The organism is Rhizobium sp. SG570 (assembly GCF_012275345.1).
GTDB classification, from domain to species: Bacteria; Pseudomonadota; Alphaproteobacteria; order Rhizobiales; family Rhizobiaceae; genus Rhizobium; species Rhizobium lusitanum.
The window spans coordinates 171,994-227,561 of sequence record NZ_JAAZQI010000008.1; the positions used below are offsets into that span (position 1 = coordinate 171,994).

Sequence of the window (55,568 nt, forward strand, 5' to 3'; positions counted from 1 at the left end):
TCGAGATGTGCCGCCTCGAAGGCGCCGAGATCGAAAATCGGGAAGCTCTGACTGGACATGCGCGACTCCCATTCGTGACATCGGTCAAATCAAGCATAGGCGGCGGCGGCGAACAACCATCTTGTCTCCCGCCGCACAATCAGAGCCTCCAGGCCGATCGGATGGCGACGGGATAGACGTCACCCGCCTTTACCACTTCACGGCTATAGGCCCTCAGCATCTGCCCGTCCGGCAACGAGAGCCGTATCGCGTAACGCTCGCCCTCATAGAGAACGGAAACGACCCGGCAGGAAATGCCCTGCGCGTCGGCGATCACATCCTCCGGCCGCACAAGGATATCGGCATGCTCAGAGGCGCCCTCCTGTTCATTCCAGATCTTCTTCAAGGCGGACCAATCGATGAGACGGGGCCGACCATCGGGCAGGATCAGCGACAGGATGGCGCCCTGCCCGACCAGGCTGCCGACCATCCGCCCTTCGGGCCGGGCATAGATCTCCGCCGGAGGCGCCACCTGCAATAGCCGCCCCTCGGACATGACGGCGACATCGGTCGCCAGCGCCATGGCTTCGCTCTGATCATGCGTCACGTAGACCATCGTGGCACCCGAGCGCTGATGAAATTCACGGAACGTCTCCTCCATCTCTTTCTTGAGATGACGGTCGAGATTGGCAAGCGGCTCATCGAGCAGCACGACGTCAGGCGATGTCACCAGGCAGCGCGCAAGCGCTACACGCTGGCGCTGGCCGCCGGAGAGATCGGCGGGCCGGCGCTCGGCATAGCCGGCCAAACGCACTGTGGCCAGCGCTTCACGCACCTTCTCGCGGTAACGTTCGCCGGAAATGCCACGCACCTTCAGCGGATAGCCGACATTGTCTGCTACGTTCATATGTGGCCAGAGCGCATAGGACTGGAACACCATCGCCATGTTGCGCCGCTCCGGCGGCAGCATGTTCGCCGCATCCGCCAACAATCGTTCGCCGAGATGAATGGACCCATCCGTCGGCTGTTCGAAGCCGGCTATCATTCTGAGCACGGTCGTCTTGCCGCAGCCGGAGGGGCCTAGCAGCGCCAGGAAACCGCCCTCGCGCACGTCGAGTGAGAGTGCATTGACGGCGGCGCGGCCGCCCGTGCCGAAATCCTTGCAGAGGTGGTTGAGGATCAGCTTCGCCACGGCACCACTCCTTTTGGCAGGCGCTTGGCCATGACTTCGAGCAGCACCATCATGATCACGACCATGGCAATGACGATGACGGACATGGCAGAGGCAAGATCGGCGCTGCCGCCATCGTCGAGATTGTAGATGACGACGCCGAGCGTCTGCGTGCCCGCCGACCAGAGCAGCGCCGAAACCGTCAGCTCGTTGCAGGCAATGAGGAAAACCAGGATCACGGACGCGCCCGCCGCCGGCGCGATCAGTGGCACGATGATATCCGCAAGGCGGCGGAAGAAGCCGGCGCCCGAAAGACGGGCCGCCTCTTCCAGCGCCGGATCGAGCTGCAGGAAAGCGCTCATGACCGGCTTCAAGCTGACGGCGAAGTAGGCGGAGAAATAGGCCAGCAGAATGATCCAGATCGTGCCGTAGAGCGTGACGTTGAGGATCGGCAGAGGTGCTGCAAACACCAGAATGAAGCAGACGGCGATGATGATGCCGGGGAGTGCGTAGGGTATCTCGATCAGGCCGCCGACGATGCGGCTCAGCGTGTCCTTGCGCCGCGTCAGCGCATAGGCGGCAAGAATTGTCACCAGCAGGAGACCGAGCGCCGTCGTCGCGGCGAGAAACAGGGAATTGGAAAAGGCCGTGCGTGTCACCGTCTGCCGAAACAGGATTTCCACGAAGGCGTTCAGCGACGCCGTCTTGAACGTCAGCGGCACGCCATAGGTCGGCACCAACGCGCCTGCAACCAGCGCCAGAAAAGGCGCCACGAGCATAACGAACAGGATCGCCCAGAGCACCGGCACGGCAACATAACTCCAGCGGCCGAGCGAAAAGGCAGCAGACGCGCCGGAAAGGCCGATGACACGATAGTCCCGCCCTTTCAACGCCTTGGCCTGCACCGCAAGTCCCGCAACGGCGATGACGGCGATCATGGTCGAAAGCACGGCGATATCGCCGAAAGTCCGTGGGCCGAAATTGGAGAATTTCGTGAAGATGAGGGTCGACAGCGTATAGATCGAGGCGGGAATACCAAGGATCGCCGGAATGCCGAAATTGCCGATCGAGGAGACGAAGGCGATTGCCGCACCGGCAATGACGCCGGGCAGCGACAGAGGCAGGATGATATCCCTGAAGACGCACAGGCCCGAGGCTCCCGAAAGCCTTGCCGCCTCAACGCCATCGCGTGGGAGTGCCATCAATCCGGCCCTGAGCGCCAGATAGACCAGCGGCGCATGCTGCACGCCGTAGAGAAGCGCGATGCCGCCGATGGAATAGAGCGGCTGCGGCGAGCCGAGCGGCGGCGCGATATGCAGCGCCTTCAGCAGCGGGCTCGACGGACCGGACATCTGCACCCAGGCAAGCGCCGTCACCTGCGGCGGGATCATCATCGGCAGTACGAAGAGGAAGCCGAGCGCGCCCCTGCCCGGCATGTCGGTCAATGTCAGCAGGAATGCGAAGAGGCAGCCGAGAGCCACGGAAATGATCGTGCCCAGCACGGCCGTTTCGATCGTGTACCAGGTGGAGCGCCACAGCGCGGGATCGGTGATGAGCTCATAGGTGCCGCCGCGCAGCAGCGCCTCGATGCCAACCATCGCCAGCCGTGCCAGCGGCAGAACGCTAAGCAGCAGCACGACGGCAACAACAAAAGGAAACAGCCAGGCCGGCTGGCTGTTTCCCTTACGCACATATCCGTACATTTAAAATCCGGGCCGGATCACTTCGACTTGAAGTAGGTGGAGAAAGTCTTCAGGTCTTGATCCGTATTCTTGAGAGCAGCGGCGGCATTCAACGGCAAAAGCTTGATGCTGTCACGTGCCGGAAAACCTTGCGGCAGCGGCGTGCCGTTGCGGGCCGGAATATAGCCGAGCTTCAGGAAGCCTTCCTGGCCCTTTTCGGACAGGACGTAATCGACGAACGTCTTGGCGGCGTCGGCATGCTGCGTGCTGGCGAGGATGCCGACCGGCTCCGTCACGGCCGAAACGCCTTCGGTCGGGAAAACGAATTCTAGCGGCGCGCCCTTGGCCTTTTCGCGGATCGGCATGTAGTCGACGATCATGCCATAGGCCTTCTCGCCAGAGGCGACCGCCTTGAGCACTGCGCCGTTGCCGCCCGAAGCGATAGCGCCGTTGTCGGCAAGATTCTTGTAATAGTCCCAGCCCAGGCTGCCGACGCCGGCGAGCGTCTGTGCGTGAATGAGAGCGGCACCCGAAGCAAGCGGGCTCGGCATGGCGACGAGACCTTTCGCTTCCGGCTTGACCAGATCCTGCCAGCTGGCCGGCTTCATCGAAGCGGCTGTGTTGTAGACGATGCCTGTGGTGATCAGCTTGGTGGAATAATAGTAGCCATCGGCATCGTAGAGCGACGCGTCGTAGTTCGCGGCTTCCGGCGACTTGTAGGCCAGCAGCTTGCCGGCTTCCTTCAGGCGCTCCAGCGTCACCGTGTCGGCAATCAAGAGAACATCGGCAGCGGGAGCGCCGGCCTGCATTTCCGCCTGCAACTTGGCGATGATCTGCGGCGTGCCGTCACGAACCCAATCGACCTTGATGCCCGGATTGGCAGCCATGAAACCATCGACGGTCGCCTGCGCGTCGGCGTTCGGCTGGCTGGTATAGAGGACGAGGTCGGCGGCGGTGGCGGTGCCGGAGAAAAGAGCGGCGGCCAGCAGGCCGGCGAAGGCGGAAACAAAGGTCTTCATGAGACGTCCTCGGCTAGATTGTAGGAAGGTTCCTTAGACGTGCGGCTTAACATGATTGTGACAGTTGAATTTGAAGAAGATGCGTTTCATATGATGATTAAACCTTGACCGTCGGCGCCTCACGCTATTTCTTGACACTCGAATTTCAGATGGGATCCGGGAGGACATATCCATGGAATATCGCCTGCTTGGCCGCTCCGGCCTCAAAGTTTCCACCATCACCATGGGCACGATGACCTTCGGCGGGGTCGGCTGGGCAAAGACCGTCGGCGATCTCGGCGTCAAGGATGCAAAGAAGCTCGTGGACATGTGCGTCGATGCAGGCGTCAACCTGCTGGACACGGCCGATGTCTACTCGCAGGGCGCGTCTGAGGAAATCCTCGGCGAGATCATCGGCGGCCCGCGCAAGGACGGCGTGCTCATCGCCACCAAGGCCCGCTTTCCCATGGGGCCTGGTGTCAACGATGTCGGCTCTTCCCGCCAGCATCTGATCCAGGCTTGCGAGGCAAGCTTGAAGCGCATGAAGACCGATGTCATTGACCTTTACCAGCTGCATGAATGGGACGGTCAGACGCCGCTGGAAGAGACGATGGAAGCGCTCGATACCTTGGTTCGCCAGGGCAAGATCCGCTACATCGGCTGCTCGAACTTTTCCGGCTGGCACATCATGAAGGCGCTTGGCGTCAGCGAGCGTGACAAGCGCGAACGTTTCGTCAGCCAGCAGATCCACTATACGCTGGAAGCCCGCGACGCCGAAAACGAGCTGGTTCCGATCAGCATCGACCAAGGGCTCGGCATCCTCGTCTGGAGCCCGATCGCCGGCGGGCTGCTGTCGGGCAAGCATCGCCGCAACCAGGCAACGCCTGAAGGCACGCGCCAGTTCGCCGGCTGGACGGAACCGCCGATACGCGACGAGAACCGCCTGTGGAATATCGTCGATACGCTGGTGGAGATTGCCGATGGCCGCGGCGTCTCGGCCGCACAGGTGGCGCTCGCCTGGCTGATCGGTCGCAAGGGCGTGACCTCGGTCATCATCGGCGGCCGCACGAAAGCCCAGTTCCAGGACAATCTCGCCAGCGCCGAACTGAAGCTAACCGATGAAGAACGCAAGCGTCTTGATGATGTCAGCCTGCCGCCGCTGATGTATCCCTATTGGCATCAGCGCAACACCGCCAGCGACCGTCTAAGCGAGGCCGACCTTTCGCTGATCGGCCCACATCTGGCGAAGTAAGAAACTGCTTCTCCCCCTCGGGGAGAAGGTGCCCAAAGGGCGGATGAGGAGGTGGCGCGGCACATTCAGCGTCCACCATAACGGTGCAGCGCCTTAACCAGCGCCCCGTCGATAAGCTGCGGAGCGCATCCTTCTCCCCATCGGGGAGAAGGTAAATCAGGCGGCCAATGCCCCGATCTCGCCTGATATCAACTTGCCGAGCCGCGAAATGCCCTCTTCGATCATCTCGTCATTGGCGCAGGAGAAGCTGACGCGGAATGTATTCGCACCAGTGCCGTCGGCGAAGAAGGCCTGACCGGGAACGAAGGCAACCTTCGCGGTTTCGAGCGATCTTGCCAGCAGCTTGGCGCCATCCATGCCCTTCGGCAGGGTGACCCACACGAACATGCCGCCCTGCGGCTTCGTCCAGCTCGTACCTTCAGGCATATACTTCGCAAGCGCCGCCAGCATGCAGTCGCGACGGTGGCTATAGGTCTTGCGGACCTTGGCAACCTGCGCATCAAAACCGCGTTCGGCGACCTGATGGATGGCGATCTGGTTGATCGTCGAGGAATGCAGGTCCGCCGCCTGCTTCATCAGCACCAGCTTGCGGATGACGGGCGCATTGGCAACGACGAAACCGACGCGAAGACCCGGCGCCAAGGTCTTGGAAAAGCTGCCGCAATAGATCGTCCGCGTGTCGTTGATATTCCCCTTGCGCGCGATCTCCAGCGCCAGGATCGGCGGGATCGCCTCACCATCGTAGCGCAGCGATTGATAGGCGGCGTCTTCGATGATGGCGATATCGAGCTCGTCGGCGAGGTCGATGAGTTTCTCGCGGGCAACCAGATCGACCGTTTCACCGGTCGGATTGGCAAAATCAGCCGAGAGATAGGCGAATTTGACCCTGCCTCCGGCCTTCGTGGCAGCGGCGCTATAGGAATCCGGCGTCCGGTTGCCGTTCGGCGTCAGCTGGTCATAGGTCGGCTCGTAAGCATTGAAGGCCTGCAGCGCGCCGAGATAGGTCGGCGCTGTCACAAGCGCCGTATCCTTCGGCGACAGAAAGAGCTTACCGAGATAATCGAGCCCCTGCTGCGAGCCGGAGACGATGAAGACGTTATCGAGTTCGCAGGGAACGCCGAGCACCTTCATCTGGCCAACCAGCCATTCGCGCAGTGGTTTGTAGCCTTCGCTGACTGAATATTGCAGGGCGGCATTGACGGTCGGGCCAGAAAAAATATCGGCATAGGCCTGCTTGAACTCTTGATCCGGAAACAGCGCAGGGTCGGGAATCCCACCGGCAAACGAGATGATATCCGGCCGCTCCAGCAGCTTCAGCAATTCGCGGATTTCGGAGGCGCGCATACGGCTCGAACGCGTCGCAAAGATATTTTCCCAATTCAACATGGGGCTTCCTCGTAATTTTTGGTCTTTCCAGCACAAGATCACGCAACAAAAGATAAGTCAACAATACTGACCTAATTTGTTTTCATTGCCTCTCAGAATCGCAATCTTTCCTGATAGGAATGAGCTTCTGAACCCGAGTAGTAGAGTCAAAAGAGATCATGAGTACGGATCCGACAACATCGTTTTACGCCGACAACGCTGCCCTCTATGCAGCGCGTAAACGCAATCTTCCGACAAGCCGACTCGACGCGTTTCTTGCCGCCCTTCCGGCCGGAGCGTCTATCCTTGAGCTGGGATGCGGAGCCGGTCAGGATGCGGCCTACATGCTATCGCGTGGCTTCGACGTCACGCCGACAGACGGTTCGGCAGAACTCGCCAATGAGGCTGAAAAGCTAATTGGCAGACCCGTCCGGATCATGCGGTTCGAGACCCTGGACGCCAGTGCCGCTTTTGACGGCATATGGGCGGAGGCCAACCTCCTTCATGTACCGCGATCGGACCTCCCAAATATCTTCGATCGGATTCTGCGTGCTTTGAAGGACGGCGGCATCTTCCATAGCAGCTTCAAGGCCGGCGCTGCTGAGGGGCACGACGCGCTCGCCCGCTACTACAATTATCCTTCGGCCGAATGGCTGGGGGCTCTTCTGAATGAAGGCGGATGGAGAGACATAGCGATAACCGAAGCGGACGGAGGTGGCTTCGACGGCAAGCCGACGAAATGGCTTTACGTCAAAGCACGGACATAGAAAAAGGCCGGAGCTTTCGCCCCGGCCCTCCATTCCGGCGGTGCCGAAAAGCTTAGTTGACGCTCTTGTCGACCAGCTTATTCTTGCCGATCCAGGGCATCATGCCGCGCAGCTTGGCGCCGACTTCCTCGATCTGGTGGCTGTCGTTGTTGCGGCGAATACCCTTGAAGCGGGCAGCACCCGAACGGTATTCCTGCATCCACTCGGAGGTGAACTTGCCGGTCTGGATGTCCTTCAGGACACGCTTCATCTCAGCCTTGGTCTCTTCGGTGATAATGCGCGGGCCGGTGACGTATTCGCCCCATTCGGCCGTGTTCGAGATCGAGTAGTTCATGTTGGCGATGCCGCCTTCATAGATCAGGTCGACGATCAGCTTCACTTCGTGCAGGCACTCGAAATAGGCCATTTCCGGAGCGTAACCGGCTTCGACCAGCGTTTCGAAACCAGCGCGGATAAGCTCGACGAGGCCGCCGCAAAGAACGACCTGTTCGCCGAAGAGGTCGGTTTCGCACTCTTCGCGGAAGTTGGTTTCGATGATGCCCGAACGGCCACCGCCGACGCCGCAAGCGTAGGAGAGAGCGAGTTCAAGCGCATTGCCGGAAGCATTCTGGTGAACGGCAACGAGGCAGGGAACGCCGCCGCCCTTCTGGTATTCGCCGCGAACCGTGTGGCCCGGGCCCTTCGGCGCGATCATGACGACGTCGACCGAAGCCTTCGGCTCGATGAGGCCGAAATGGACATTGAGGCCGTGAGCAAAGGCGATTGCAGCGCCGTCGCGGATGTTCGGAGCGATGTCGGCCTTGTAGATGTCGGCCTGCAGCTCGTCCGGGGTCGCCATCATCATGAGGTCGGCCCATGCGGCAGCTTCGGCAACGGTCATGACCTTGAAGCCATCGGCTTCAGCCTTCTTGATGGTCGGCGAACCGGCCTTCAGCGCAATCACAAGGTTCTGGGCGCCGCTGTCCTTGAGGTTCAGCGCATGAGCGCGGCCCTGGGAACCGTAGCCGATGACGGCGACCTTCTTCGACTTGATGAGGTTGAGATCGGCATCACGATCGTAATAGACGCGCATTGTTTGTCCTTCCCTTTGCTTGTCTGGGTATAATTTCGATGTCTCAGACGGTCGCCGCTGCTTCCGCCAAAACCTTTTCCGTGCCGTAAAGCTTGAGGAAGGCTGTAACAGCCCTCTCAGCCTGACGGCTGGAATCCTTCAAACCGGGCTCGCCGAGCAGCATGCGGACATGCAGATCGGAAACGATGAGCCCGTAAAGCGTGTGATATGCCTCGTCGGCATCGGTGAAACGGAGCAGCCCTGCCCGCTTGCCAGCGTCGATCAAGCCGCTGGCGCGGCGGTCGATCTGCCGGCGGCCGCGCTCCAGCAAAAGCTTGCCGAGCTTCGAGCCATCGCGGTTCGACTGGCCGATCGCCAGGCGGTTCAGCGCCAGCGAGACGTCGCCCGCCAGAACTTCCAGCAGATCGCGGGCGAAGACAACGAGATGATCATGCAGGCTCGACACCGTCAGCCGCTCGCCGTTGCGCTCGAAGGTGCGCACCTTGCTCGCCTGATAGGCGATCATCGCCGACAGCAAACCGTCACGGTCGCCGAACCATTTATAGAGACTTTCCTTGGAGCAATTGGCGGCGCGTGCGACGCCCGAGGTCGTCAGCGCCTTTTCGCCGCCGTCGACGAGCAGACGCAGCGCCTGCTCCAGAACGGCGTTCTGGCGCGGCGAAAACTCGCTCGACTGTCCTACTTCGCTCAGCACGATGGCCACTCCCAAATGCGTACCGTACGGTACGGTTCGTGCCGCGTTATGCAGCACGCCGAAGCGGTCGTCAAGCGGAATTCGTTGCTGCACTGCGCCAAAAATCGGAGCGCGCTTGTCATGGCCGGCGCGTAGCGGATAGAGCTTGCCGGCACATCCGTTTCCTTTCGAGATCCTTTGATGAAAGCCGCGTTCAACCTTCATTGCGAGACGTCACCTCCCCGCTTCCCGGCTGGCAGCGGCATGGGCGGGAGCAAACAGCGGGCACCTACCCGCATTGTAGGGATCTGCCTTGTGCTCGGCCTGTTTCCCCTTACAGTGTCGGCACATGCAACGACAAAGCCGCTTACCGGACCCGACGGACATTATTGCGGCAAGCTTCTATCTAGTGGGTTGCTGGTGGATGTCGAGACTTCGCTACAGGCCGACCCAAAGGGCCACATATCGGGGACCTATCGCTTCGATGATGACGGCAATACAACGGCCGGCACCTTGTCGGAAATCGGGACGGCTCACGGCACCGTACGAACGCTGCGTTGGTCCGACAAATATGGAATGGGTTCGCTGACGATCCGGTTCGATGCCGGCTACGGTCGTTTCGAGGGCCTGTGGGGACCTCAGGATGCCGTTCCCAGCTACACTTGGAACGGCGGCAATTGTGGCGCACCCATCAGCTAGGCCTATTCGGCCGCGACAGCACTATTGCGCATGGCCTCGACATCCTTGAGCGGCGGCAGGCCGTAAAGGCGGCTGTACTCGCGGCTGAATTGCGAGGGGCTCTGATAACCGACGCGATGGCCGGCCGAGCCGACGTCGAGCTGCTCGACGATCATCAGGCGACGCGCTTCGTGCAGGCGAAGCTGCTTCTGATACTGCATCGGCGACATGGCGGTGACAGCCTTGAAATGATGGTGCAGTGAGGAAACGCTCATGCCGACACGCTCAGCCAGTTCCTCGATGCGCAACGGCTGCTCGAAATTGCCGCGAAGCCAGGCAACGGCACGCGCCACCCGGTTGCTCTGGCTTTCCGCCATCGCGACCTGCAGCAGCCGGGGACCGTTCGGCCCGGTGAGCAGGCGATAAAGGATCTCCTGCTCGATCAATGGCGCCATGGCCGAAATATCCTCGGGCTGATCGAGCAATCTGAGCAGCCGCAACGAGGCATCGAGCAATTCTGGCGACGCCGCATTGACCGCAAGCCCACGCAAGGGCTCCGCCGTCACCGCTTGGCGTGGAACGTTGACGCGCGACAAAAGCTCCTTCAGGCGCTCACCGTCCAGCGCCATGCTGAAACAGAGATACGGCGTGTCACTGCGGACATTGGTTACCTGGCTCGATACGGGCAGGTCGAGGGCAGTCAAAATATACTCGCCGACACCGTAATGGTACGTATCAGTGCCAACAGTCAAAGTCTTCCGCCCCTGGACCACAATGGCGTAGCAAGGCCGATAAGCCCCATGCTGCCATACTGTCGCAGCCGACTGCCGGTATAGGTTGAGACCATCTATCGGCGTGCGGTATTCTCCGTCCTCCGTGGCGAAACGGGCAATGATGGATGCGAGTTCCTGATTGGGATTGAAGGGAAGTGTCATGCGCAACCAACTGTTTTTCGAGGAGCTGTTGAGGCTTATCTAGGGAACCTACCCCGAGTGCGAAAGGGTAGCCGCGCATTTAGATTCGCAGGATCGTACATAAAGCTTGCAGGATCGCTCTAACGCTCCGGTCCGCTCCCGATGCATAGTGCGCCATCCCAATTCCACTCCCACCCCATCCGAAAACAAGGAAGTCTCCCATGCCTATCGCAAAGGGTTATGCTGCCACCGACGCGTCGAAGCCGCTCACGCCGTTCACCTTCGAACGCCGCGAGCCGAACGACGACGATGTCGCGATCTCCGTCAAATATTGTGGTGTCTGCCATTCCGACATCCACCAGGCCCGCAATGAATGGGGCTTCTCCAAGTACCCGATGGTACCGGGCCATGAAGTCGCCGGCATCGTGACTGCCGTCGGCTCCAAGGTGACGAAATTCAAGGTCGGCGACCGCGTCGGCGTCGGCTGCTTCGTCGATTCCTGCACGACCTGCGCCACGCGCGACCTGGATTACGAACACTACATGCCTGGCCTCGTCCAGACCTATAACGACGTCGAAGCCGACGGCAAGACGCCGACTTTCGGCGGCTATTCCGACTCCATCGTCGTCAAGGAAGGCTATGTCCTCTCCTTCCCGGAGAATATCCCGCTCGACGCAGGTGCGCCGTTGCTTTGCGCCGGTATCACGCTCTATTCGCCGCTGCGTCATTGGAACGCCGGCCCGGGCAAGAAAGTCGCGATCGTCGGCATGGGCGGCCTCGGTCACATGGGGGTCAAGCTGGCGCATGCCATGGGCGCTGACGTGACGGTTCTGAGCCAAACGCTGTCGAAGAAGGAAGACGGCCTCAAGCTCGGCGCTGACCACTACTACGCCACCAGCGATGCCGAAACCTTTACCAAACTTGCAGGCAGCTTCGACCTTATCCTCAATACGGTCGGCACCGCCATCGACTGGAATGCCTACCTGAATCTCCTGAAATACGACGGCAGCATGGTGCTGCTCGGCGTTCCGGAACATGCCGTCCCGGTCCATGCCTTCTCGCTGATCCCTGGCCGTCGCAGCCTTTCCGGCTCGATGATCGGCTCGATCAAGGAAACCCAGGAAATGCTCGATTTCTGCGGCAAGCACAACATTGTCTCGGAGATCGAGGTGATCAATATCGATCAGGTCAATGAAGCCTATGAGCGCGTCCTGAAGAGCGACGTCCGCTACCGCTTCGTCATCGACATCGCATCGTTGGCCTAAGCGCCACCGCCTCATGACTTATAAGGAAAGGGCAGCCGCAGGGGCTGCCCTTTTTCATTCCTCGCGCATGGTTTCCTTCTGCGTGATCAGCCGAGCGCTGTGCTGCCGGCTGATATAGATCCACAGCCAGCTCCAGGCGACCGCGATGCGCCAGCGGGTGCCGATCAGGAAATAGATGTGGGCAAGGCCCCAGACCCACCAGGCGAGCCATCCCCTGAGCTTGATCCAGCCGAAATCGATGATCGCGGCACTCTTGCCGATCGTTGCAAGGCTGCCCTGATGCCGATAGCGAAACGGCCCGGGTGCCGGCTTGCCCGCCAGCTTCGCCTTGATGACCTTGGCGACATAATCTCCCTGCTGCTTGGCGGCCGGAGCGATCCCCGGCACCGGACTGCCATCCTCGCGCAGGACGGATGCGGTATCGCCGATGACAAAGATATCTTCCTTGCCCGGCGCCCGCAGCTCCTTGTCAACAACGGCGCGACCGGCGCGGTCGGCCGGGATATCCAGCCATTTCGCCGCCGGCGACGCTTCGACACCCGCCGCCCAGACGATTGTGCGGCATGGCACGAAGCTATCGCCGATCGTCACCCCTTCCGCACTGCAGGAGGTGACAGGTTTGCCGAAGCGGATGCCGACGCCGAGCGCCTCCAGCGCTTTGAGAGCATAGGTGGACAGGTCTTCGGCGAAGGCCGCCAGCACCCGCGGCCCGGCTTCCACCAGGATGATCCTTGCCTTGCTTGTGTCGATGTTGCGGAATTCCTTCGGCAGTGTCGTCCTTGCCAGTTCCGAGATGATGCCGGCCAGCTCGACGCCCGTGGGACCCGCGCCGACGATGGTGAAGGTCAGGAGCGCGTCGCGCACCGCCGGGTCGCTCTCCAGTTCCGCCTGCTCGAAGGCCAGCAGAACGCGGCGGCGGATGGTCGTCGCATCCTCCAGCGTTTTCAGGCCGGGCGCCACCGGCTCCCATTCGTCATGGCCGAAATAGGCGTGGGTCGCCCCCGTCGCCAGAACCAGCGTATCGTAGGCAATGGTCTGGCCGCCCTTCAGCAGCACCTGATGCGCCTCGCTGTCGACGCCGACGACCTCAGCCAGCAACGTCGTCACCTCGGGCCGATCCCTGAAGAAGCTGCGGATCGGCCAGGCGATTTCGGAGGTCGCAAGCAAGGTGGTCGCGACCTGATAGAGAAGCGGCTGAAACAGATGGTGGTTGCGCCGATCGATCAGCGTGATGCGGACAGGCGCACCCTTCAGATCATTGGCGAGTTGCAAACCGCCAAAACCGCCCCCGACGATGACAACGTGATAATCCTGCATGGCGACCCCTCATGTCTACGGTTCATCGAAAACGTAGAGTTGCGAAAGATGAGCGGCAATCATCTTTTATGCATGGCACCCCTGCGGCCGCCAGCTCTGATACAAGTTAAGATGGTTTCGTCGACTGCGCTTGTTGGATGAGATTGAATGTTTCACGCGCCTCAGTGATACCAAGAAATTGAGGAGCATTTGAAAGCGCGGGAGTCCAGGCGCTTATGCCGTTGCGGCGGCCATAGCCAACTTGGGCATCGCTTCCAAAGCTGATTGTCCCCGTTCCATCGCCTCTCTGATCCAAATCAAGAGCCGGCAGCCTCTGCAACGGCAAGGTCAGAAGCTTGGAAAACCAGCCTTCGCGCAAGATTATTATGCGCTGATCGCTGACCGCATACTGTGTCCTGGCGCGAACAAACGCATCCAGCGCAAAACGGCCGATGATGAGGTACAGGCCAATTAATATAAACGGCACGCCCCATAATCTAAAAAAGAGCGGAGCATTGGCCTGGCGCATGGCCATACTTTCCCAGAAGACTGCAAAACCGCCCCATATGAGCGAAAACGGCACTTGCAGCATGTCTTTCTTGCTAAACATGAGGCCTTGTTTCGGCCGGCCTAGCCACAACAACTTTTCATCGGGCAGAAAGTAGTTTTGAATATCTACATTGCTCATTGCGAATTGCCTCCACGGCGATAACCACGAATGTGATTGTACAACCCAAAAGCACTTGCTCCCCATGACACCTTTAACAAGGTGATATGCAAAATCAGCACGTGATTGTGGCGAACTTACTGCGCATAGCCGACGGGAACGGAAGCACCGCTTTTCAGCTCTTCCATCGAGATTGACGCCGAAACATCGAACAGCTCGACCCTGCGCACAAGCTGCTTGTAGACGACGTCGTAGTGCTCGACACGGGGCAGAACGATCTTCAGAATGTAGTCGTAGTTGCCGGTCAGCCGATGCGCCTCGACGATCTCGGGAATGTCGCCGATCGCCTTGCGGAACGTCTCTATCCATTCGTCGGCGTGATGCGCTGTTTTGATCATCGCATAGACCGTCGTCGGTACGCCCATCTTCTCGCGGTCGAGCACGACGATGCGCCTGGCGATGTGGCCGCTCTCCTCCAGCCGCTGGATGCGACGCGAACAGGCGGAGACCGACAGAGCCACGCGATCGGCAAGTTCCGTCACCGATATGCCGGCATCTGCCTGCAAAAATTCCAGAATCTTTCGGTCGCGCTCATCAAGCATGTGCAGAAATCCTTATCATCACGCCGTAATTTTGCACAAAACATGAAATATGCGCAAATCATTGCAGATTCAATTGCAGGCATCACAAAGTTTGCAAACACAAGGCGCATGAATTGCGGCACCATTCCTCCATTCACAGACAAGAGCGGAGAACAGCAATATGCGCACCATAGGCCTGATCGGCGGCATGAGTTTCGAGAGTTCGGCGGTCTATTATCGCCAGATCAACGAAATGGTTCGCGACCGGCTGGGCGGCCTCTCCTCCGCCGAACTGCTGATGTACTCGGTCAATTTCGAAGAGATCGTGGCCTTGCAGAAGGCCGGGCGCTGGGGTGATGCCGCCGCCCGCCTCGGCGATGCCGCACATCGCCTGCAGACAGCCGGCGCCGAATGCGTGCTCATCTGCACCAACACCATGCACCTGATCGCGCCGGAAGTTGCCGCCCGCATTTCCGTGCCGCTCATCCACATTATAGACGAAACCGCTGCCGCGCTGAAGGCTGCGGGTCGCGTCAAGCCGCTGCTGCTCGCCACACGCTACACCATGGAGCACGGTTTCTATGCCGAACGCATGGCTGAGAATGGCGTCTCCATCATGGTGCCCGGCCCCGAAGACCGCACGGTGACCCACGACATTATCTTCAACGAACTCTGCGCCGGCGTCATCAAGGACGAATCGCGCCGAAAGCTGCATGACATCATCGAGCGTGCCAAGGCCGAGGGCGCCGACAGCGTCATTCTCGGCTGCACCGAGATCTGCCTCATCCTCGATCCCAATGCGCTGATCCTGCCCGGCTTCGACACGACGACCATCCATGCTGAAGCTGCCGTCGATTTTGCTCTTGCGGAGGAAGGCGCCCGCAGTAGCCGCGCCGCATAGGTGAAAACCAACTTACTTGACTCAGTCCAATAGATGGTGGACATCGTCTCTTATATCCGAGGAGACGATGTTCCATGACTGTTGCTGCAGAATTCGCGACCATAGATGCCGTCCGCGACTTCAATCGCTTTTACACGAACTTTCTCGGCGTGCTGAACAAGGCCTATCTCGATAGCCCCTATACGCTGACGGATGCGCGCGTCCTGTTCGAAGTCGGCTCTCGCGGTGGCGTCGCCGCTTCGACACTGACGCGCGAGCTACATCTCGATCCCGCCTATCTCAGCCGCATCGTAAAGCGCTTTCGCGAGGAAGGGCTCATCGAGACGGAGCCCGACCCGAGCGATGCGCGCAGCCAGATCATGAATGTCACCGATAAGGGGCAGGCTCAGTTCGAGGAGTTCGTCCGCCGCTCCCGCACCCAGATCGCGGGATATTTCGACAGGCTTGCCATCGGCGAGCCCGAGCGCATCGTCGAAGCGATGCGGACGATCCAGGATACGCTCGGCACGGACCAGGCCGCTGCGCCCCCTGCCATCATCCGCGCCCCGCGGCCCGGTGACATCGGCTGGATCGTCCAAAGTCAGGCGCGGTTCTATACCGAGGAATTCGGCTGGGATCATCGGTTCGAGGCATTGGTCGCCGACGTCGCGGGCAAGTTCCTGTCCAACTTCAATCCGGCAAAGGACCGGTGCTGGATCGCCGAACGGAGCGGCCTGAATGTCGGCTCCGCCATGGTCGCCGACGGCGGCAATGGTGTCGCCAAGCTCCGGCTGCTCTACGTCGACAAGGCGGCGCGCGGCCTCGGCCTCGGCAAGCTTCTGGTCGACGAATGCATCCGCTTCTCGCGCGATGCCGGCTATGACAAACTTTCGCTGTGGACCAACGACATCCTCCATACCGCTCGCGGCATCTATGTCAAAGCCGGATTCAGGCTCGTCGCAGAGGAAAGGCATCGTATGTTCGGCCCGGAATTGAACGGCCAGACATGGGAGCTCGACCTGTGAGCATCGATCGGATGCGGAGATAGACAGGGTAAGGGTTGAGCCCTATCCTCGATACATCCCTGATTTGCATCGAGATATCCATCCATGATCGCCAGCGCCGATATCCTTATCCAGCCCATCGCCAGCGAGCACATCGAAGGCTTTCACAAGGCGCTCGACACCGTAGCGCGTGAGCGGAAGTACCTGACATTGCTCGAAGCATTCCCGCTGGAAGAGACGCGTGCCTTCGTGCTCGGCATGATCGTGAAAGGCAATCCGCAATTCGTTGCTTTGGCTGGCAGCGATGTTGTCGGCTGGTGCGATATCAGCCGACATACTTTCCCTTCCCATGCCCACGCAGGTCATCTTGGAATGGGAATCATCCCGTCCTATCGCGGTCAGGGTCTGGGCCGCAGGCTCATAGAAGCGACATTGCAGGCTGCCCGCGATACCGGTATCGAACGCGTGGAACTCAGCGTCCACGCCGACAACAGCCGGGCCATCGCGCTCTACGAAAAGGTCGGCTTTGTCCGGGAAGGGCTTGCGTGCAGAGCCGTGCGTATAGACGGGCACTACAAGGACGCGATCCATATGGCGATCATTTATCAATAGCGGCAACGAAACCCGCGATTTGCCTTCGTAGGATGCCCATCGTGAGCGACAATTCTGTTGCAACGCAAAAATCCGCTTGATTTGGAAACGATCATTTCCTAAAAGAGTCGCATGACAACGGACACCATCGATATCGCGCCCAGACTTCGCGGCCGCCCCAGGGAATTCGATATGAACGCAGCGCTCGACGAAGCACTGCGGGTCTTTTCGGAGCGCGGCTATTATGCCGCCTCGATCAGCGAATTGACTGAGGCCATGGGGCTGACCGCAGGCAGCGTCTACAAGGCTTTCGGCGACAAACGCGGCGTCTTCCTGGCCGCTTTCGATCGCTATCGTCATGTGCGCCAGCAACTGATCGACGAGTCTTTGGCGAGCGCCACAAACGGCTATGAGAAGCTGCGCGCATTGGTGACATTCTTCGCTGAAGCCTCGTGCGGCGAGGTCGGCAGAAGAGGCTGCCTCGTCGTCGGCAGCGCGACAGAACTCGCGCTCTTCGACGAGGAGGTCGCCGGCCGCGTCGGCGTCGCTTTCGATTTTGACGAGCGGCGTATCCTCGATCTGATCCACCTCGGACAAGCGGATGGTTCCATACCACAGCATGTCGATGCCGAGGGCGCCGCCTGCGCGATGCTCTGCCTCACGAAAGGCATGCGCGTAGTCGGAAAGACCGGCCGTAAGCATGAAACAATGCTCGCGGTTGCCGAGGTCACCATGAAACTGCTGGATTGATTTTTCGCTAGAATTTCGGGGAGCCCACTCTCCTGCCCGCCCCATCAAGGAATAAAGCCATGACTGCAAGTGCCGCCGCCAGGACCGAGAGCATGCCGCTCCCTGAGAAGACCATTTCGCCGCTGATGACCTTCATGTTCGCCGCCGCCTGCGGACTGGTGGCTGCCAATCTTTATTACGGTCAGCCGCTGGCCGGTCCCATCAGCCAGTCGCTCGGCTTCTCTCCGGCGGCAACCGGCCTGATCGTGACCCTGACCCAGATCGGCTATGGTCTCGGCCTGCTGCTGATCGTGCCGCTCGGCGATCTTTTGGAGAACCGTAAGCTGGTACTGACGCTGGTAGCGCTTGCGGCGATTGCACTTGTCGGCGCCGCCCTCGCCTGGTCGCCGTCGCTGTTCCTGCTCGCCTCGCTCTGTATCGGCCTCGCATCTGTCGCCGTGCAGGTCCTGGTGCCCTTCGCAGCCCATATGGCGCCGGATGCCAGCCGCGGCGCGGTCGTCGGTAACGTCATGAGCGGCCTGCTCTGCGGCATCATGCTGGCCCGCCCGGCGGCAAGCTTCCTGTCAGAACTCCTTTCGTGGCACGCCGTCTATATCGTCTCGGCCGCCATCATGATCGGTCTCGCCGTCATACTGCGCGTCGTGCTGCCGACCCGGGTACCGCATACGAGGCTGCATTACGGTCAGCTGCTCTCCTCCATGGGTCACCTCGCCCTGCATACGCCGGTGCTGCAGCGGCGCGCGCTCTATCAGGCCTGCATGTTCGGCGCCTTCAGCCTGTTCTGGACGACGACGCCGCTCTTGCTGGCCAGCCCCGCTTTCGGCCTGACGCAGAACGGCATTGCCCTCTTCGCGCTCGCCGGCGCGGCTGGCGCAGTCGCCTCGCCGATTGCCGGCCGGGTCGCCGATCGTGGCTGGACAAAACTTGCCACCGCCTTCGCCATGGCACTCGCCATCGTCGCCTTTTTTATCGGCCATGCCTCAGGCAGCGGTTCGCTGCTGGCACTGATCACGCTGACGCTCTCCGGCATCATGCTCGATTTCGGCGTGCAGACCAATCTTGTCCTCGGCCAACGCGCCATCTACGCGCTGAGCGCCGAACATCGCAGCCGGCTGAATGGCCTTTATATGGCAACCTTCTTTGGCGGCGGCGCCATCGGTTCGGCGCTCGGCGGCTGGGCCTATGCCGCCGGTGGCTGGAATCTCGCCTCGTGGTTCGGCATCGCCTTCCCGGTGATTGCGCTCCTCGCCTTCCTGACCGAGCGGGAAAAGTGATCAGGACGGCTGAGGAGCGGAAGCCCGCAGCCAGTCGCATTCGCTGAGGCCGGCGGCCGCAAAGGGATCGACCAAGGTGCCGGAAACGATCGCCGCGAGGATCTGCGGCGCCGGGGGCACCTTGGCGATGGTCGCCACCAGCCGATTCCGGATCCAGGCCAAAGCGGCCGAATCCGACTGATAAAATGGCGTGAATGCCAGCGACAGCAGCTGAAACAGCCGCACATGCATCCGTCGCGCTCCGGCATAGGCGGAAAGTGCTGTTTCTATCGTGTCATGGCTCGCAAGCGCATGCGCCAGCGCCGCCACATCAAGCAGCGCCATGTTGGCGCCCTGCCCGAGTTGCGGGCTGGTGGAGTGAGCCGCATCGCCGACGAAGACCGTTCGCCCGTTATAGGGTACTTTCACGGTGCGGTGCGCATAGCGCGCCAGCGTCAACTGCTCCCAATCCGTCACCTGCTCCAACAACGGCTCGCATTCAGGCCAGTAACCACGGATAGTCTGCTTCCAGCGATCGAGCCCGCGCCTGCGAACTTCGTCGACATCGGCGACCTTCAAGCTCCAGAACAAAGCCGCCTGCTTCGGCATATCCGGTTTTCTGCTGCCGATCGGCAGAACCCCGATCATCACGCTCGCCTTGTCGTAACGCTGCGTCAGCGCCGCCTGATCCACGAGCCCATCCGGACAATCGAGCGTCGCCCAGAAGGCGCCATAGACAAGATTGCGCGCCCGCGGCGCCCGCGGCAAAGCCGCTGCTAGCTCTGACCGCGCGCCGCTGGCATCGATGACAAGATCGTATGGTCCGAGACGCTCTCCACCCTCGACAGAGAGATAGCTGCGATCACCCTCTTCCATCACGCCTACGATCTTCTGTCCCGTGAAGATCGGGTGTCTCCGAGCAGAGACTTCATCGTAAAGCGTATCGAAAAGAGCCGCACGATGGACGCCGAGCCCATAGCGCCCGCTCGGCAGCGCGTTATAGCGCACGTCGAGGACCGTGCGGCCACGGGTGGTTTCCGTGCCGAACAAGCGGTCGATGCGGTTGCCGGTTGCGTGGATGGCCGGGCCGAGCCCGAGTGTTTCAAGCACGGTCAATCCGGTCGGCTGCAGCATCAGCGCCGAGCCGACCGGCGCCGGGCTGTCGAAGCGTTCGATGATGTCGGTCATATGACCGGCGCGCGTGAGAAAGAGAGAGGCGGCAAGGCCGGCAGGCCCGGCGCCGACAATGGCGATCTTCAAAGGCTTCACTGCGAGGCTCAGTCCGGCGATTGATCGAAACGGGCGCGCGCTGCGCGCACGGCCTCATGATTGGCCTCTGCCCAGTTCAAAAGCTGTGCCAGCGGCTGATACAGCGAATGGCCGAGATCGGTCATGCTGTATTCGACGCTCGGCGGCTTTGTCGGGAAAACCTCGCGGTCGATATAGCCGTCGCGCTGAAGGTCCCGTAGCGTCTGCGTCAACATACGCTGGGAAATATCGGGCACCAGACGGCGTAACTCGCCGAAGCGGTAAGGCCGCTTTGCCAACGTTTCCAGCAACAGCACTGACCACTTGCCGCCGATCTGCGATATCAAATCGCGCACAGGACAATTGCTGAAATCGAGATTGCTGAGGTCGACGTCGCGCAGCGGCGGATCTATGCTGCGCAGATTGACGACGGTGCTGGCGCTCATGCCGGTTCCCTTTTGGTAACTTGGAGCCGAAAAACTGCCTCCTTTACATCTAGAAGTCAATTCCTATTCTAGTGCTAGTCTCTTTTTGAGAGCAACCCAGACCCTTGCAATGCGCGGCGGTCAAACAAGGATAAAGACATGAGCAGCACTCTTCTCGTCACCGGTGCCGCAGGCCAGCTCGGCCAGCGCGTCATTCATCACCTGCTGGAGACATATAAGGTAGCCCCCGGCCGCATCATCGCTGCCACACGCAGCCCGGAGAAGCTTGCCGATCTCGCCGCCAAGGGCGTCATCACCCGCAAGGCCGATTTCGACGATGCCGCCACGCTGCCCGCCGCCTTTGCCGGCGTCGACCGCCTGCTGATCATCAGCACCGACGCACTCGCCGTTCCCGGTCTGCGCCTGAAGCAGCACACGGCTGCCGTCGAAGCTGCAAAGAAGGCTGGCGTGAAACACATCCTTTATACCTCCATGCCGGCTCCGGAAAACTCGCTTGTCTCCTTCGCACCCGACCATCTCGGCACGGAAAATGCCATCAAGGCGAGCGGTATCGGCTACACGATCCTGCGCGACGCCTGGTATTTCGACAACTATATGATGGGCTTGCCGCATAGTCTTGCCGTCGGCAAGTGGTACACAGCGACCGGCGGCGGCCGTACCAGCAACATCAGCCGCAACGATTGCGCGCTCGCTATCGCTGCAGCACTTGCCTCCGACACCACCGACAACGCGACCTATACGCTGACGGGCTCCACATCCCTGACGATCGAAGATGTCGCAAGCGTCGTCAGCAAGATCACCGGCCGTCCTCTGGAAGTCGTACAGGTCAACGACGAGCAGTTCGCCGCTGGCCTGACCGGCGCCGGCCTGCCGAAATTCGTGGTCGACATGCTCGTCTCCGCCGACGCCAACGCCCGCGCCGGCAAATTCGACATTCTCACCAACGACTTCAACAAGCTGACCGGCAAGGAGCCACAGACTCTGCGCAGCTTCGTCGAGGAACACAAGGCTGCATTGCTCGGTTGAGTTATTGGAGCGGCCAGGCAAGGCTTTTTTGCCGCAGCCTCAAGCATAGCCCCTCACCCCAGCCCTCTCCCCGCAAGCGGGGCGAGGGAGTTTTCACGCTCTGGACGCAAATTCTAACCGCGTCGCGTCGGAGAACCTGTTCGGTATCATACAAGAAATACCACCAGCCGTTTCCCGGCGCTCCTGAAGACCATTTTGCGCCATTTGCGGCCCTTCGTTCACTGGCGCCCCTCCCAGCCAAACGCACCGCTGTTACGGGTACGCCCGGCAACGGGGCATGCGCGGCTCGCTCGGACTGTCGCCCGGTCAACTCAATCCCTCCTCTGCGAGCGCCTGGATCACGGAAGGCATCGCCTTCATGCGATCCAGGCAGTTCCGCAGATTTTTCGGCAGCTCGATGCCGCTTCTCGGCGCGGCCATCAGGACCCAGAAGAGATAGCAATCGGCGATCGTCATCTCGTTGCTCACCAGGAATGCCTTGTCGCCCATCTGATCGGCGAGAATGGCGAAGGCCTTCTTGAGCTTCTCGCGGGCGCGCTCCTTCTCCGGCTCTGGGAAATCCCTGAAGAATGGGTTGTAGGTTCCATGGATTTCGGAGGACATGAAGGCGAGCGCCTCGAAGGTCCGCCACCTGAGAATGCTATCGTCGGGCAGAAGTTTGCCGCTCTGTTCCGCAATATAGGCGAGGATGATCTGGTTCTCCGTGAGGATCGTTCCGTCGTTCATCTCGAGGGTCGGGATATAGCCCTTCGGATTGATCGACAGAAAATCCCGGCCATCTTCCGTCCTTTTTTCGCGGTTGATGCTGAGGAGCTTATAGGGAAGCCCGGCCTCGATGAGCGCTATGTGATCGGCCAGGCTGCAGGCGGCGGGATAATAGAAGAGATTCATCGTGGTCTCCGCGGGTGACCCCATCTCGACATTTCCGGGTCGAAAATAAGGTCTACAATGTTGACCACAGCCATTTATGAGACCAAGAAGTAACCGTCAAAAGCATATTTTTAGGAGCAGGTCAGATGGATGTGACCGGCACGCCCGCAGGAGCTGACTGCAAGGGGGTAAGCGAGATCCTCAGCCGCGTCGGCGACAAGTGGACGATCCAGGTGGTCGTCACGCTTCGCGCCGGTTCACAGCGTTTCAATGCAATCAAGCGGCAGGTGGGCGGTATTTCGCAGCAAATGCTGACGAGAACACTCAAGACACTCGAACGTGACGGCATGGTCGAACGCACCGTTCGCGATAGCACGCCGCCGCAGGTCGAATACACGCTGACACCGCTCGGACATTCCTTGTCAGAAACCGCGCGGCATCTCGCCGATTGGGCGGCAGCTCATCGAGGACAGATCGAAGACAACCGCCTTCATTACGACGCTCGCCAGCTTTGATGGATCCGCGATCCCGATGCTTGCAGCCGCTGATTAAACCGCTTGCCCGCAGGCCCGGCGGAAGCGCCGCACCGTTTCGGCCATGCCATATTCCAGCGCATCGGCGGTCAGCCCGTGGCCGATCGACGTTTCGGCAAGTTTCGGAATCCGCTTGAGGAGCGCAGGCAGGTTGGCAACCGTCAGATCGTGGCCGGCATTGACATCAAGGCCATTGGCGAAGGCGGCATCAGCTGTTTTGCCGAGCGCTTCGAGAATGACGGCAGCGCGTTCCGGGGCGTCGTAGCAGCCGCCGTAGGGACCTGTGTAAAGCTCGATGCGATCGGCACCGACCTCCTTGGCAATTTTCACGGCGTCGGCATCGCCATCGCCATCGGCAAACAACGACACACGGCAGCCGATCTTCTTGTACTTGGCAACGACGTCGATCAGCAGATCGCGGTTCTTGCGGAAATCCCAGCCGTGATCCGAAGTCGCCTGCGAGGGATCATCAGGCACAAGCGTCACCTGCTCAGGCTCTGCCGAAGCACAGAGATCGAAGAATTCGTCGCTCGGATAGCCCTCGATGTTGAACTCCGCCTCCGGAAATTCGTCATCGATCAGCGCCCGGATCTCGGGCAGGTCGGAGAAGCGGACATGCCGCTGATCGGGCCGTGGATGCACCGTGAGGCCGCTGGCGCCGGCAGCAAGCGCGATACGACCGAGCCCCGTGACGCTCGGCCAGGGAAGGTCACGCCGGTTGCGCAGCATGGCTATGGCGTTGAGGTTCACGGAAAGCTTGGCAGGCATGATCGAAATCCCTGATCTTCGAAGAGGATAATACCGACGTTTTATGCCATTGCGGACAGCAAGACCAACGAGATTCGAACATCGACCCATGCAAAAGATTGATGAAGCGCTCGGCGGTCTATCACCGCCCAGTGACACCCGGACAGAGGCTGGCCCTATCGCGGTTTGCACAGAAAAAAAGCGGTTCTAGCGGACGATGGTCAGCGTCTCGGCGGCGCGGGTGATGGCCGTATAGAGCCACCGTTCGCGCGTGTCGCGGAACGCCCAACTCTCATCGAACAGCACGACATTGTTCCATTGCGAGCCCTGCGCCTTGTGCACCGTCAGGGCATAGCCGTAGTCGAACTCGTCGTATCGCTTGCGCGTCGACCAGGGGATCTCGCCCTCGACATCCTCGAAGGCCTGCTTCAGCAGCTTGATCTTTGCGGCACCCCTGTCCATGTCGTCGTCTTCCGGGCGCACCAAAAGATTGATACCCGGTTTCGCCGTTTCCCTGGATGAGGTCATGACCTGCCAGAGTGAGCCGTTGAGCAGGCCCTTGGCGGGATCGTTGCGCAGGCAGACGAGCTTATCGCCGGATTGTGGATACTCGGCCGTAAAGCCCTTGAGCTCGCGCAGACGCTGATTGTAGCGTTTGCGGGTGCGGTTGGTGCCAACAAGCACCTGATCCGCCTCCATCACCAAAGGCTGCGTCACCTCGTTCTTCGAAATCACCTGCGCCGTGCCATAGTTGCCATGCATGATCTCCTTGCCCTCGCGCACATGCATGGCGAGTTGGATGATCGGATTGTCGCGGGCCTGTCGGTGAATATCCGTCAGCAGATAATCCGGCTCCTCATTGGTGAAGAAGCCGCCGCCGGAGATTGGCGGCAACTGACCGGGATCGCCGAGCACGAGGATCGGCGTGCCGAAGCTCATCAGATCCTTGCCGAGCGCCTCGTCCACCATCGAGCATTCGTCGACGATGATCAGCGCCGCCTTGGCGACCGGGCTTTGCCGGTTGATGGTGAACATCGGCGCGATCGAGGTCTTGCCGGTTTCCTCATCCTCGACGGCCTCTTCGCCGCGCGGACGATAGATGAGCGAATGGATTGTCTTGGCGTTGCTTGCCCCGCGCGAGCGCAGCACTTGCGCCGCCTTGCCCGTAAAGGCCGCAAACAGAACTTCGCCATCGACATTCTCGGCAAAATGCCGCGCCAGCGTCGTCTTGCCCGTGCCGGCATAGCCGAACAGGCGAAACAGCGGTGAACGCCCTTCCTTCAGCCATTTGGCCACGGCCTTGAGCGCTTCGTCTTGTTGCGGCGCGAATTGCATGGGCCGACTTGGCAGGATTCGGCGTCAGGAAGCAAGCCGTAAAAAAACACCTGGCGGGCGGGAATAAAATCGGGGCGGAGCGTGTCTCACATCCGGCAGCGCAGAATGCGAGGCCTGGACGAATACCCGTCCATCACCCGAGGAGAGATATCATGAAGACCGTGACATTCCTGGCTGCGCTCGCCGCGGCATCGGCCTTTGCCACAGCCGCCTTCGCCGCAGCACCGGTAAAGACAGTCGAAAGCGCCAAGGGCAAGGTTCTTGCCGGCGAAAACGGCATGACGCTATACACCTTCAAGAACGACAAGTCGGGCGAGTCCAATTGCAACGGTGATTGCGCGAAAGCCTGGCCGCCGCTCATGGCCGATGGCAAAGCCAAGGCGGAAGGTGCATATTCCATCATCACCCGCAAGGATGGGATGAAACAGTGGGCAAAGGACGGTATGCCGCTCTATTTCTTCGTCAAGGATGCAAAGTCCGGCGACGTCGCCGGCGATGGTTTTAAGGGCGTATGGGATGTCGAAAAGCCCTGACGGGAGCGGAAAGGGCGCGGCGGCAATGCCTTCCGCGCCCGATAGTTTCGAGGCGGAGGTGCTGGCGCTCCTCCCCTCGCTGCGACGCTATTCGCGCAGCCTCGCCCGTTCCGACGCCGACGGCGAGGACTTGCTTCAGGACTGCGTGGAGAAAGTGCTGGTGCGGCGCGGCCAATGGCGCGGGCTGAACCTGCGCGGCTGGGTTCTCACCATCATGACCAATCTCTATCGCAACGGATTGCGCCAACAGGCCAACCGTAGTTTCGTCGACATCGACGACAACAGCCATTTGCCTGCGACCGAGACGGACAACGACCCGCTGCAACGGTCGCAGCTGGAAGCGGCCCTCAACAGCCTGGCCGAGGACTATCGCGCGGTACTGATGCTCGTCGTCGTCGAAGGCTACAGCTATCAGGATGTCGCCGGCATGCTTGATATCCCGATCGGGACCGTCATGTCGCGTCTCTCACGCGCGCGCCAAAAGATGACCAGCCTATTGAGCGCCGACAATGTCATTACGCTTCGGAGACCAAAATGACCGAACGCAACCTGACCGTGACCGAAGCAGACCTCCACGCCTTTGCCGATGGTTTACTGCCGCCGGAGAGACACGCGCAGCTGGAGGCATGGCTTACCGAGAACCCCGAAGACGCCGCTGCGGTCGCCGCATGGCAGGCCCAGAACGAGGGCATCAAAGCCTTGTTCCAACCATATGCGATATCGAAGGACGGCGATCCGGATCTGATCGCGAAAGGCAAGGAAACTTCGCCGAAAAACGAGGCAGCGCAGCATCGGTTTCGCCGCTTGACTGTGGTCGCAGCCGCGCTGACGCTCTTCCTTGCCGGCGCTGCCGCAGGCCATTTCGGCCCGGATCTGTTTGCGCGGCCTGAATTGCAATTGACCGCCATGGAAGCATGGCCACAGCAGGCGCATTCGGCCTTCATCGTCTATGCCAGCGAGGTGCGCCATCCCGTCGAAGTCGGCGCGGATCAGGAAGCGCATCTCGCCACATGGCTCGGCAAACGCATGAATGTCGCCGGCCTCAAGGTGCCGGGCCTGCAAGTGCTTGGCTTCCAACTCGTCGGCGGCAGGCTCTTGCCGATCAACGGCACGCCGGGAGCCATGTTCATGTATGAAAATGCCAACGGCCAGCGCCTGACCGTGCTCGTCGGGCACAATACCGAAAATACCACGACCAGCTTCCGTTTTGCCAGCAGCGGAGATGTCGAGACCTTCTACTGGATTGATGGCAGTCTCGGCTACACCGTGACCGGCGAGATCTCCCGCGAGATGCTTCAGCAGGTTGCCGACGAGTGCTACAGGCAGTTCTCGTCCTAGACCAACCTTTAGGCAGTTGTTTTTACGCAATTCCGAACGGAAAACCGCTGCGCACTTTTCCTGGAACTGTTCTAGCGCTGCGGATCGTTTTCCAGAACGATCGGCTTGCCGTGCGGCGTGGCCTCCGCCGCCCGCTGCCAGCTTCTCTGCAGCTCGGCGATCACGTCCGCATCAGCAATGCCTTTCGCCACCAGCAGGCCGGAGAGAGCCGCCACCCAGCAATCGAAATAATCGCTGCCGTCAGGCGCGCGGCCCGGTTTGTGCAGCTCGGCCGAAAGCCGTTCCGCCCATTCACTCCAGGCAAACAAGCCTCTCTCATGCAGATGCACGGTCATGGCGAAAGCTTCGGCAGCCCACGGCTCAGGAAAAACCGGCGCGCCATCATCGGACTTTGGCATTTCAGGCGATTGCGCCAGAGGCGAGACGATCTCATAGGCGCTCAAGATAGCTCTCCCAGGCATCGATGGAGACCGTGAGCGAGGGATCGGCACCCTCGCCCCAGATTTCCAGCGCGTCGAAGACAACGGTATAGACCCATTGCGGATTCTCGCCCCGGCCATGGGCATTGTCATCGGGGAACACGAAGGAGCCTTGTACGGCCTCGACCACGCCGGCCTTGGCGCGAGCATAACGCGGCAGCCTTGTGTGGCCAGTCGGATTGAAATTCCTGGTGCGCACGCGCTCGCCGACGGCAAAGAGCGGTGCGGAATCAACAGGCCGATCGCAAGGGCCACCTTTGTTGAGCGCCGCATCGACCATGTCAGCCTTCAGAACCCGCTTCGGCACCGCACCCCGCTGGAGAGAATGGCCGGTTTGCAACTCCTCGGCCGTCGCGAAACCATGCCGCTCCAGCAGCATGTCGATGGCTCGGGTCCAGATCTCGTAGTAGCTGGCGGCAAGATAGTTGGCCGGCGGAATATTCTCGCGCGCATGCCGGCTCTCGTCGATGCTCCAGGCCCCAAAGGCACCACAGGACAGCGTGATGCCAAGAGCGCGTTTTTCCCACTCGGCATGGAAATACGGCTCGTTCGGTTCCGGCGCAACCGGGCCGAACCCCATTTGCCCGCCGAGATCATGCGGCCCGTTCATATCGCTGCCTCCGGGGATCTGGCGAGCGCCGTTCCGATCATGGCATCGCGGCTGACGAGATCGGCCAATTCAGCCTCGTCCAGACGTTCGGAGCCGGCGGGCCGCTGCGGGATGACCAGATAGCGCAGCTCTGCCGTCGAATCCCATACACGGATTTTCGTTTCCTGCGGCAGCGTCAGGCCGAATTCGGCCAGCACGCTGCGCGGATCGATCACCGCACGCGAACGATAGGCCGGCGCCTTGTACCAGACCGGCGGCAACCCGAGCACGGACCATGGGTAGCAGGAGCAAAGCGTGCAGACGACCAGATTGTGCGTATCCGGCGCATTGAACACCGCGCGCATATGCTCGCCCTGCCGGCCGGTAAAACCGAGGCTCGCAATCGCTGCAGTCGCGTCACGCCGCAGCCAGTCGGCAAAGGCGGGGTCGCTCCAGGCCCTTGCCACCACCTGCGCCCCGTTTCGCGGCCCGATCTTCGTTTCATAGGTTTCGACGATGCGATCGATCGCCGCCGGATCGATCAGGCCCTTTTCCGTCAGCAGCGTTTCCAGTGCTTTCACGCGCGCCTGCATGTCGGAATAGCTGTTGTCGTGATCATGGTGATGGTGGTCGTCATGATCGTGCATCATGGATCTCCCTGTCGAATGGAACTCGAGTCTAAGCCTTAGCCAGACGGTCGCCAAGCATCTTCTTCATTGTTGCAACCGCGCCTGGATGCCGCAACCCACTGCCTTTGCTAGCGCTTTTGGCTAATCTGCCTGTCATGAACATTCTGATTCTCGGCGCAACTGGTTTCATCGGCTCAGCGGTCGCGGCGCGATTGCACGCGGAAGGGCATCTGGTTACGGGTCTTGCCCGCAATCCCGGCCGGGCGCGGATCAAATATCCTTCGATCACCTGGATCAAAGCCGATCTGGCGACGATGACAGATCCTTCGAACTGGCAAGTGCCGCTGAGCGGTCATCAGGCCGTTATCAATTGTGCAGGCGCGCTTCAGGACGGGCTTTCGGACGATCTTGCCGCCACACAGGAAAGGGCGATGCACGCCCTTTATGTCGCAGCCAAACAATCGGCGATCGACCTCATCGTGCAGATTTCCGCGCGTACCGATGGCGGCGGCAAGGAGCAACCATTCCTGACGACAAAACGCAACGCCGATGAGGCACTTGCGGCCAGCGGGCTCAACCATGTGATCCTCCGACCCGCCCTTGTTCTCGGCCGTAATGCGCATGGTGGTACGGCACTGTTGCGCGCGCTGGCCGCCATGCCCTTTGCCTTCCCGCTCATCCATGCCCAAAGCCCGATGGAAACGATCTCGGTCGATGATGTCGCAGCGGCCGTCTCAAAAGCAATCGCCGGTCAATTTCCATCCGGCGCAGATATCGATCTTGCCAACGACGATGTGTTGACGCTCCGCGAATTGGTCACACTTCATCGAAACTGGCTTGGCCTAGCGCCAGTGCCAGTCGTAGCTATACCGGCCGGCCTAGCAAGACCGGTCACATGGGCTGCCGATATCGCCGGACGGCTCGGATGGCGCTCTCCGCTCCGCTCCACCGCTATGGCGGTAATGTCCGAAGGTGTTCTCAGCCGTCGGAGTGCGCAACATCGTCTCAGCCAGCGTCTGACGACGGCGGCGGAGATACTCGACGCCAATCCTTCCGGCATTCAGGATGTGTGGTCCGCCCGTCTTTACCTGCTGAAGCCCCTGATGATCGCTGGCCTGGCGCTGTTCTGGATAGTGTCCGGAATTGTGCCAATACTGGCTCCGATCACCGCAAGCCGGCATTTCCTGCCCTTTATGTCTCAGGACATGGCGACGACGCTGACGATCGCAACCTGTTTCATCGACATGGCCCTCGGCGTGCTGATCCTGGTGCGGCCGTTCGCGCGCACGGCGTTATACGGGATGCTCGCGGTCACGCTCGCCTATCTCGCCGGAGGCACCTTACTCGAACCATCCCTTTGGCTCGATCCGCTCGGGCCGCTTGTCAAAGTCCTGCCGTCGATCCTGCTGACGGTTGCCACACTTGCGGTATTGGAGGAACGCTGATGCTGCTGGAGGAATTTCTTCGTCTCGCGCATGTCGTCGGCGCCACCGTGCTTTTTGGCACAGGCGCGGGCATCGCCTTCTTCATGGTCATGGCGCATCGCACCGGTGATCCCTATCACCGGCTCTACCGCGTCTGGTTCGCCTGCGGCTTTCCCGCATTTTTTTCCGTAGTCGGCATATTCTGGCTGATGCTCAATAAACCGTCCATAGCGCTATTTTAACATCGGCCAGAGACTGAGCACGAGCAGCACCGCCATCGTTATGTTGAACCATTTGAGGCGAACTGGATCGGACAGCCAGTCGCGCAGCGCCGAGCCGAAGCCGGCCCAGGTCGAGACGCTCGGAACATTCACAGCAGCAAAAGCCAGGCCGACCAGCAGCACGCTGAAGAGATAGAGCTGCTCATTGGTGTAGGTCGCCATGGCGGTGACGGCCATCACCCAGGCCTTGGGATTGACCCATTGAAAGGCGGCGGCACTCATGAAGCTCATAGGCTGGGCACCGCTTTCGCGGTCGCTGAGGCTGCGCGACGTGCCGATCTTCCAGGCAATCCAGACGAGATAAGCCCCGCCGGCGAATTTCAGCGCGGTATAGAGCAGCGGCACGGTATGCAGAAGCGCGCCCAATCCCAACCCCACGGCAATCAGCAGCACGAAAAAGCCGACGCCGATGCCGAGCATATGCGGGATGGTGCGCCGAAAGCCGAAATTCACGCCCGATGTAAACAGCATCATGTTGTTCGGCCCCGGCGTGATCGAGGTCGTGAATGCGAACAGAAGAAGAGCCAGAAATGTATCCAGCGCCATAAAGCCTCCCCGGACACCGTATTGTGACAAGAACGGCCTCCAAAATTTTTTCTCGTGATTCTTGTCATGCACGCCGAGTATGGCGACGCATGTCTGGCCTGACACTAATTCGCGCGCAATCCGAAAGCCATAATGCGATTGTCACGGTGACATCAGCCGTGTCGATTGAAATCCGGCGGAATGAAACTATCCTTCCGCTCTCTGCAGCGAGGACATACCATGCGAGACCCCATTCCTACCGTCACCCTACCCTCCGGTGTCACGGTTCCCGCACTCGGTCAGGGAACGTGGAACATGGGAGACGATGCCGCCCAGGCCCGTGATGAGATCGCCAGCCTGAAAATCGGACTCGATCTCGGTATGACGCTGATCGACACTGCCGAGATGTATGCCGATGGCGGCTCGGAGGAGATCGTCGGCAAGGCGATCGAGGGGCGGCGCGACGAGGTTTTCCTGGTCAGCAAGGTCTATCCGGCCAATGCAAGCCTCAGAGGTGCTATCGAAGCCTGCGAGCGCAGCCTGAAGCGCCTGAAGACGGATCGCATCGATCTTTATCTGCTGCATTGGCGCGGAAATCATCCGCTTGCCGAGACGGTGGAAGCCTTCGAAGACCTGAAAGCGGTCGGCAAGATCGAAGCCTGGGGCGTGTCGAATTTCGACGTTGCCGATATGGACGAGCTTCTAGGCGTGCCGAACGGCGGCAATGTGGCCGCCAACCAGGTGCTCTACAATCTTGCCCGGCGCGGCATCGAATATGATCTGCTGCCCTGGTGCCAGGAACGCAGCATCCCGATCATGGCCTATTCCCCTATCGAACAGGGCCGGCTGACCCACCATCCGGATTTGATCCGCATCGCCAAGACCTACCAGGCCACCCCTGCCCAGATCGCTATCGCCTTTCTGCTGGACCGCGATGGCGTGATAGCTATTCCGAAATCCTCGAACCCGCAGCGCATCGAGGAAAATCGTGGCTCCGTAGACCTCGACATTACCGACGAGGACTGGGCCGTCCTCGATGCCGCGTTTCCGCCGCCATCGCGAAAGAAGTCATTGGAAATGCTGTAGGCTCAGGCCGCCGCCCTCTGCTGCGCGACGATCAGATCGATAGCCCGGAAGACGGCGATCTCTCGCCAGTCCGCCGGATCGCGATAGGTCGGATAAAGCGAAAAGGCGGCAGCTGCGATCTGGTCGACGGATCGCAGCTTCGTGCGCCTGCCTGCCAACGCTGCTTTCGTATAGACGCCGAAATGATCCTGCGTCACACCCCAGCCGGCATAGAAGGGTGCCGCGTAGCAGCGAACCGGAATGCCGCGCAGCAGCGCATCGAAACCGAACTGGCTCGAAACCGTCCAGACCTCGTCGACGACCTCCAGGATCGACGCCACCGAAACGGCATCATCGATCAGTACCGCCCCACCCTTCGCGGCAGCGTCATTCGTAAGATATCCCTTACGAAGTCCCGCCATGACATCGGGATGGGTGCGGATCAGGCATTGCGCACCGCTTTTCAGCCCATCGGCAAGCATCCGCTCAAAGGAGGCCTGCGAACCGAGCGCCCTGCCAACCGAGACATCGCCGACGACCTGGTCGACCAACAAAATGCGGCGCTTGCCCGTCCGCTCGACTTGGGGCGGCCGATGCGGCAGGTGATTGTACTTCGAGAGCCTGTTGAGAACGATCTGCTCTCGAATGGCCCGGCCGAGCTCGCCCGCCTCGCCGGCGCCCTCGATCAGACGCTCGAGCCGCGACGACGTGTTTGCATCGACAGGTAGTCCGAGATCGTCAATGACGATGGAAAGCGGGATGGTCCCGGCCTTGCCGAGGCCGACGGAACGAAGAAAGCCGTCCTCCAGATGCCAGTGCGGCAGCCGACGAAACCGGGCGATCGCCGCTGCCGTCTTGGCCGGCACGCGGCCACCCCAGGAAACGATGCCGCCTATGCCAGGCGACAGGGTGGATGCGAACTTCTGTGAACCGAAATAGTGACCGAGCCAAGGGAAGTCGTTACGCACGAAGAAGGTAGCGCCGAGGCGCATTCCGGCCGGCGGATGCCAATGCTTCTCGCCGAGATCAGGCAAAATTTCCCCGACGACGAATGCCACCCTTCTTACCCCGCTGCAAATGCGGCCATCGATCCGGCCCGAGCGTCGCAAAGGCTAGGCGACGCCCGCAAACCGGTCAACGACGGATAGGTGTCACATACCCTGCGGGCCGCGATTCATCGCCGCGATGCCCGTACGGCATACCTCGATGAGACCAAGCGGCTTGATGATGGCGATAAACTGATCGATCTTCGACGACTTGCCGGTGATCTCGAGAATGAAGTGCTCGACGGTCGCATCCACTACCTTGGCGTGGAAGGCGTCTGCCAGCCGCAATGTTTCGGCACGCAGCTCCCCGCTTCCGGTCACCTTCAGCAGCGCCACTTCGCGCTCGATCGGCCGCTCCTGGCCGAGTTCGCGGGCGCGCACCGTGAGATCGACGACGCGGTGAACCGGAACGATGCGTTCAAGCTGCGCCTTGATCTGCTCCAGCACCTGCGGCGTGCCGCGCGTTACCACGGTGATCCGCGACAGATGCGCCTGATGCTCGGTCTCCGAAACCGTAAGGCTTTCGATGTTGTAACCGCGACCGGAGAACAGGCCGATGACGCGGGCAAGCACGCCAGGCTCGTTGTCAACAAGCACCGAAAGCGTGTGGCTCTCCGCTGCCGCCGTTTCCGGCGAGATGAAGTAGGCGGAGCCCGTGGGTTGAAGGTGTGCGTTCATTGTCCTTGTTCCGTTTCCTCAGTTCTTGTTCGGTATGCCAACACGACATTGGTAAGCTCGACGGTCCGGGACGCGGCGTCTGCCGCGCCCCGGCCATTCGATCAGACCAGCTGACGGCCCTTGGCGTCGATGGCGTTGGCGACGGCTTCGTCGGTGGCTTCGTCCGGCAGCAGCATCTCGTTATGCGCCTTGCCCGAGGGGATCATCGGGAAGCAGTTGGCGAGATTGGCAACGCGGCAATCGAAAATGACCGGCTTGTCGACGTCGATCATCTCCTGGATCATCGCATCGAGATCGCCGGGCTTTTCGCAACGCAGGCCGACCGCGCCATAGGCTTCCGCCAGCTTGACGAAATCGGGCATCGCTTCCGTATAGGAATTCGACAGGCGGTTGCCGTGCAGCAGCTGCTGCCACTGGCGCACCATGCCCATGTACTGGTTGTTCAGGATGAAGATCTTGATCGGTGCGTTGTGCTGGATCGCCGCCGACATTTCCTGAATGCACATCTGGATCGAGGCATCGCCGGCAATATCGATGACCAGGCTCTCCGGATGGGCGATCTGCACGCCGAGCGCTGCCGGCAGGCCATAGCCCATGGTGCCGAGGCCGCCCGAGGTCATCCAGCGGTTCGGCTCCTCGAAGCCATAGAACTGCGCCGCCCACATCTGATGCTGGCCGACTTCGGTCGTGATGTAGGTATCGCGATGCTTGGTCAGCTCGTAGAGGCGCTGAATGGCATATTGCGGCATGATGACATCGTCGCTCGGCTTGTAGGCGAAGGAATTGCGCGCGCGCCAGCGGGCGATGTTCCCCCACCAGTCGCCAAGACGATCCGCCGCAGGCTTCTGTGGCAGTGCCCGCCACAGGCGAACCATGTCTTCGAGAACATTGCCGACATCGCCGAGAATGCCGACATCGACGCGAACGTTCTTGTTGATCGAGGACGGATCGATATCGATATGGATCTTCTTCGAATTCGGCGAGAAGGCGTTCAGGCGGCCGGTAATGCGGTCGTCGAAGCGCGCGCCGATACAGACCATGACGTCGCAATCATGCATCGCCATGTTCGCCTCATAAGAACCATGCATGCCCAGCATGCCGAGCCAGTTCTTGCCGGACGCCGGATAAGCGCCGAGGCCCATCAGGGTCGACGTGATGGGGAAGCCGGTCAAGTCGACCAGCTCCCGCAGCAGCTTGCAGGCTTCGGGGCCGGAATTGACGACGCCGCCGCCGGAATAGATGATCGGCTGGCGCGCATTCTTCATCAGTTCGATGGCCTGGTTGATCTTGTTCAGATCGCCCTGAACCTTGGGCTGATAGCTCTTCTGGACATCATGCGCTTCCGGCGGCGTGTAGGTGCCGGTAGCGAACTGGACATCCTTCGGAATGTCGACGACGACCGGGCCTGGACGGCCTGATTGCGCGATACGGAAGGCTTCGTGAATGACGGCTGCGAGCTGGTTGACGTCCTTGACCAGCCAGTTGTGCTTGGTGCAGGGCCTGGTGATGCCGACCGTGTCGCATTCCTGGAAAGCGTCGGAGCCGATCAATGAGGTCGGAACCTGACCGGTCAGGCAGACCAGCGGGATCGAGTCCATCAGCGCGTCCTGCAGCGGCGTGACCGCATTCGTTGCGCCGGGACCGGAGGTGACCAGCATGACGCCGACCTTGCCGGTCGAGCGGGCATAACCTTCGGCCGCATGACCGGCGCCCTGCTCGTGGCGTACGAGAATGTGCTGGATATCGTCCTGCTGGAAAATCTCGTCGTAGATCGGAAGCACCGCGCCGCCCGGATAACCGAAGATGTGTTCGACGCCATTGTCCTTGAGCGCCCGCAACACGATCTCCGCGCCTGTCATTCGATTGTCGCTCGCCTGATTATCTGTGCCGGTCATACGTTTGTTCCGCTATCTGCTGGAGGTTTGGAAAGATGAAATCTCGATTTCGGGCATAAAAAAAGGCTCCTTGGGGAGCCTGTCGTCTAGCGCATGGGTGGCTGTCGCCGGATGGTTACACCATCCTGCCCATGCGCTTTCCCACCACGATAAGAACCGTCGAAATTTTCATGGGGTCGAGTGATAGACAGAAAATTTCGAAGCGTCAACGCATCAAGCAATAAAAAATCGCGCCCTCTCCCGATCCAAGTAAAAAGCATGGCTTGCCGACAGGATTTTGTTAAGCCGCCGACCCTATGCTCCGCTATCTAACGCTCGAGGTAGCCGTTTGCTCAATAATGATCTGCAGACGTCCGGCAAGGCTGGAGATTTTGATCGCCGCGACAAACTAAAGCCGGGAAATCGCTTTCTCGGTCGCGTTGTCGCGTGCAACGGCTCCAGCGCGACCATTGCCGCCGTCGCCGAGAATGGCGGCACCGATCTCACGGAACTTTGGTCGGTCGGCAAGCTGATCTCCATCAGCGTCGGGGCCAATCGCGTCGCAGCCATGGTCTACGCCATGAACACCAGCAATATCGGCTGGGGCGAAGAGCAGGACAACCTCTTCCGTATCGAAGTGGAGCTGCTGGGCGAAGTCCGTGTCGAGCCCGATGGCCGCGAGGAATTCTCAAGCGGCATTTCCGCTTATCCTTATCTCGGCGCCATCGCGCATCGCATCCGCGCCAGCGACCTGATGCGTATTTTCGATGCCGGCAAGGACAGCAGCTGCGTCATCGGCAAGCTGACGCAGGACGAAAGCATCGATGCCGCCATTCACATCCCGTCGATGCTGTCGAAACATTTCGCCGTGGTCGGCTCCACAGGCGTCGGCAAATCGACCGCCGTCTCGCTTCTGCTGCATAAGGCAATCGGCGCCGATCCGAAGCTGCGGGTGCTGATCCTCGACCCGCACAACGAATTCGCCGCCGCCTTTCCGAGGCACTCCGTCGTCATCGATACCGATACGCTCGACCTGCCCTTCTGGCTGATGCGGCTCGAGGAATTCAGCGAAGTCGTCTTCCGTGGCCGTCCGGCGGTACCGGAAGAGCTCGATGCGCTGCGCGATCTCATTCCGGAGGCAAAACGCGCCTTTCGCGGCAGCGATTCAACCTTGATGCGTCGCCAGTCGGAAAAAGCATCGGTGACGGCGGATACGCCGGTTCCCTATCGCATGGCCGACCTGCTGGCGCTCATCGACGAACGCATCGGACGGCTGGAGGGGCGCCAGGAAAAGCCGCACCTGCGCTCGCTGAAAATGCGCGTCATCTCGGCAATCAACGATCCGCGCTATAATTTCATGTTCTCCAACAACACGATCACCGATACGATCATGGAGACCATTGCCGAGATCTTCCGCATTCCGGGCGATGGTAAGCCGATTTGCACCTTCCAGCTCGCCGGAATTCCTTCGGAAGTCGTCAATTCCGTCGCGTCAGTCCTATGCCGCATGGCGTTCGAGCTGACGCTCTGGAGCGATGGCGCGATCCATATGCTCGTCGTCTGCGAGGAAGCGCATCGCTATATCCCCGCCGATCCGACGCTCGGCTTCCTGCCCACTCGGCAGGCCATTTCCCGCATCGCCAAGGAGGGACGCAAATACGGCGTTTCGCTTGGCATCATCACCCAGCGTCCGGGCGAACTCGACCAGACGATCCTGTCGCAATGCTCGACACTGTTCGCCATGCGCCTTGCCAACGATCGCGACCAGGAAATCATCCGTTCGGCCATACCGAACTCCTCCATATCGACGACGAGCTTTCTGTCATCCATAGGCAACGGCGAAGCCATCGCCTTCGGCGAAGCCATTGCCGTGCCGATGCGCATGCGTTTTTCCCGCGTGGCGGAGAATTTGCTGCCGAAAGCCAATGGCAGCGTGGCGAAAGCCAGCGAGGAATCACCTGACACCGTCGACCTGCGGACCATTGTCAGCCGCATGCGCTCGATCTCCGCTCCCGATATTTCCGCCCTGCAGCAGAGCTACAATGCCGCGAGTGAAGTTATGCCTGAGATCAGGAACGATCTTGGCGATGCCCCTATCGAACAATCCGCAAGGCGCCTGATCGAGGCGACCTTGCCATCGATTGAACCCTATCGCCCGGACATGCTGCCGCGCGCCGACGCTCTGCCGCCGACGGCGGCCTCCATGCAGACATCGATCGACAGCAAGCTCGCGGAACTGCGCCGCGAAATCCGTGGCGACGACACGGCTGGCGCTCGCGCGATGCCGACGAGAGACCCCGCTCCGTCCCTGCGGCGGGAGCCCGGCCTTTCGCTGCGTGACAGTATCCTGAAGAAACCGCTGAGCAGTCTTTACGACAAGGATTGATCGGTCAGCCTATGGGCTGACGCGCTCCCAGCTTTCGTCCATCTGATTGCGAAACCACGTCATCTGCCGTTTGGCATATTGCCGTGTAGCTGCCGCTCCGGTTTCGAGAACGTCCTCTCGCGTCATCTCGTCTCTTAGCATCGCGGCAATCTGCGACACGCCGATCGCCTTCATGACCGGCATCTCCGACGATAGCTCCAGCGCCAGCAGAGCCCGCACTTCGTCCGCAGCCCCCATCGCCAGCATCTTTTCAAAGCGGCTGTTGATGCGCTCGTGCAGCAAGGCGCGGTCCGGCAACACCACGATCTTCCGGGCGCGCTCAGGATCGATCACGACTGGCCCGGTCTTCCCCTGAAAGGCGGCGATGGATTGGCCTGTCGCTTCGATCACCTCCAGGGCGCGAACGATGCGCTGGCCGTCCTGAGGATTGAGAGTTTCAGCAACGGCACCGTCGCGGTCGGCAAGCTCGCGATGCAGCGCCTCGGCTCCCTCCGCCAGGAGTCGCGCGCGCAGACGGTTACGAATCTCAAGAGGAATGCCGGGCATGTCGGAAAGGCCACCTGTCAACGCTTTGAAGTAAAGCCCTGTTCCGCCGACGAAAACAGGCATTCGCCCCTCATCGCGCAATCGTTCCACCAATACGGCGGCCTCGCGCAGCCAGAAGCCGGTGGAATAGGCTTGCGCTGCCGGCACATGACCATAAAGATGGTGCGGAATGCCCTCCATATCCGCCTGCGAAGGCCGAGCAGTCAGCACGCGTAACGTATCATAAACCTGCATGCTGTCGGCATTGACGACCACGCCGCCATGCGCACGCGCCAATTCAACCGCCAGTGCGGACTTGCCGCTGGCGGTCGGCCCGGTTATCAGGATCGCGTCGATATCGCTCACAAGGTTTCTGCTCATGGCCTTCGTTGCCACGCTTATTGCCAATCCGTCAAATCCCGTTCTTGCTCCGGCCATCGCTGAACAGGCAGCAGATGCCGTCAAGGCCTCAGGGCTCTATTGGCTGGCCGACGGCATCGCTTGCGATATCGCGCTGCGCGACGATGCCGACCTGCGGGCGGCGGAAGCCAACATCCTCGCCGTCATCGGCGGCGCGCCGATCGACCTGGTGATCCAGGAAGCCGAAACACGTCGCAAGAAACTGCTGATCGCCGACATGGACTCGACGATGATCGGCCAGGAATGCATCGACGAACTCGCGGCCGAAGTCGGCCTGAAGGAGAAGGTCGCCGACATCACGGCCCGCGCCATGAACGGCGAAATCGCCTTCGAGCCCGCCCTGCGCGAGCGTGTGGCCCTGCTGAAGGGCCTGCCGATTTCCGTGGTCGACGATGTCATCGCAAAACGCATCACCCTGACGCCGGGCGGTCCTGAGCTGATCGCCACGATGAAGGCGAAGGGGTATTACACTGCCCTCGTTTCCGGCGGCTTCACCGTCTTTACGAACCGCATCGGCGCGACATTGGGCTTCGACGAGGATCGCGCCAATATCCTGCTGGAAGAAAGAGGCGTCCTCACCGGCCTCGTCGAAGAACCGATCCTCGGCAAGCAGGCCAAGGTGGATGCGCTGACCGAGATCGCCGAAAAACTCGGCATTTTGACCGACGACGCGCTCGCCGTCGGTGACGGCGCCAATGATCTCGGCATGTTGCAGCTCGCCGGCTCCGGTGTCGCACTGCACGCCAAACCGACGGTTTCGGCACAGGCTCGCATGCGCATCGACCACGGCGATCTGACCGCCCTGCTCTATCTCCAGGGCTATCGAAAGAGCGACTTCATCAAACCATAGAAACGGCGGAAGCCGCCAATGTCGGGTGCCATCGATGACCATCACCGAAACCGAACGCCTCATTATCCGCAACTGGCGCAAGACGGACCGAGATCTGGTCTTCGAGATCAATTCCGACGAGGCTGTGATGGAGTTCTTTCCCTTCCGCCGCAACCGTGCGGAAGCCGATGCCTTCTTCGATCGCGTCCACTCGATGATCGCCGAAACCGGCCTCGGCTTCTATGCACTGGAGGAAAAAGCCAGCGGCGAGACGATCGGCTTTTGCGGGCTGGCACGTGTCGATCACCTTGAGCCCCCCATAGCCAAGGGCACAATCGAAATCGGCTGGCGGCTCGCGGCTCGCTACTGGGGCAAGGGATTTGCCAGCGAAGCAGCGCGAGCGCTGCTCGCGCTTGGCTTCGAAAAGCTCGGTCTCGACCAGATCGTTTCCTTTGCCGTGCACGACAATACCAGGTCGACCTCCGTGATGGAGCGGATCGGCATGCATCGCGTCGCCGGTGGCGATTTCGACCATCCCAACGTGCCGGACACCCACCCACACTTGAAACGGCACGTGCTCTACCGCCTGACTGCGGATGAATGGCGCGTCGGGCGATGACCCTCGTCGAGACGTCCCGGCTGACCCTCCGGCCCTGCCGGGAAGAGGACCGCGATCTCTTCTACGAGCTCAGCTCCGATCCCGCCGTGCTTGCGTTCTTTCCCTTTCGCCGCAGTCGAGCAGATGCCGATACCGTCTTCACCATGATCCGGAGCATCGTCCCGGAACCGGGCTTCGATCTTCTGGTGATGGCTTTGAAGCAGAGCGGCGAAGCGATCGGCCTTTGCGGGCTGTCGAAGCCGCAGCTCGAGCCCTATTTGCCGAAGGACGCGGTGGAAATCGGCTGGCGGATGTCAGCGCGCCACTGGCGCAATGGCTATGCCACAGAAGCGGGTCTGGCACTCCTGCGCCACGGCTTCGAGACGCTGAAGCTTGATGAAATCCTGTCGATCGCCGTTCACGACAACCGTCGCGCCCTCGCGGTCATGCGAAGGATCGGCATGCATCCGGATCCGGCCATCGACTTCGACCATCCGCAGATCCCGGACACGCATCCGCAATTAAGACGCCACGTCGTCTACCGCCTGCGTACCGCCGAATGGCGGTCGCAGCGGCAAACGGAAAACTGAAGTGTCTACTCGAGAGCAACAGCGATAAAGCGCAAGTCGCCACTTGGAGACGCAATCATCAACTGCGCGTTTCGGCGCCCTTCCCGCTTCAGCGAGGCCACTTTTTCCGATGCGGCACTCGGCGTCTGCACGAATTCCTGCGCGACTTCGACGACAACATCCCCGGGCTTCAGGCCCTTCTCGGCGGCAGCCGAACCCGGTGCAACTTCCGTGATGACGACGCCATCGACGCTATCGGCGATACCGAAGCTCTTGCGGTTCTCGGCCGTCAGCGTCGCCAGCTTCATGCCGAGTATACTCGTGTTTGCCTGGGCCGGTGGCTGAGCCTGCGGCGACTGCTGCTGGTTGTCACCCTGGTCCTGTCCATCCATGCCATCATCATTGCCGCCATCGCCCCCGTCCGGATTGATGACGCCGTCATGATTGCCGTCGCCATCAGGCGCGAGCTGAGGCTGCTTGTCCTTGTCGGTGCTCGCCGCTGCCGCCTGATCGCTATTTTCCAGCCGGCCAAGCGTGACCTTGACGGTCTGCTCCTTGCCGTCGCGGAAGATGATCACATCCACTTCCTTGCCGACCGGGCTTTCAGCGACGACACGCGGCAGGTCGCGCATTTCAGCCACATCCTTGCCGTCGAATTTCAGGATGACGTCACCTGCCTTGATGGTGCCGTTGTCGACGGGGCCACCCTTGATGACGCCGGCCACGAGTGCGCCCTTCGCGCTGCCGAGACCGAGACTGTTGGCGACATCATCCGTCACCGGCTGAATACGAACGCCGAGCCAGCCGCGACGGGTTTCGCCGAAATCCCTGAGCTGCTTGACGACGCCCTCGGCCAGCTCCGAAGGCACGGCAAAGCCGATGCCGATCGAGCCGCCGCTCGGGGAGATGATGGCCGTGTTGATGCCGATCACCTCACCCTTCATGTTGAAGAGCGGACCGCCGGAATTACCCTTGTTGATCGCCGCATCCGTCTGGATGAAATTGTCGTACGGACCGGCATTGATGTTGCGCCCGCGCGCCGAAACGATACCGATGGTCACGGATCCACCCAGGCCGAAGGGATTGCCGATCGCCATCACCCAGTCACCGATCCTCATCTTGGAGGAATCGCCGAACTTCACCGCCGTCAGCGGATGCTTCGGCTCGACCTTGAGGAGCGAGAGATCGGTCTTCGTATCGGTTCCGATCAGCTTCGCCTTCAGCTTCGTCCCGTTCGGGAAGATCGCCTCGATATCATCGGCGCCTTCGATGACGTGGTTGTTAGTGACGATATAGCCGGCCGCATCGATGACGAAGCCAGAACCGAGCGAGCTTACCTTGCGGTTGCTGTCCTCGTTATTCCTGTTCTTGAAGAAATCGTTGAAGAAATCCTGGAACGGCGAATTGTCCGGCACCTTCGGCGTCGCCGGGCCATCCCCCTCGTCCTTCACCTTCTGCGAGGTGGAGATGTTGACGACGGCATCGAGCAAACCGGAAGCAAGATCTGCAACCGAAGCGGGGCCGGCATTCATAGCCGGGTTCATCGTCATCGTCGGCGTGTCCGCAGGCGGCGTCTGGTTGTTGGTGGCTGCCGGTGCCTGAGCGCCCGCAGCCGCGCCGCTATTCTGCGTCTGTGCATAGGCCTGTTCGGCGCCACCGACGACGGGACCGGCAATCAGCGCCATGCTGGCCAGCAAAGCGAACGAACGTCTGAAAGGCAGGCGAATGGTCGGGGCCATCAGGCATCCTCATCGATAAAGGGAAATCTTGAATAAGCATCAACATAAGGCGGAATGATGAAGCGCGAAATCACCTTTTTGCGAAATCCCCGAACGTCAATCCGACCAAGGCATTTATGGCAAAGGTGATGTGGTTTCCGATAAAGAAAAGGGCCGCCGTGAGGCAGCCCTTGGATTTCAGCGGGTTGACGCCTCAGTTCGCCGGAGTCGTCGTCGGACTGGCTAGCGCCGGCGCGCCGGAATTGGGCGCGGTACCGTTGGGACTATCGAAGAACTTGAAGAAGTCCGACTTGTTCGGCGGCAGGACCAGCGTCTTGCCACCGGAAACGAACGCCTTGTTGTAGGCGGCCATCGTGCGATAGAATTCGTAGAAATTCGGATCGCGCGATGAGGCATCGGCAAAGATGCCGTTGCGCTCGGCTTCACCCTGACCACGCAGGACTTCCGAATCCTTCTGCGCATCCGCGATAAGCTCGACGACCTGACGGTCCGCGATCGCGCGGCGGCGCTGGCCTTCTTCGTTACCCCGTGCGCGGAGGAGCTCGGCTTCCGCCAAACGCTCGGCCTTCATACGATCGTAAGTATTCTGCGACACTTCCTGAGACAGGTCAGTGCGGCGGATGCGGACATCCTCGATGTTGAGACCGAGCGTCTCGGCATCGCGGCGCAGATCGTCGCGCACTTCGGTCATCATCGACGCGCGTTCGTTGGACAGCGCCGCTTCGAAGTTGCGCAGACCGTAGACACGACGCAGCGAGGCGTCGAGGCGGGTTCTGAGACGGGATTCCGCCGCATCACGATCGCCCGACACCGCCTCGCGGAACTTGCGAGCATCGGTGATCTTGTAGACCACGAAAGCATCGACCTCGTAGAACTTGCCGCCCGACACCTGGACGCGGATATTGTCCAGATCGAAACGGAGTTCCTGCAGCTGTATGTATTGAACGCGGTCAGCATCCATGAAGGCGAAAGGCAGCTTGAAGTAGAGCCCCGGCTCCGCCTTGACTGCGCGGATCTGGCCGAAACGCAGGACGATAGCCTGCTCCCGGGCATTGACCACGAACACCGACGAATAAACGAGCAGCAGCAGCACCGCGAGCGCGATGAGAATGGTTGGTAAACGGCTGGACGTCATTATTTGGCCTCCGGCTGAGCTGCAGTGGCGGGCTTGCCCGCCCGCGTCGCGGGCTGCTTGCCGATGTCGTTCAGCGGCAGATAGGGCACGACGCCCTGCTTGTCATCGATGATGACACTGTTGGAATTGCCGATAACGGTCTCCATGGTTTCAAGGAACAGCCGCTTGCGGGTGACTTCCGGCGCCTTGATGTACTCGTCGTAGATCGAGATGAAGCGCTGTGCTTCACCCTGAGCTTCCTTTACGACACGATCCTTGTAGGCAGCCGCTTCTTCGCGGATCTGAGCCGCGCGACCGCGGGCCTGACCGAGCTGCTGGTTGGCGTATTGATTGGCCTCTTCAACCTGCTGGTCTTCGTTCTGCTCGGCGCGCTGTACTTCTTCGAACGCATCGGCCACTTCGCGCGGCGGTGCTACATCCTCGATCGGTACGGCAGTAATGGCGATGCCGGCGCCGTAGCGGTCCAGCGTATCCTGGATGATGGCCCTCACCTGAACGGCGATTTCCTGGCGGTTATCGCGATAGATGTCCTGGGCGGGACGGCGGCCGACGACTTCGCGCATGGCGCTTTCTGCAACCTGCTGCAGCGTTTCGTCGGGACTTTCGAGATTGAAGAGATAGGATTGCGGATTAGTTACCACAAAGAGAACCGAGAATTGGACGTTGACGATGTTCTGATCGCCCGTCAGCATCAGGCCGGCAGTCGAACCGGCGGCCGAGCGACCGCCGATATTGCGCTGCTGTTCCGTGACCTTCACGAACTCAACGCGATCCATCGGCCAGAAATGGAAATGCAGGCCGGGCATCGAGACTTCCGTGTTCGGCTTGCCGAAACGCAGTTCCACACCGCGCTCATCCGGCTGCACCGTATAGACGCACTGAATCAGCCAGAAAACACCGATAACCGCAGCGATGATAAGAAAGACGCCTGCATTGAAGCCACCAGGGATAAAGCCTTTCAACCGGTCCTGGCCGCGGCGAATAATATCCTCGAGATCCGGAGGCCCTCCGTTGCCGCTTCCCCGCGGCCGGTTCGGTCCTTGCCCCCAAGGTCCCTGATTATTTCCACCGCCGCCGCCGCCGCCCCACGGGCCACCGCCGCCGCCATTCTGATTGCTCCAAGGCATCAAAACCTCTTTGTTTGTTGACTCCCAGCACCGCGCCGAACCCGCAAAATTAGCAGGCGGCAGCGATTGCATCCCGTTATAGGTATCGACGCACCTGCTTTCAACGCAACTTCAGGAAGTTCGGCGGATTAACTGGAAAATATTTGAATTTTCAGGGCAGCCCTTATGCATTTCGCCTAAAATAACTGACGAAACGTGTCGGATAGGTGTCCTTCTCGCCGGCGGGCACGGCAAGCTCGCTGTCGACCTGCCAAAGGGCGGGATCGATGGCCGGGAAGGAGGTGTCGCCATCCACCTCCGCCTCGACATGCGTGATGAGCAACCGGTCGGCCAGACCGATCGCCTGCCGATAGATCTCGCCACCGCCCAGAATGCAGATCTCGTCGACGCCGCTCTCGGTCGCAAGGCGGGACGCGGCATCGATGGCTTCGCTCAGCGAATGCACCACCGTTACGCCTTCGGGCGAAAAGCTTTCATCGCGAGTGATGATGATGTTCGGCCGGCCGGGCAGCGGCTTGCCGATCGACTGGAATGTCTTGCGTCCCATGATGACGGGTTTTCCGAGGGTCATCGCCTTGAAGCGCTTGAGGTCGGAAGACTGTCGCCAGGGCATGTCGCCGTCACGCCCGATAATGCCATTGCGCGAAACGGCAACGACGATGGTCTTGATCGGCTGGGTCATGCATCCTCCCTCAAACAACGTCACCATCGCCATAGGCGAGTCGGCCTCATGATTCCACTGCATGATAGCGCTGACAGACCTTGGAAAGCACCCACCCGCCTGCAATCAACCGCCATTGTTGAGTTTATCGAGCTGTCCGGCCAGCACGCCGCCATCCTCGCGATCATCCGCCATCTTGCGGTAAAGACCGGCCATGCCTTTGAATATCAGCGCGGCGGGATCATCTTCGCCGAGGAAATCCGAGATCTCCTCCATCTCCGCGACCCAGCGATAGGCTTTCGGATACATGTCTGGGATGCCCTGCACAAATTTCGCATCGAGATCCGGTAGGCTTTCCTGGAGCTCGCGTTTCAGGGCCTCATCCGCTCCGGAGCGGATGGCGGCGAGCAGCATGGTGGTCCCAAGGCCCGTCACGCCCTTGTTGATGCCGGCATAGCACATCTTCAGCGCCGATGCGGCGCCGATCGGCCCATCGATGCGGCGCACCTGAAGCCCGCGTTCGGCCAGCATGGCGCTGCTGTCGGCCGCATCTCCGCTGACATAAAGCTTGGGTCCCTTCTGGCCGGGCTTCGGCGGGCCGCCGATGATGGAACCATCGAGAACCACGCCGCAATCGCTGGCAAAGATCGAGGCGACCTGCACCATCGTCTGCGGCGAAATCGCATTGCAATCCATGAATGTCGTCTTCGTGCCGCGTCGACGCACGGCTGCTGCGATCTGCTCGGCCACGCCGATGGCGGCGGCGGGTGGAACGATGGAAAGGATGAGGCCGGCTCCGGCGATAGCGTCCAGCCCGACAACCTCCATGCCCGCAGACTTCGCTCGATCGATCGTTGTCGCCGAGCGGCCCTCGAGATGGGTCAACACCTTCGCGCCATTCTCGACCAAACGCCTCGCAATGGCGCTGCCCATCGCGCCGGCTCCGATGACTGCGATATCCACGACCGATCTCCCTCTTCACGCAAGGACGACAATATAGCGCCTCGCGACTAGGCCGACGAGCGGAATGCGGCGCGGGAACGATAAGTTTTGCGCATGGGCGATGGGCCAAAAAGCGATCGGCCAAGACAGGCGCCATAGCTTTTTCTTATAGGCTGCCGACCATTTCGAAATGGGCAATCGTCGCGCTTCCCGTCATCCCTAGTCGCCAGTCAAGGCCTATCAGGGTTCGTCAAACACGGTACGGCACCGCATCCGGACCGAGCGGTCTCGACGCGGTATTGGCCGGAGACGGAGGAAAATGCTGATCCATTTATTTGATGGCCTCGCCCACGGCATGCTGCTGTTCGTGCTTTCGTGCGGGCTGGCGGTGGGAGGGTCCGTGCCGCAGCACGGCCCTCCTTGCAGGCCTTGTCTGCAATCCGCCCCACCGACTTTTCGCATCACGAACCACCAGTCGCATGTCGACGATCGCATTCATCGGCTTCCCCAAGACCTGTTTCTGCGCTTCGTCCGCGAAAGGGTGAACGCATCGCCGGAAGCAACTTAGCCACCGCGACGATTGCTCTACGCGTTGCGGAGAACAAGAACGGCATAGATGCAAGGCCTGCCGCTCTCGTTCTTGAACACGCAATCCGTCGGCGGGCCGAGCTCGAGGCAATCGCCTGCCGACATCCGATGCCTTGCATTGCCTTCGAGAAAAATCAGCTCGCCCTCCAGCACCCAAATGAGCTGCCGCATGAAAGCATAGGCCGATGCCGGCATGGGAACATCGGCTCCCGCGGGCAATTCGATGCGAACCAGATCAAGCGGCAGGTCCGACTTCGGGGACACATGCCGCCGCTCGTAGCCGGTCTGCGGATCGACCCACACGGGCTGGTCCTCCTTCTTCAGGAAACGGTCCTGCTGCATTTCAGCACGTGCCATCAATGTCGACATGCTCAGGCTGAAAGCACCCGACAGCTTGCCGAGCAGCGTTGCCGTCGGACTGCTCTCGCCACGCTCGATCTTGTGGATCATGGCGCGGGAAACGGCGGAACGTTCGGCAAGCTCTGTCAGCGACCATCCGCGGCTCTCGCGTTCGATGCGAATGCGCGCACCGATGCGCTTGTCGATTTCTTCAAGTTGAGACATCGTTTTACTATAGTAGACTTTCCTGAGGATAGCAATATGGAAATCCACAACAATTCTATAGCTAAATAATTGATATATTGACGTAATATGTGAAAGTTAATTCATACCTTAGGCCGCCCCGTTATCAGCTCGCTGGTTTTTATGATAACATAGTGGACAAGCGCAGAAATCGGCGTATGACAGAGTGAAACGATCAATCACACCAGAATCCAATTTAGTGGATAGCTTCACGGAGCAATCGATGCAAATTCGCGATGCCAATGACGAAGATGTCGCGGGAATAACCGCGATCTACAACGACGCCGTCGTCAACACAGCCGCGATCTGGAACGAGACACAGGTCGATGCGGACAATCGAAAGCGATGGCTGCAGGATCGGCGCAGGCTGGGCTATCCGGTGCTGGTCGCCATTGACGATCGCGGCGAAGTCGTCGGATATGCCTCATTCGGCGATTGGCGGGCCTTCGACGGCTATCGGCATACGGTCGAGCATTCCGTCTATGTCCGAAATGATCAATATCGAAGCGGAATCGGCAGGGCGTTGATGGTCGAGCTGATCGAGCGCGCCAAGACCATCGGAAAGCATGCGATGATCGCCGGCATCGAGGCCGGAAACGTCGCTTCGATCAGGCTTCATGAGAAGCTCGGCTTTCAGCAGGTCGGCCTTCTCCCGGAAGTCGGCACGAAATTCGGCCGGTGGCTCGATCTGGCGTTTCTGCAACTGCTGCTCGATCGGCGCACTGAGCCCGATTCCCCGCCGACAGCCTGAAAGCGCCGGATACAATGGCAATCACGGTCGCAACGTTCGTTCTCTCGGGCTAACATTCGTTGCCGGCCGAAACGCCGCCTAGACGGCAACCTCAGCCGCAATCGCCGCGTGCGGCTCGTAGCCTACGACTTCGAAATCCCCGATGCGGTAGCCGTCTATGCTGTCGGGCCGACGCAGCAAGCGCAGGGTCGGGAACGGCCTGGGTTCGCGGCTCAACTGCTCGTGGATCGCATCCAGATGGTTGAGATAGAGGTGCACGTCGCCGCCCGACCAGACCAGTTCCCCCACGTCCATATCGACCTGCTGCGCAACCATGGCCAGCAAGGCCGCCTGCTGCGAGATATTGAAGGGGTTCCCCAGGAACAGATCGCACGAGCGCTGGAAGACCATCAGGCTGAGGCGCGGACGCCGGCCTTCGGCGCCGGATATGTTCGACACATGGAACTGATAGACCATGTGGCAGGGATGCAGCGCCATGTCGGCCAATTCGCCGACATTCCATGCATGGAAGATCATCCGGCGGCTGCTGGGATTGGTCTTCAGGTCGTGAATGACCGATGCGAGCTGATCATGCACCCGGCCCTCGGCATCGCGCCACTGGCGCCATTGCTTGCCATAGACCGGGCCGAGATCGCCCCACTCGAGCGCAAAAGCCTCGTCAGCCAGAATTCGCGCCTCGAAAGCGATCTGATCGATGTTCTCGCCGGTGGCCTTGCGATATTTCGCCAATGGCCAATCGGTCCAGATCCGCACGTTTTCCTTAAGGAGGTTGCGGATGTTCGTATCACCCGTCAGGAACCAGAGCATTTCCTTGACGGCGAGCTTCCAGTAGACGCGCTTGGTCGTGAAGACCGGGAACTGCCCCTTCGAGAGATCGAAGCGCATCATCGCTCCGAGGCCGCTCAGGGTGCCGACGCCCGTTCTATCGATCCGGCGATCACCGTTATCGAGCAGGTGCGCCATCAGGTCGAGGTATTGATACTCCGGGTGGCGAACCATCTTCAGCTCCGAAATCGCTCTTGAAGTTTTCCGGGCAGCGCGAGTGCCGCCAGCGGCAGTTCGCCGCCGCGCGCCCGGCCGATTCCTTTTTCGCAATTCTAGTGACAAGCTGGTGGGAAACCAACCGCGGCTGACAATAATCTCACCGATTCTCTGCCTTCCTGTCGCAAACCGATGTTTCAGCAAAGCATTTATGACAATTGCCCTTCCCTTCGCCCGCGGAAAACACTATATCAGCCATGCCGGTCTTCGGGCCGGCTATGGCGATAAATGAGCGGTGTAATAAACCTATTGGACCCGGGGGCGGTACCCGGCGCCTCCACCAAAAACCGGCCGGCTAACTGGCGTCAGACCGGCTTTTGATGGGGGCGAAACAGGATCGACAAGGGTGTAAAGATCGACTTTTTGCTCGGCATTGTACCGCCGTTATCGGGCTAAAATTGTAGTTGCAAACGACAACTATGCGGAAGCTCGTCTCGCTGCTTAATCGCGGTGTGACACTTCAAATAAAGTCCTAAGGGGTCGCACTCTTAGGCGGGGTTCGAAGGCACCTGGCAACAGAAGCCTTCACCTTATCCTCCGGTGCTATATTATATATGACGAGGCGATGACTCGCGCATGGGGCTTTCCCGTCGACGTTCGGCGTGGCATAAGCCTTACAAAAAGCATGGGCCAACGAAAGACAGGAAAGCATGGCGCAGGATCATATCCGCTACGACATTTTGGCACAGGACGCCCTGCGTGGAGTCATACGCAAGGTGTTGACCGAGGTTGGCGCCACCGGCCGTTTGCCCGGTGATCATCATTTCTTCATCACCTTTCTGACGGGCGCTCCCGGTGTGCGCATTTCGCAGCACCTGAAGTCGAAGTATCCAGAGCAGATGACCATCGTCATCCAGCATCAGTTCTGGGATATGAAAGTCACGGAGAGCCAGTTCGAGATCGGCCTGTCTTTCTCCGATGTCCCCGAAAAGCTGGTCATCCCCTTCAACGCGGTCCGCGGCTTCTACGATCCTTCCGTCAACTTCGAACTGGAGTTCGACGTGCCGTTGGCCGACGACGAGGAAATCACTTCCAGCGAGATCACCGCCTATCCCGTGACGGCCGAACACGCCGAAGAGCCGGCAGCGGCCAAGGACGGCGAGGAAAAGAAGCCCGGTTCCGTCGTCTCTCTCGACGCATTCCGCAAGAAGCAGTGAGCATGTCGGGGAAGCATCCGCTTCCCCTTTCCACATCGGCAACGGGAAAAGATCGATGAACGCCGAAATCGTCAATCTGCGCCAGTTCCGCAAGAAACAGGCTCGTTCCGAGAAAGAAAAGCAGGCAGAACAGAACCGCATCACGTTCGGCCGCACCAAGACGGAAAAGAACCTGACGAAGGCGCTCAACGACAAGGCCACAAAAGAACACGAGGCCGGCCGCAGGGAGACGCCAGAAACAGACGACTGACTACTGTGCCAGATTTAAAAAACTTCCGAAATCAGTTGCTTACCCGTGCATTTTGAATCACGTTACAAATATCCCACCGTTTCCGATTTTTTTGATCGACCCGCCGATGATCCGTAAACATTCCGCGACGCTGCATGGCCATCGCACGAGCTTTTCTCTTGAGGATGCCTTCTGGACAGAACTGAAGGCAATCGCCAATGTACGCGGCACGTCGCTCGCAGCGCTGATTTCCGAAATCGACGACGGACGCGATGCAGAGAGCAACCTCTCCTCCGCGCTGCGCCTCTATGTTCTCAAGTGGCTGAAAGAACGCAACTAGCGGCACTGCTCCAGATTACGGCATCCGGTTGAAACCAATGCCGCACAAAGCCATGCGCTATTGGGGCCATGCGCTATTGGGCGACACCGGGCAATCCGTTGAAGTTCAATGGCGTTGTCGGCTGCGGCGACTGGCCGTTGAGCGCCGGCAATTGCTGGACCTCGGCTTTGGCACGAGCTTCGGCGGCGGCCTTGGCCTTAGCCTCCTCGTCCGCTTGCTTCTCTGCCGCAGTGCGCCTCATCAAATCGCGCAGCCGGATTTCTTCGGCCCGCCGCTGCTGCTCGATGGCCGCGTCGCGCTGCCGTTGGGCTTCGCGCGCAACGGCCACGTATTTGTAAAGCGAGACCTCGCGCCGGAGCCGCTGCTTTTCGAGGACATTGGCCTGAAGGCGCTCGACGCGCCGGCGCTCGCGCTCGAAAGCGCGCAGCGACAGGAAGCTGGTGACGTCGCTCACGTCCATCGTCCGGCCGGGCGTTGCCAGCGGGCCGGCGAAATCGAGGCGCAAAGCCGGCTCGGCGCCACTCTGCGCCTCGCTTGCGGCATTCAAGTCGATGCCGAGAGAGCCGCGCATGCGCTCATCCGGCAAGCTGATTTCGGCATTGCCGGAGAGCTTCGCCACATCGTTGCCGGCAACGATGTTCGTAGCACGCACGACGCCGGAGGAGATATTGAACGGTATGCTCGTGGCCGGCAGCACCGCCTCGCCATTGTTGAGCAGCGTCTGCACGATCGGCAACACCTTTTCGGCCGTGATATCGCCCTGGATCTGATCCGTCGCCGACAGCAAGGGCGGCAGGACGGACAGATTAAGGCCACGCACATGAGTCTCTCCGAGCTTGACCTCGCCCGAACCACTGGCGTTGGCTGCAAGGTCGCCCATGCTCTTGCCGCTGGCTTCGACATTCATGGCTAGGCCAAAGCGGCCGCTGGCAAGTGGCGCACCGTCACGTTGCCAGGCGACCGCGGCAAGATCGCCGTTGGCGAGGCTGAGCTTCGTTTGCATAAGTCCGGTGCCGTCGGAATTGGCGAGCATCAGGCTGCCATTCAGCGTGCCGCCGTTCCAGCCGCCGGACAGATCGTTCAGCCGCAATTCCTCGCCCTTGTAGGCGACATTGCCGGTGAAATTCGAAATCGGACCGAATATGCCCGGCCATACCTGCTTCGCCGAAAGCTTGATGCCGATATCGAGCCCGCTGAAAGCCGGCAATCCGAGCTTGTCCCTGGTCAGCTTGCCGGTTTTGGCGTCCGTGATCGGGCCATAGATCGCCTCGGCCAGCCAGCCGAGGTCCGCCTTGTCGAGCGCCAATTCCCCGGTCGCCTTTATGTTCGGCGCCTTTCTATCGAAGGTGAGCGCGCCCGACACATTGTTGTCGGCAAACAGCCCCTTCATGCCGGAGAATACGATCTTGTCGGGGCTGACAGCGGCATTGGCCTGGAACTTGACCGGTAAGCCTGTGCCCATCTGCGGGATGCCGATGCCGTTCATGACGAAATAGGGATCGAGATCGGCGCTATCGAGCGATAGTGCGACGTTGCCGTTGAGGAAGCTGTCCGGGCGCACATCGACCTTGCCATTTGCAGTGAACGAGGTCTTATCGGTCGCGAAAGTCAGCGCCGCATCGGCCGGATCTGTGCCGCTGGCAGACACTTTCAAGGTCATGCGGCCATTCGCATCGGCTTCGACCGGCAGCGGATCGAGACCGGCCTGACCGAAGAGGATCGACGTCACGGAATTTTCGAGCGTTCCTTCCAGCGTCGTCTTGCCCTTGCCTCCAAACGCCGCCAGATCGGACATGCGGTAATCGAAATTGACGCGGCTGCCGTTGGACACGCCGGCGAGCGTCACCGTCAACGCATTGTCCTGATCGCCACCGAGCGTCACCGCGCCGCGAAGCGCGGTGTTTCCGTACCAGGCGGCATTGCGCACCAGACGATCCATGACAGGATGATGGGGCAGATGCTGGCGGAGCATTTCGAAGAAGGGGCCGGGATCGGCCGCCTTGAAAGTGATTTCGCCCGATCCCTTATAGCTCGCGGGCGAACCGTCGGCGCGGCCCGTCGCAGTGATCTCCGCGCCGGCGATATTGCGTACCGCAAGCTTGTCAAGCGTCAGTGCGCCATCCGCGATCGAGAACGATGTATCGACATCGTCGGCCGGCACGCCGAAGGCGACGAATTTCGCAGCCTGCAGATGAGCGGTGATCCGGTGATCAAAAAGGGATTCGCCGGCGTCCTGACCGGTGAACAGGCCGGTCAACGCTCTCAGCGCATCGAGATCGAACGCATCGCCGGTAAGATCGACGGCAAGCTTCGGCGCATCCTTGTCGTTCGGCGCCTGGCGATCGAGGCGGCCCTTGAGCGTAGCCGAACCGATGGCGATCTCCAGATTCTCGAAGCGCTGCTCTTCATGCCGCAAGCTGACGTCAGAGGAGAAGCCGGCCTGGTGCAGTTGGCGGATAGACGGATCCACGGATCCCACCAGCCAGGAGGCGAGGCCGGAGGGCTGGCTGGAGGCGACGACGAGATTGCCGATGAAATTCGGCTCGCCCTGCAGCATCAGATTGCCTCGTGCTTCGACCTGCGTGCGCCCAGGCAGCGTGCCGATCGCATGATCGATCTTCCAGCCCGTTCCCGCCGGCTCGAGATCGAGCTGCACGTCGCGAATGGTCGTGTCGCCGGCAACAATCGCGGGCAAACGGAAGGTCGCCTTACCGGGCACTTGCGGCACCGGAATTTCTGCCGCGGTCTCAATCAGGCTGTTCAAACGCTGGCGAGCCGAAACGGCCGGGTTCCGGTTGGTCTTGCCATTGGGACCCTTGCTGTTACCCAGGCGATTGACGTCGATCTGCTGGCCATCGGCGGTCAGCAGAAACTCCGGTTTGGTCCCGGTATCCAGTGTCGCCTCGCCCGTCACCACGTAGGGATCGTCGGCAGCGCCGACTTCCAGCCTATACTCGGGAACGCGAATACGATCGTTGGTCAGCTCGAAACGGCCCTTGATGCGAGGCTGGACTTGCTGGTCGCCAGAATTGCCAGAACGTTTGTCATCGACCCCGGCGTTGAACGAGCCCATGTAGTCCGGTTTGCTGTTGACCAGCTTCAACTCGCCATCGAGATCGACGTTGAGCGGATGCCGGTCGGGCATCAGCCGGGTGCGAACGCGCAAAACGCCGTTGTCATCAGGCTGGCTGCTGGAAATACTGAAGTTACCGTGCTCGCCATCGAGCGCCGCATCGCCTTCGATCCGCCATGGCCCTGCCAGCGATTTCGCCGACATCTCAGCATTGAAACCGGTAATATGCCGGGTGCGGCCGGATTGCTCGTCGATGAACAGGATATCGCCATCGTCCACATGCACGCTTTCGAGCACCACCGACTTGGCGGGAATCTCTGGCTGGCTGCCGCGCATCCAATCCAATGTGCCGTCCTTTGCCAGCCGCAGGTGCACCTTCGGCTTCGACACGCGCATATCGAAGATCAGCGCTTCGCCGGAAAGAAAGGGCGCCAGCTCGGCATCCATGGAGAATTCGGCAATCTGCACCAGAGGCGTACCATCGGCCTCCTGACCAACGCGAACATCATGCAGCGTCACGGAGGGAAAAGGCAGGAGGCGCGCATCGACGGTGCCGTGAACCGTCACCTTCTTGCCGATGATACGGCTCGCCTGATCCTCGAAATTCTTACGAAAATCGGTCCAGTCTATGAAGATCGGAGCGAGCAGCGCCACGAACAGCACTACCACGAGCAATCCACCCAGAAAAACCAGGACCTTACCTAACAATGCGCACCGTCTCCAATCTTCATTCCAAATATACGATAGACCGTAACCTATCGGAGCACATACACCACATCGCCCCGGATACGCACGTTTCTATCCGATCCCATTGCAAAATCGCATCATTTTTCCCGAACGATGCGGCGTGATCTAGCGCATCCTGGCCGCTTTCCATGACAACGGTCAGAAAAGGGTGGCTCAAGCCTAGCGCCATTCACGCGGGTAGCAAGCCAAGATCATGGGAATGCTCCACCTTTCAATGCGTATGGAATATCTTACCAGGGTTGAAAATGGCATCGGGATCGAGCGCTTCCTTGATCTGCCGCATCAAATCGATGGCATCGCCGAGCTCCTGTTCAAGGAATGACATCTTGCCCTGCCCCACGCCATGCTCGCCTGTGCAGGTGCCATCCATGGCCAGTGCACGCGCATTGAGGCGGGCAACGAAAGCCTCGACCGTCGCGATGCCTTCCGAGGTCTTGTCGTCGAACAGGACAAGCACATGGAAATTGCCGTCGCCGGCATGGCCGACGATCGGCGCCAACAATCCATTCGCCTCGATATCGGCCTGGGTCTCCGCGACGCATTCGGCCAGCCGCGATATCGGCACGCAGACGTCCGTCGACAGTGCCGCCAGGTCAGGCGCAAGGGCGCGCGCTGCCCAATAGGC

General features: G+C 60.4%; 59 protein-coding genes and 1 other RNA gene (2 of these 60 only partly in view). 27 read left to right on the plus strand and 33 right to left on the minus strand.

The features are described from left to right. From FHT28_RS17765 to FHT28_RS17780, 4 genes are all read right to left on the minus strand, one after another. Positions 1-59: the 5' portion of an isopenicillin N synthase family oxygenase gene (locus tag FHT28_RS17765; RefSeq protein WP_168596921.1), read on the minus strand. The gene continues 937 nt to the left of window position 1, outside the view; 59 of the gene's 996 nt are visible here — the first part of the coding sequence; it begins with the start codon at positions 57-59; its stop codon lies beyond the left edge, outside the window. 80 nt (positions 60-139) lie between these two features. Continuing rightward, positions 140-1,171, minus strand: a complete 1,032-nt coding sequence (locus FHT28_RS17770; RefSeq protein WP_168596922.1) for an ABC transporter ATP-binding protein — start codon at positions 1,169-1,171, stop codon at positions 140-142. Further along, positions 1,159-2,853, minus strand: a complete 1,695-nt coding sequence (locus tag FHT28_RS17775) for an iron ABC transporter permease (RefSeq protein WP_168596923.1) — start codon at positions 2,851-2,853, stop codon at positions 1,159-1,161. The genes FHT28_RS17770 and FHT28_RS17775 overlap by 13 nt, the downstream gene beginning before the upstream one ends. A gap of 17 nt (positions 2,854-2,870) precedes the next feature. Then, the gene (locus tag FHT28_RS17780) at positions 2,871-3,851 is read right to left on the minus strand and encodes an ABC transporter substrate-binding protein (protein ID WP_168596924.1); all 981 of its coding nucleotides are present in this window, start codon (positions 3,849-3,851) and stop codon (positions 2,871-2,873) included. Between the two features lie 172 nt (positions 3,852-4,023). Here FHT28_RS17780 and FHT28_RS17785 point away from each other — a divergent pair, with 172 nt between their 5' ends. Beyond that, on the plus strand, positions 4,024-5,082 hold the full coding sequence (locus FHT28_RS17785) for an aldo/keto reductase (RefSeq protein WP_047557974.1): 1,059 nt from the start codon (positions 4,024-4,026) through the stop codon (positions 5,080-5,082). Positions 5,083-5,238: 156 nt separating this feature from the next. Here FHT28_RS17785 and FHT28_RS17790 read toward each other — a convergent pair whose 3' ends face one another. Then, a complete protein-coding gene (locus tag FHT28_RS17790; protein WP_113108163.1) occupies positions 5,239-6,468 on the minus strand; it encodes a PLP-dependent aminotransferase family protein in 1,230 nt (409 codons plus the stop codon). Between the two features lie 158 nt (positions 6,469-6,626). Between FHT28_RS17790 and FHT28_RS17795 the strand changes: the two genes are divergently transcribed. Further along, complete coding sequence (locus FHT28_RS17795; protein ID WP_168596925.1) at positions 6,627-7,214, plus strand: class I SAM-dependent methyltransferase; 588 nt, start codon at positions 6,627-6,629, stop codon at positions 7,212-7,214. Positions 7,215-7,266: 52 nt separating this feature from the next. Here FHT28_RS17795 and ilvC read toward each other — a convergent pair whose 3' ends face one another. Both ilvC and FHT28_RS17805 read right to left on the minus strand, forming a co-directional pair. After that, on the minus strand, positions 7,267-8,286 hold the full coding sequence (ilvC, locus tag FHT28_RS17800; RefSeq protein ID WP_037202641.1) for a ketol-acid reductoisomerase: 1,020 nt from the start codon (positions 8,284-8,286) through the stop codon (positions 7,267-7,269). 43 nt (positions 8,287-8,329) lie between these two features. Then, entirely contained in the window at positions 8,330-8,980 is a 651-nt protein-coding gene (locus FHT28_RS17805; RefSeq protein ID WP_037202871.1) for a TetR/AcrR family transcriptional regulator C-terminal domain-containing protein, read from the minus strand. A 180-nt stretch (positions 8,981-9,160) separates the two neighbouring features. On the opposite strand from FHT28_RS17805, the gene FHT28_RS17810 reads away from it, so the two are divergent. Beyond that, complete coding sequence (locus tag FHT28_RS17810) at positions 9,161-9,658, plus strand: hypothetical protein (protein ID WP_246704885.1); 498 nt, start codon at positions 9,161-9,163, stop codon at positions 9,656-9,658. 2 nt (positions 9,659-9,660) lie between these two features. Here the strand turns inward: FHT28_RS17810 and FHT28_RS17815 are convergent, their stop codons facing one another. Next, positions 9,661-10,572 (minus strand): AraC family transcriptional regulator, encoded by a 912-nt coding sequence (locus FHT28_RS17815; RefSeq protein ID WP_168596926.1) that lies wholly within the window; start codon positions 10,570-10,572, stop codon positions 9,661-9,663. A gap of 200 nt (positions 10,573-10,772) precedes the next feature. On the opposite strand from FHT28_RS17815, the gene FHT28_RS17820 reads away from it, so the two are divergent. Next, complete coding sequence (locus FHT28_RS17820) at positions 10,773-11,816, plus strand: NAD(P)-dependent alcohol dehydrogenase (RefSeq protein ID WP_168596927.1); 1,044 nt, start codon at positions 10,773-10,775, stop codon at positions 11,814-11,816. Positions 11,817-11,870: 54 nt separating this feature from the next. Here FHT28_RS17820 and FHT28_RS17825 read toward each other — a convergent pair whose 3' ends face one another. From FHT28_RS17825 to FHT28_RS17835, 3 genes are all read right to left on the minus strand, one after another. Then, positions 11,871-13,133, minus strand: a complete 1,263-nt coding sequence (locus FHT28_RS17825) for an NAD(P)/FAD-dependent oxidoreductase (RefSeq protein ID WP_168596928.1) — start codon at positions 13,131-13,133, stop codon at positions 11,871-11,873. 106 nt (positions 13,134-13,239) lie between these two features. Next, the gene (locus tag FHT28_RS17830) at positions 13,240-13,800 is read right to left on the minus strand and encodes a PH domain-containing protein (protein ID WP_168596929.1); all 561 of its coding nucleotides are present in this window, start codon (positions 13,798-13,800) and stop codon (positions 13,240-13,242) included. Positions 13,801-13,916: 116 nt separating this feature from the next. Next, the gene (locus FHT28_RS17835; RefSeq protein ID WP_047557986.1) at positions 13,917-14,381 is read right to left on the minus strand and encodes an Lrp/AsnC family transcriptional regulator; all 465 of its coding nucleotides are present in this window, start codon (positions 14,379-14,381) and stop codon (positions 13,917-13,919) included. 160 nt (positions 14,382-14,541) lie between these two features. Between FHT28_RS17835 and FHT28_RS17840 the strand changes: the two genes are divergently transcribed. The 5 genes from FHT28_RS17840 (at position 14,542) to FHT28_RS17860 (ending at position 18,859) form a co-directional block, all read left to right on the plus strand. Beyond that, on the plus strand, positions 14,542-15,261 hold the full coding sequence (locus tag FHT28_RS17840) for an aspartate/glutamate racemase family protein (RefSeq protein ID WP_037202648.1): 720 nt from the start codon (positions 14,542-14,544) through the stop codon (positions 15,259-15,261). Positions 15,262-15,335: 74 nt separating this feature from the next. Further along, a complete protein-coding gene (locus FHT28_RS17845; RefSeq protein ID WP_168596930.1) occupies positions 15,336-16,265 on the plus strand; it encodes a helix-turn-helix domain-containing GNAT family N-acetyltransferase in 930 nt (309 codons plus the stop codon). A gap of 84 nt (positions 16,266-16,349) precedes the next feature. Next, the gene (locus tag FHT28_RS17850; RefSeq protein WP_047557989.1) at positions 16,350-16,856 is read left to right on the plus strand and encodes a GNAT family protein; all 507 of its coding nucleotides are present in this window, start codon (positions 16,350-16,352) and stop codon (positions 16,854-16,856) included. 111 nt (positions 16,857-16,967) lie between these two features. Then, positions 16,968-17,585, plus strand: a complete 618-nt coding sequence (locus tag FHT28_RS17855; protein ID WP_113119325.1) for a TetR/AcrR family transcriptional regulator — start codon at positions 16,968-16,970, stop codon at positions 17,583-17,585. Between the two features lie 59 nt (positions 17,586-17,644). Then, the gene (locus tag FHT28_RS17860) at positions 17,645-18,859 is read left to right on the plus strand and encodes an MFS transporter (RefSeq protein WP_168596931.1); all 1,215 of its coding nucleotides are present in this window, start codon (positions 17,645-17,647) and stop codon (positions 18,857-18,859) included. Here the strand turns inward: FHT28_RS17860 and FHT28_RS17865 are convergent, their stop codons facing one another. Together FHT28_RS17865 and FHT28_RS17870 are read right to left on the minus strand one after the other, a co-directional pair. Beyond that, positions 18,860-20,107, minus strand: a complete 1,248-nt coding sequence (locus FHT28_RS17865; RefSeq protein WP_168596932.1) for an NAD(P)/FAD-dependent oxidoreductase — start codon at positions 20,105-20,107, stop codon at positions 18,860-18,862. It abuts the gene before it with no gap. A gap of 8 nt (positions 20,108-20,115) precedes the next feature. Further along, a complete protein-coding gene (locus tag FHT28_RS17870) occupies positions 20,116-20,532 on the minus strand; it encodes a helix-turn-helix domain-containing protein (RefSeq protein ID WP_168596933.1) in 417 nt (138 codons plus the stop codon). A 138-nt stretch (positions 20,533-20,670) separates the two neighbouring features. Between FHT28_RS17870 and FHT28_RS17875 the strand changes: the two genes are divergently transcribed. Next, positions 20,671-21,558: an SDR family oxidoreductase gene (locus FHT28_RS17875; protein WP_168596934.1), complete on the plus strand. Its 888-nt coding sequence runs from the start codon at positions 20,671-20,673 to the stop codon at positions 21,556-21,558. 306 nt (positions 21,559-21,864) lie between these two features. Here the strand turns inward: FHT28_RS17875 and FHT28_RS17880 are convergent, their stop codons facing one another. Beyond that, entirely contained in the window at positions 21,865-22,449 is a 585-nt protein-coding gene (locus FHT28_RS17880) for a glutathione binding-like protein (RefSeq protein ID WP_168596935.1), read from the minus strand. A 125-nt stretch (positions 22,450-22,574) separates the two neighbouring features. On the opposite strand from FHT28_RS17880, the gene FHT28_RS17885 reads away from it, so the two are divergent. Continuing rightward, the gene (locus tag FHT28_RS17885) at positions 22,575-22,943 is read left to right on the plus strand and encodes a helix-turn-helix domain-containing protein (RefSeq protein WP_047558005.1); all 369 of its coding nucleotides are present in this window, start codon (positions 22,575-22,577) and stop codon (positions 22,941-22,943) included. 33 nt (positions 22,944-22,976) lie between these two features. Here the strand turns inward: FHT28_RS17885 and FHT28_RS17890 are convergent, their stop codons facing one another. Both FHT28_RS17890 and FHT28_RS17895 read right to left on the minus strand, forming a co-directional pair. Further along, positions 22,977-23,729, minus strand: a complete 753-nt coding sequence (locus tag FHT28_RS17890; RefSeq protein ID WP_037202658.1) for a pyridoxine 5'-phosphate synthase — start codon at positions 23,727-23,729, stop codon at positions 22,977-22,979. Positions 23,730-23,915: 186 nt separating this feature from the next. After that, positions 23,916-25,043: an ATP-dependent RecD-like DNA helicase gene (locus FHT28_RS17895; protein ID WP_168596936.1), complete on the minus strand. Its 1,128-nt coding sequence runs from the start codon at positions 25,041-25,043 to the stop codon at positions 23,916-23,918. 152 nt (positions 25,044-25,195) lie between these two features. Between FHT28_RS17895 and FHT28_RS17900 the strand changes: the two genes are divergently transcribed. From FHT28_RS17900 to FHT28_RS17910, 3 genes are read left to right on the plus strand one after another with little or no spacing between them, the layout of a single operon-like run. Next, entirely contained in the window at positions 25,196-25,576 is a 381-nt protein-coding gene (locus FHT28_RS17900; RefSeq protein WP_168596937.1) for a hypothetical protein, read from the plus strand. A gap of 25 nt (positions 25,577-25,601) precedes the next feature. Further along, a complete protein-coding gene (locus tag FHT28_RS17905) occupies positions 25,602-26,114 on the plus strand; it encodes an RNA polymerase sigma factor (RefSeq protein ID WP_168596938.1) in 513 nt (170 codons plus the stop codon). Then, complete coding sequence (locus tag FHT28_RS17910) at positions 26,111-26,914, plus strand: anti-sigma factor (RefSeq protein ID WP_168596939.1); 804 nt, start codon at positions 26,111-26,113, stop codon at positions 26,912-26,914. The genes FHT28_RS17905 and FHT28_RS17910 overlap by 4 nt, the downstream gene beginning before the upstream one ends. A gap of 71 nt (positions 26,915-26,985) precedes the next feature. Here the strand turns inward: FHT28_RS17910 and FHT28_RS17915 are convergent, their stop codons facing one another. The 3 genes from FHT28_RS17915 to nthA are packed head-to-tail and all read right to left on the minus strand — an operon-like array spanning position 26,986 to position 28,629. Next, positions 26,986-27,312: a nitrile hydratase accessory protein gene (locus FHT28_RS17915; protein WP_246704892.1), complete on the minus strand. Its 327-nt coding sequence runs from the start codon at positions 27,310-27,312 to the stop codon at positions 26,986-26,988. A gap of 31 nt (positions 27,313-27,343) precedes the next feature. Beyond that, positions 27,344-28,003 (minus strand): nitrile hydratase subunit beta, encoded by a 660-nt coding sequence (gene nthB / locus FHT28_RS17920; protein ID WP_168596940.1) that lies wholly within the window; start codon positions 28,001-28,003, stop codon positions 27,344-27,346. Next, on the minus strand, positions 28,000-28,629 hold the full coding sequence (nthA, locus tag FHT28_RS17925; protein ID WP_168596941.1) for a nitrile hydratase subunit alpha: 630 nt from the start codon (positions 28,627-28,629) through the stop codon (positions 28,000-28,002). Before nthA ends, nthB begins: the two co-directional genes overlap by 4 nt. Positions 28,630-28,766: 137 nt before the next feature. On the opposite strand from nthA, the gene FHT28_RS17930 reads away from it, so the two are divergent. Together FHT28_RS17930 and FHT28_RS17935 are read left to right on the plus strand one after the other, a co-directional pair. Further along, on the plus strand, positions 28,767-30,056 hold the full coding sequence (locus tag FHT28_RS17930) for an SDR family oxidoreductase (RefSeq protein ID WP_168596942.1): 1,290 nt from the start codon (positions 28,767-28,769) through the stop codon (positions 30,054-30,056). Positions 30,057-30,058: 2 nt separating this feature from the next. Further along, positions 30,059-30,277 carry a DUF2269 family protein gene (locus FHT28_RS17935; protein ID WP_168597003.1) on the plus strand — a complete coding sequence of 73 codons (219 nt, stop codon included), beginning with the start codon at positions 30,059-30,061 and terminating at the stop codon, positions 30,275-30,277. Here the strand turns inward: FHT28_RS17935 and FHT28_RS17940 are convergent. After that, positions 30,269-30,862 carry a LysE family translocator gene (locus tag FHT28_RS17940; RefSeq protein ID WP_168596943.1) on the minus strand — a complete coding sequence of 198 codons (594 nt, stop codon included), beginning with the start codon at positions 30,860-30,862 and terminating at the stop codon, positions 30,269-30,271. The genes FHT28_RS17935 and FHT28_RS17940 overlap by 9 nt on opposite strands. Positions 30,863-31,081: 219 nt before the next feature. Here FHT28_RS17940 and FHT28_RS17945 point away from each other — a divergent pair, with 219 nt between their 5' ends. Next, positions 31,082-31,927 (plus strand): aldo/keto reductase, encoded by an 846-nt coding sequence (locus FHT28_RS17945; RefSeq protein ID WP_168596944.1) that lies wholly within the window; start codon positions 31,082-31,084, stop codon positions 31,925-31,927. Positions 31,928-31,929: 2 nt separating this feature from the next. Here the strand turns inward: FHT28_RS17945 and FHT28_RS17950 are convergent, their stop codons facing one another. From FHT28_RS17950 to FHT28_RS17960, 3 genes are all read right to left on the minus strand, one after another. After that, positions 31,930-32,964, minus strand: a complete 1,035-nt coding sequence (locus tag FHT28_RS17950) for a capsular biosynthesis protein (RefSeq protein WP_168596945.1) — start codon at positions 32,962-32,964, stop codon at positions 31,930-31,932. A 93-nt stretch (positions 32,965-33,057) separates the two neighbouring features. Beyond that, the gene (ilvN, locus tag FHT28_RS17955) at positions 33,058-33,630 is read right to left on the minus strand and encodes an acetolactate synthase small subunit (protein WP_037202670.1); all 573 of its coding nucleotides are present in this window, start codon (positions 33,628-33,630) and stop codon (positions 33,058-33,060) included. Positions 33,631-33,731: 101 nt separating this feature from the next. After that, positions 33,732-35,525, minus strand: a complete 1,794-nt coding sequence (locus FHT28_RS17960; protein ID WP_037202671.1) for an acetolactate synthase 3 large subunit — start codon at positions 35,523-35,525, stop codon at positions 33,732-33,734. 328 nt (positions 35,526-35,853) lie between these two features. Between FHT28_RS17960 and FHT28_RS17965 the strand changes: the two genes are divergently transcribed. Further along, positions 35,854-37,890: an ATP-binding protein gene (locus FHT28_RS17965; protein WP_168596946.1), complete on the plus strand. Its 2,037-nt coding sequence runs from the start codon at positions 35,854-35,856 to the stop codon at positions 37,888-37,890. Between the two features lie 9 nt (positions 37,891-37,899). Here the strand turns inward: FHT28_RS17965 and miaA are convergent, their stop codons facing one another. Further along, positions 37,900-38,796, minus strand: coding sequence for a tRNA (adenosine(37)-N6)-dimethylallyltransferase MiaA (gene miaA, locus FHT28_RS17970; RefSeq protein WP_168596947.1), 897 nt, complete (start codon positions 38,794-38,796; stop codon positions 37,900-37,902). Here miaA and serB point away from each other — a divergent pair. The 3 genes from serB to FHT28_RS17985 are packed head-to-tail and all read left to right on the plus strand — an operon-like array spanning position 38,795 to position 40,852. Next, a complete protein-coding gene (gene serB / locus FHT28_RS17975) occupies positions 38,795-39,685 on the plus strand; it encodes a phosphoserine phosphatase SerB (RefSeq protein ID WP_037202674.1) in 891 nt (296 codons plus the stop codon). The two genes, miaA and serB, sit on opposite strands and share 2 nt — an antisense overlap. Before the next feature lie 34 nt (positions 39,686-39,719). Further along, complete coding sequence (locus tag FHT28_RS17980) at positions 39,720-40,283, plus strand: GNAT family N-acetyltransferase (RefSeq protein WP_168596948.1); 564 nt, start codon at positions 39,720-39,722, stop codon at positions 40,281-40,283. Continuing rightward, on the plus strand, positions 40,280-40,852 hold the full coding sequence (locus FHT28_RS17985) for a GNAT family N-acetyltransferase (RefSeq protein ID WP_168596949.1): 573 nt from the start codon (positions 40,280-40,282) through the stop codon (positions 40,850-40,852). Before FHT28_RS17980 ends, FHT28_RS17985 begins: the two co-directional genes overlap by 4 nt. Before the next feature lie 5 nt (positions 40,853-40,857). Here the strand turns inward: FHT28_RS17985 and FHT28_RS17990 are convergent, their stop codons facing one another. The 5 genes from FHT28_RS17990 to FHT28_RS18010 all read right to left on the minus strand — a co-directional run bounded on the left by FHT28_RS17990 (position 40,858) and on the right by FHT28_RS18010 (position 46,456). After that, positions 40,858-42,570, minus strand: coding sequence for a DegQ family serine endoprotease (locus FHT28_RS17990; RefSeq protein ID WP_037202676.1), 1,713 nt, complete (start codon positions 42,568-42,570; stop codon positions 40,858-40,860). 193 nt (positions 42,571-42,763) lie between these two features. Beyond that, positions 42,764-43,705 carry a protease modulator HflC gene (locus FHT28_RS17995; protein ID WP_037202677.1) on the minus strand — a complete coding sequence of 314 codons (942 nt, stop codon included), beginning with the start codon at positions 43,703-43,705 and terminating at the stop codon, positions 42,764-42,766. Beyond that, positions 43,705-44,832 carry an FtsH protease activity modulator HflK gene (gene hflK, locus FHT28_RS18000; RefSeq protein WP_037202678.1) on the minus strand — a complete coding sequence of 376 codons (1,128 nt, stop codon included), beginning with the start codon at positions 44,830-44,832 and terminating at the stop codon, positions 43,705-43,707. Before hflK ends, FHT28_RS17995 begins: the two co-directional genes overlap by 1 nt. Positions 44,833-44,995: 163 nt before the next feature. Continuing rightward, positions 44,996-45,514 (minus strand): dihydrofolate reductase, encoded by a 519-nt coding sequence (locus FHT28_RS18005; protein WP_037202679.1) that lies wholly within the window; start codon positions 45,512-45,514, stop codon positions 44,996-44,998. Between the two features lie 105 nt (positions 45,515-45,619). Beyond that, positions 45,620-46,456 (minus strand): NAD(P)-dependent oxidoreductase, encoded by an 837-nt coding sequence (locus tag FHT28_RS18010; RefSeq protein WP_168596950.1) that lies wholly within the window; start codon positions 46,454-46,456, stop codon positions 45,620-45,622. Positions 46,457-46,754: 298 nt separating this feature from the next. Here FHT28_RS18010 and FHT28_RS35890 point away from each other — a divergent pair, with 298 nt between their 5' ends. After that, on the plus strand, positions 46,755-47,003 hold the full coding sequence (locus FHT28_RS35890; protein ID WP_168600190.1) for a hypothetical protein: 249 nt from the start codon (positions 46,755-46,757) through the stop codon (positions 47,001-47,003). Between the two features lie 17 nt (positions 47,004-47,020). Here FHT28_RS35890 and FHT28_RS18015 read toward each other — a convergent pair whose 3' ends face one another. After that, positions 47,021-47,587 carry an XRE family transcriptional regulator gene (locus tag FHT28_RS18015; RefSeq protein ID WP_168596951.1) on the minus strand — a complete coding sequence of 189 codons (567 nt, stop codon included), beginning with the start codon at positions 47,585-47,587 and terminating at the stop codon, positions 47,021-47,023. 241 nt (positions 47,588-47,828) lie between these two features. On the opposite strand from FHT28_RS18015, the gene FHT28_RS18020 reads away from it, so the two are divergent. Continuing rightward, a complete protein-coding gene (locus FHT28_RS18020; protein WP_168596952.1) occupies positions 47,829-48,356 on the plus strand; it encodes a GNAT family N-acetyltransferase in 528 nt (175 codons plus the stop codon). A gap of 78 nt (positions 48,357-48,434) precedes the next feature. On the opposite strand, the gene FHT28_RS18025 is transcribed toward FHT28_RS18020, so the two are convergent. Next, positions 48,435-49,355 carry a thymidylate synthase gene (locus FHT28_RS18025; RefSeq protein WP_168596953.1) on the minus strand — a complete coding sequence of 307 codons (921 nt, stop codon included), beginning with the start codon at positions 49,353-49,355 and terminating at the stop codon, positions 48,435-48,437. A gap of 202 nt (positions 49,356-49,557) precedes the next feature. Between FHT28_RS18025 and ssrA the strand changes: the two genes are divergently transcribed. The 4 genes from ssrA (at position 49,558) to FHT28_RS18045 (ending at position 51,123) form a co-directional block, all read left to right on the plus strand. Then, positions 49,558-49,927: a transfer-messenger RNA gene (gene ssrA / locus FHT28_RS18030) on the plus strand. 120 nt (positions 49,928-50,047) lie between these two features. Next, on the plus strand, positions 50,048-50,554 hold the full coding sequence (locus FHT28_RS18035; protein WP_037202684.1) for an SspB family protein: 507 nt from the start codon (positions 50,048-50,050) through the stop codon (positions 50,552-50,554). Positions 50,555-50,609: 55 nt separating this feature from the next. Beyond that, positions 50,610-50,804, plus strand: coding sequence for a DUF4169 family protein (locus FHT28_RS18040; protein WP_037202685.1), 195 nt, complete (start codon positions 50,610-50,612; stop codon positions 50,802-50,804). Positions 50,805-50,910: 106 nt separating this feature from the next. Then, positions 50,911-51,123, plus strand: a complete 213-nt coding sequence (locus FHT28_RS18045; RefSeq protein WP_037202875.1) for a ribbon-helix-helix domain-containing protein — start codon at positions 50,911-50,913, stop codon at positions 51,121-51,123. Between the two features lie 73 nt (positions 51,124-51,196). On the opposite strand, the gene FHT28_RS18050 is transcribed toward FHT28_RS18045, so the two are convergent. After that, positions 51,197-54,904, minus strand: coding sequence for an AsmA family protein (locus FHT28_RS18050; RefSeq protein WP_168596954.1), 3,708 nt, complete (start codon positions 54,902-54,904; stop codon positions 51,197-51,199). 250 nt (positions 54,905-55,154) lie between these two features. Beyond that, a protein-coding gene (locus FHT28_RS18055) for an FAD-linked oxidase C-terminal domain-containing protein (protein WP_168596955.1) crosses the window boundary here: on the minus strand, positions 55,155-55,568 show its 3' end. Its footprint extends 999 nt past the window's final position; only the last 414 of its 1,413 coding nucleotides appear in the window; the start codon falls outside the window, past its right edge; its stop codon occupies positions 55,155-55,157.

Coding starts and splice junctions, on each gene's coding strand:
- FHT28_RS17795 (WP_168596925.1), top strand. CDS start 6,627: ATGAGTACGGATCCGACAACATCGTTTTACGCCGACAACGCTGCCCTC.
- FHT28_RS17985 (WP_168596949.1), top strand. CDS start 40,280: ATGACCCTCGTCGAGACGTCCCGGCTGACCCTCCGGCCCTGCCGGGAA.
- FHT28_RS17860 (WP_168596931.1), top strand. CDS start 17,645: ATGACTGCAAGTGCCGCCGCCAGGACCGAGAGCATGCCGCTCCCTGAG.
- FHT28_RS17930 (WP_168596942.1), top strand. CDS start 28,767: ATGAACATTCTGATTCTCGGCGCAACTGGTTTCATCGGCTCAGCGGTC.
- FHT28_RS17875 (WP_168596934.1), top strand. CDS start 20,671: ATGAGCAGCACTCTTCTCGTCACCGGTGCCGCAGGCCAGCTCGGCCAG.
- FHT28_RS18020 (WP_168596952.1), top strand. CDS start 47,829: ATGCAAATTCGCGATGCCAATGACGAAGATGTCGCGGGAATAACCGCG.
- nthA (WP_168596941.1), bottom strand. CDS start 28,629: ATGCACGATCATGACGACCACCATCACCATGATCACGACAACAGCTAT.
- serB (WP_037202674.1), top strand. CDS start 38,795: ATGGCCTTCGTTGCCACGCTTATTGCCAATCCGTCAAATCCCGTTCTT.
- FHT28_RS17780 (WP_168596924.1), bottom strand. CDS start 3,851: ATGAAGACCTTTGTTTCCGCCTTCGCCGGCCTGCTGGCCGCCGCTCTT.
- FHT28_RS18045 (WP_037202875.1), top strand. CDS start 50,911: ATGATCCGTAAACATTCCGCGACGCTGCATGGCCATCGCACGAGCTTT.
- FHT28_RS17890 (WP_037202658.1), bottom strand. CDS start 23,729: ATGCCTGCCAAGCTTTCCGTGAACCTCAACGCCATAGCCATGCTGCGC.
- miaA (WP_168596947.1), bottom strand. CDS start 38,796: ATGAGCAGAAACCTTGTGAGCGATATCGACGCGATCCTGATAACCGGG.
- FHT28_RS17775 (WP_168596923.1), bottom strand. CDS start 2,853: ATGTACGGATATGTGCGTAAGGGAAACAGCCAGCCGGCCTGGCTGTTT.
- FHT28_RS18015 (WP_168596951.1), bottom strand. CDS start 47,587: ATGTCTCAACTTGAAGAAATCGACAAGCGCATCGGTGCGCGCATTCGC.
- ilvN (WP_037202670.1), bottom strand. CDS start 33,630: ATGAACGCACACCTTCAACCCACGGGCTCCGCCTACTTCATCTCGCCG.
- FHT28_RS17830 (WP_168596929.1), bottom strand. CDS start 13,800: ATGAGCAATGTAGATATTCAAAACTACTTTCTGCCCGATGAAAAGTTG.
- FHT28_RS17900 (WP_168596937.1), top strand. CDS start 25,196: ATGAAGACCGTGACATTCCTGGCTGCGCTCGCCGCGGCATCGGCCTTT.
- hflK (WP_037202678.1), bottom strand. CDS start 44,832: ATGCCTTGGAGCAATCAGAATGGCGGCGGCGGTGGCCCGTGGGGCGGC.
- FHT28_RS17850 (WP_047557989.1), top strand. CDS start 16,350: ATGATCGCCAGCGCCGATATCCTTATCCAGCCCATCGCCAGCGAGCAC.
- FHT28_RS18025 (WP_168596953.1), bottom strand. CDS start 49,355: ATGGTTCGCCACCCGGAGTATCAATACCTCGACCTGATGGCGCACCTG.
- FHT28_RS17905 (WP_168596938.1), top strand. CDS start 25,602: ATGCCTTCCGCGCCCGATAGTTTCGAGGCGGAGGTGCTGGCGCTCCTC.
- FHT28_RS18035 (WP_037202684.1), top strand. CDS start 50,048: ATGGCGCAGGATCATATCCGCTACGACATTTTGGCACAGGACGCCCTG.
- FHT28_RS17790 (WP_113108163.1), bottom strand. CDS start 6,468: ATGTTGAATTGGGAAAATATCTTTGCGACGCGTTCGAGCCGTATGCGC.
- FHT28_RS18040 (WP_037202685.1), top strand. CDS start 50,610: ATGAACGCCGAAATCGTCAATCTGCGCCAGTTCCGCAAGAAACAGGCT.
- FHT28_RS17915 (WP_246704892.1), bottom strand. CDS start 27,312: ATGCCAAAGTCCGATGATGGCGCGCCGGTTTTTCCTGAGCCGTGGGCT.
- FHT28_RS17820 (WP_168596927.1), top strand. CDS start 10,773: ATGCCTATCGCAAAGGGTTATGCTGCCACCGACGCGTCGAAGCCGCTC.
- FHT28_RS17880 (WP_168596935.1), bottom strand. CDS start 22,449: ATGAATCTCTTCTATTATCCCGCCGCCTGCAGCCTGGCCGATCACATA.
- FHT28_RS17785 (WP_047557974.1), top strand. CDS start 4,024: ATGGAATATCGCCTGCTTGGCCGCTCCGGCCTCAAAGTTTCCACCATC.
- ilvC (WP_037202641.1), bottom strand. CDS start 8,286: ATGCGCGTCTATTACGATCGTGATGCCGATCTCAACCTCATCAAGTCG.
- FHT28_RS17870 (WP_168596933.1), bottom strand. CDS start 20,532: ATGAGCGCCAGCACCGTCGTCAATCTGCGCAGCATAGATCCGCCGCTG.
- FHT28_RS17895 (WP_168596936.1), bottom strand. CDS start 25,043: ATGCAATTCGCGCCGCAACAAGACGAAGCGCTCAAGGCCGTGGCCAAA.
- FHT28_RS17840 (WP_037202648.1), top strand. CDS start 14,542: ATGCGCACCATAGGCCTGATCGGCGGCATGAGTTTCGAGAGTTCGGCG.
- FHT28_RS17885 (WP_047558005.1), top strand. CDS start 22,575: ATGGATGTGACCGGCACGCCCGCAGGAGCTGACTGCAAGGGGGTAAGC.
- FHT28_RS17960 (WP_037202671.1), bottom strand. CDS start 35,525: ATGACCGGCACAGATAATCAGGCGAGCGACAATCGAATGACAGGCGCG.
- FHT28_RS17940 (WP_168596943.1), bottom strand. CDS start 30,862: ATGGCGCTGGATACATTTCTGGCTCTTCTTCTGTTCGCATTCACGACC.
- FHT28_RS18005 (WP_037202679.1), bottom strand. CDS start 45,514: ATGACCCAGCCGATCAAGACCATCGTCGTTGCCGTTTCGCGCAATGGC.
- FHT28_RS17945 (WP_168596944.1), top strand. CDS start 31,082: ATGCGAGACCCCATTCCTACCGTCACCCTACCCTCCGGTGTCACGGTT.
- FHT28_RS35890 (WP_168600190.1), top strand. CDS start 46,755: ATGCTGATCCATTTATTTGATGGCCTCGCCCACGGCATGCTGCTGTTC.
- nthB (WP_168596940.1), bottom strand. CDS start 28,003: ATGAACGGGCCGCATGATCTCGGCGGGCAAATGGGGTTCGGCCCGGTT.
- FHT28_RS17825 (WP_168596928.1), bottom strand. CDS start 13,133: ATGCAGGATTATCACGTTGTCATCGTCGGGGGCGGTTTTGGCGGTTTG.
- FHT28_RS17815 (WP_168596926.1), bottom strand. CDS start 10,572: ATGACACTTCCCTTCAATCCCAATCAGGAACTCGCATCCATCATTGCC.
- FHT28_RS17910 (WP_168596939.1), top strand. CDS start 26,111: ATGACCGAACGCAACCTGACCGTGACCGAAGCAGACCTCCACGCCTTT.
- FHT28_RS17980 (WP_168596948.1), top strand. CDS start 39,720: ATGACCATCACCGAAACCGAACGCCTCATTATCCGCAACTGGCGCAAG.
- FHT28_RS17995 (WP_037202677.1), bottom strand. CDS start 43,705: ATGACGTCCAGCCGTTTACCAACCATTCTCATCGCGCTCGCGGTGCTG.
- FHT28_RS17835 (WP_047557986.1), bottom strand. CDS start 14,381: ATGCTTGATGAGCGCGACCGAAAGATTCTGGAATTTTTGCAGGCAGAT.
- FHT28_RS17845 (WP_168596930.1), top strand. CDS start 15,336: ATGACTGTTGCTGCAGAATTCGCGACCATAGATGCCGTCCGCGACTTC.
- FHT28_RS17855 (WP_113119325.1), top strand. CDS start 16,968: ATGACAACGGACACCATCGATATCGCGCCCAGACTTCGCGGCCGCCCC.
- FHT28_RS17990 (WP_037202676.1), bottom strand. CDS start 42,570: ATGGCCCCGACCATTCGCCTGCCTTTCAGACGTTCGTTCGCTTTGCTG.
- FHT28_RS17810 (WP_246704885.1), top strand. CDS start 9,161: ATGAAAGCCGCGTTCAACCTTCATTGCGAGACGTCACCTCCCCGCTTC.